54 protein-coding genes and 5 pseudogenes (2 of these 59 cut by a window edge) are annotated in these 55,828 nt (G+C 56.8%); 15 read left to right on the plus strand and 44 right to left on the minus strand.

The window, feature by feature from the left end; all coding sequences use genetic code 11:
• The 5 genes in view from ACSQ16_RS00680 to ACSQ16_RS00700 are tightly spaced (each overlapping or abutting the next) and all read right to left on the minus strand, a layout consistent with a single transcriptional unit that may run on beyond the window.
• Positions 1 to 849 carry the 5' portion of a branched-chain amino acid ABC transporter permease gene (locus ACSQ16_RS00680; RefSeq protein ID WP_435988376.1) on the minus strand. 111 nt of this gene lie to the left of the window's left edge, so only the first 849 of its 960 coding nucleotides appear in the window; its start codon is at positions 847 to 849; its stop codon lies off the left edge, out of view.
• Positions 849 to 1,754, minus strand: coding sequence for a branched-chain amino acid ABC transporter permease (locus ACSQ16_RS00685; protein ID WP_435988377.1), 906 nt, complete (start codon positions 1,752 to 1,754; stop codon positions 849 to 851). Before ACSQ16_RS00685 ends, ACSQ16_RS00680 begins: the two co-directional genes overlap by 1 nt.
• Positions 1,751 to 2,482, minus strand: coding sequence for an ABC transporter ATP-binding protein (locus tag ACSQ16_RS00690; protein ID WP_435988378.1), 732 nt, complete (start codon positions 2,480 to 2,482; stop codon positions 1,751 to 1,753). Before ACSQ16_RS00690 ends, ACSQ16_RS00685 begins: the two co-directional genes overlap by 4 nt.
• Entirely contained in the window at positions 2,479 to 3,249 is a 771-nt protein-coding gene (locus ACSQ16_RS00695; RefSeq protein ID WP_435988379.1) for an ABC transporter ATP-binding protein, read from the minus strand. The genes ACSQ16_RS00690 and ACSQ16_RS00695 overlap by 4 nt, the downstream gene beginning before the upstream one ends.
• Positions 3,249 to 3,662, minus strand: coding sequence for a RidA family protein (locus ACSQ16_RS00700; RefSeq protein WP_435988380.1), 414 nt, complete (start codon positions 3,660 to 3,662; stop codon positions 3,249 to 3,251). Before ACSQ16_RS00700 ends, ACSQ16_RS00695 begins: the two co-directional genes overlap by 1 nt.
• A gap of 194 nt (positions 3,663 to 3,856) precedes the next feature.
• On the opposite strand from ACSQ16_RS00700, the gene ACSQ16_RS00705 reads away from it, so the two are divergent.
• Positions 3,857 to 5,095, plus strand: coding sequence for an NAD(P)/FAD-dependent oxidoreductase (locus tag ACSQ16_RS00705; RefSeq protein WP_435988381.1), 1,239 nt, complete (start codon positions 3,857 to 3,859; stop codon positions 5,093 to 5,095).
• 5 nt (positions 5,096 to 5,100) lie between these two features.
• On the opposite strand, the gene ACSQ16_RS00710 is transcribed toward ACSQ16_RS00705, so the two are convergent.
• Positions 5,101 to 5,889 carry an alpha/beta hydrolase gene (locus ACSQ16_RS00710; RefSeq protein WP_435988382.1) on the minus strand — a complete coding sequence of 263 codons (789 nt, stop codon included), beginning with the start codon at positions 5,887 to 5,889 and terminating at the stop codon, positions 5,101 to 5,103.
• Positions 5,890 to 5,986: 97 nt separating this feature from the next.
• Here ACSQ16_RS00710 and ACSQ16_RS00715 point away from each other — a divergent pair, with 97 nt between their 5' ends.
• Positions 5,987 to 7,153 carry a pyridoxal phosphate-dependent aminotransferase gene (locus ACSQ16_RS00715; protein WP_435988383.1) on the plus strand — a complete coding sequence of 389 codons (1,167 nt, stop codon included), beginning with the start codon at positions 5,987 to 5,989 and terminating at the stop codon, positions 7,151 to 7,153.
• A 29-nt stretch (positions 7,154 to 7,182) separates the two neighbouring features.
• Positions 7,183 to 7,896, plus strand: coding sequence for a GntR family transcriptional regulator (locus ACSQ16_RS00720; protein ID WP_435988384.1), 714 nt, complete (start codon positions 7,183 to 7,185; stop codon positions 7,894 to 7,896).
• A gap of 114 nt (positions 7,897 to 8,010) precedes the next feature.
• Here the strand turns inward: ACSQ16_RS00720 and ACSQ16_RS00725 are convergent, their stop codons facing one another.
• Both ACSQ16_RS00725 and ACSQ16_RS00730 read right to left on the minus strand, forming a co-directional pair.
• Entirely contained in the window at positions 8,011 to 9,540 is a 1,530-nt protein-coding gene (locus ACSQ16_RS00725) for an ISL3 family transposase (RefSeq protein ID WP_435988385.1), read from the minus strand.
• A gap of 136 nt (positions 9,541 to 9,676) precedes the next feature.
• Positions 9,677 to 10,797, minus strand: a pseudogene (locus ACSQ16_RS00730) (IS110 family transposase).
• Positions 10,798 to 10,860: 63 nt separating this feature from the next.
• On the opposite strand from ACSQ16_RS00730, the pseudogene ACSQ16_RS00735 reads away from it, so the two are divergent.
• A pseudogene (locus ACSQ16_RS00735) lies at positions 10,861 to 11,070 on the plus strand (transposase domain-containing protein); the annotation flags it as partial.
• Between the two features lie 129 nt (positions 11,071 to 11,199).
• Positions 11,200 to 11,325 carry an SDR family NAD(P)-dependent oxidoreductase gene (locus tag ACSQ16_RS00740; RefSeq protein WP_435988442.1) on the plus strand — a complete coding sequence of 42 codons (126 nt, stop codon included), beginning with the start codon at positions 11,200 to 11,202 and terminating at the stop codon, positions 11,323 to 11,325.
• 416 nt (positions 11,326 to 11,741) lie between these two features.
• Here the strand turns inward: ACSQ16_RS00740 and ACSQ16_RS00745 are convergent, their stop codons facing one another.
• The 3 genes and pseudogenes from ACSQ16_RS00745 to cysD form a co-directional block, all read right to left on the minus strand.
• Positions 11,742 to 12,062, minus strand: coding sequence for a hypothetical protein (locus tag ACSQ16_RS00745; protein WP_435988386.1), 321 nt, complete (start codon positions 12,060 to 12,062; stop codon positions 11,742 to 11,744).
• Positions 12,063 to 12,629: 567 nt separating this feature from the next.
• Positions 12,630 to 12,956, minus strand: coding sequence for a plasmid mobilization protein (locus tag ACSQ16_RS00750; RefSeq protein ID WP_435988387.1), 327 nt, complete (start codon positions 12,954 to 12,956; stop codon positions 12,630 to 12,632).
• Positions 12,957 to 13,247: 291 nt separating this feature from the next.
• Positions 13,248 to 13,793 (minus strand): annotated as a pseudogene (gene cysD / locus ACSQ16_RS00755) (sulfate adenylyltransferase subunit CysD); the annotation flags it as partial.
• Positions 13,794 to 14,017: 224 nt separating this feature from the next.
• On the opposite strand from cysD, the gene rfbC reads away from it, so the two are divergent.
• The 5 genes from rfbC to ACSQ16_RS00780 all read left to right on the plus strand — a co-directional run bounded on the left by rfbC (position 14,018) and on the right by ACSQ16_RS00780 (position 18,962).
• Complete coding sequence (gene rfbC, locus ACSQ16_RS00760; RefSeq protein ID WP_435988388.1) at positions 14,018 to 14,584, plus strand: dTDP-4-dehydrorhamnose 3,5-epimerase; 567 nt, start codon at positions 14,018 to 14,020, stop codon at positions 14,582 to 14,584.
• Complete coding sequence (gene rfbB, locus ACSQ16_RS00765) at positions 14,581 to 15,621, plus strand: dTDP-glucose 4,6-dehydratase (RefSeq protein WP_435988389.1); 1,041 nt, start codon at positions 14,581 to 14,583, stop codon at positions 15,619 to 15,621. The genes rfbC and rfbB overlap by 4 nt, the downstream gene beginning before the upstream one ends.
• A gap of 4 nt (positions 15,622 to 15,625) precedes the next feature.
• A complete protein-coding gene (gene rfbD, locus ACSQ16_RS00770; protein ID WP_435988390.1) occupies positions 15,626 to 16,477 on the plus strand; it encodes a dTDP-4-dehydrorhamnose reductase in 852 nt (283 codons plus the stop codon).
• A complete protein-coding gene (rfbA, locus tag ACSQ16_RS00775; protein ID WP_435988391.1) occupies positions 16,474 to 17,343 on the plus strand; it encodes a glucose-1-phosphate thymidylyltransferase RfbA in 870 nt (289 codons plus the stop codon). Before rfbD ends, rfbA begins: the two co-directional genes overlap by 4 nt.
• A gap of 194 nt (positions 17,344 to 17,537) precedes the next feature.
• A complete protein-coding gene (locus ACSQ16_RS00780) occupies positions 17,538 to 18,962 on the plus strand; it encodes a mannose-1-phosphate guanylyltransferase/mannose-6-phosphate isomerase (RefSeq protein ID WP_435988392.1) in 1,425 nt (474 codons plus the stop codon).
• A 157-nt stretch (positions 18,963 to 19,119) separates the two neighbouring features.
• Here the strand turns inward: ACSQ16_RS00780 and ACSQ16_RS00785 are convergent, their stop codons facing one another.
• The 12 genes from ACSQ16_RS00785 to ACSQ16_RS00840 form a co-directional block, all read right to left on the minus strand.
• Positions 19,120 to 19,890: an SDR family oxidoreductase gene (locus ACSQ16_RS00785; protein ID WP_435988393.1), complete on the minus strand. Its 771-nt coding sequence runs from the start codon at positions 19,888 to 19,890 to the stop codon at positions 19,120 to 19,122.
• A complete protein-coding gene (locus ACSQ16_RS00790) occupies positions 19,890 to 20,813 on the minus strand; it encodes a dihydrodipicolinate synthase family protein (protein ID WP_435988394.1) in 924 nt (307 codons plus the stop codon). The genes ACSQ16_RS00785 and ACSQ16_RS00790 overlap by 1 nt, the downstream gene beginning before the upstream one ends.
• An 8-nt stretch (positions 20,814 to 20,821) precedes the next feature.
• Complete coding sequence (locus ACSQ16_RS00795) at positions 20,822 to 21,481, minus strand: aspartate/glutamate racemase family protein (RefSeq protein WP_435988395.1); 660 nt, start codon at positions 21,479 to 21,481, stop codon at positions 20,822 to 20,824.
• Positions 21,478 to 22,935 carry an amidohydrolase family protein gene (locus ACSQ16_RS00800; protein ID WP_435988396.1) on the minus strand — a complete coding sequence of 486 codons (1,458 nt, stop codon included), beginning with the start codon at positions 22,933 to 22,935 and terminating at the stop codon, positions 21,478 to 21,480. The genes ACSQ16_RS00795 and ACSQ16_RS00800 overlap by 4 nt, the downstream gene beginning before the upstream one ends.
• Positions 22,925 to 24,367 (minus strand): ABC transporter substrate-binding protein, encoded by a 1,443-nt coding sequence (locus tag ACSQ16_RS00805; RefSeq protein ID WP_435988397.1) that lies wholly within the window; start codon positions 24,365 to 24,367, stop codon positions 22,925 to 22,927. The genes ACSQ16_RS00800 and ACSQ16_RS00805 overlap by 11 nt, the downstream gene beginning before the upstream one ends.
• Positions 24,364 to 25,398 carry an ABC transporter ATP-binding protein gene (locus ACSQ16_RS00810; RefSeq protein WP_435988398.1) on the minus strand — a complete coding sequence of 345 codons (1,035 nt, stop codon included), beginning with the start codon at positions 25,396 to 25,398 and terminating at the stop codon, positions 24,364 to 24,366. The genes ACSQ16_RS00805 and ACSQ16_RS00810 overlap by 4 nt, the downstream gene beginning before the upstream one ends.
• The gene (locus ACSQ16_RS00815) at positions 25,395 to 26,390 is read right to left on the minus strand and encodes an ABC transporter ATP-binding protein (RefSeq protein ID WP_435988399.1); all 996 of its coding nucleotides are present in this window, start codon (positions 26,388 to 26,390) and stop codon (positions 25,395 to 25,397) included. Before ACSQ16_RS00815 ends, ACSQ16_RS00810 begins: the two co-directional genes overlap by 4 nt.
• Positions 26,390 to 27,262, minus strand: coding sequence for an ABC transporter permease (locus ACSQ16_RS00820; RefSeq protein WP_348156214.1), 873 nt, complete (start codon positions 27,260 to 27,262; stop codon positions 26,390 to 26,392). Before ACSQ16_RS00820 ends, ACSQ16_RS00815 begins: the two co-directional genes overlap by 1 nt.
• A gap of 10 nt (positions 27,263 to 27,272) precedes the next feature.
• Entirely contained in the window at positions 27,273 to 28,238 is a 966-nt protein-coding gene (locus ACSQ16_RS00825; protein WP_435988400.1) for an ABC transporter permease, read from the minus strand.
• Positions 28,239 to 28,311: 73 nt separating this feature from the next.
• Positions 28,312 to 29,871 carry an ABC transporter substrate-binding protein gene (locus ACSQ16_RS00830; protein ID WP_435988401.1) on the minus strand — a complete coding sequence of 520 codons (1,560 nt, stop codon included), beginning with the start codon at positions 29,869 to 29,871 and terminating at the stop codon, positions 28,312 to 28,314.
• A gap of 75 nt (positions 29,872 to 29,946) precedes the next feature.
• Complete coding sequence (locus ACSQ16_RS00835) at positions 29,947 to 30,339, minus strand: VOC family protein (protein ID WP_435988402.1); 393 nt, start codon at positions 30,337 to 30,339, stop codon at positions 29,947 to 29,949.
• Positions 30,340 to 30,432: 93 nt separating this feature from the next.
• Positions 30,433 to 31,080 carry a GntR family transcriptional regulator gene (locus ACSQ16_RS00840; protein ID WP_435988403.1) on the minus strand — a complete coding sequence of 216 codons (648 nt, stop codon included), beginning with the start codon at positions 31,078 to 31,080 and terminating at the stop codon, positions 30,433 to 30,435.
• A 125-nt stretch (positions 31,081 to 31,205) separates the two neighbouring features.
• Between ACSQ16_RS00840 and hydA the strand changes: the two genes are divergently transcribed.
• Positions 31,206 to 32,597 (plus strand): dihydropyrimidinase, encoded by a 1,392-nt coding sequence (hydA, locus tag ACSQ16_RS00845; RefSeq protein ID WP_435988404.1) that lies wholly within the window; start codon positions 31,206 to 31,208, stop codon positions 32,595 to 32,597.
• Positions 32,598 to 32,639: 42 nt separating this feature from the next.
• Here hydA and ACSQ16_RS00850 read toward each other — a convergent pair whose 3' ends face one another.
• Genes ACSQ16_RS00850 through ACSQ16_RS00860 form a run of 3 tightly spaced genes read right to left on the minus strand, consistent with a single transcriptional unit; the run spans position 32,640 to position 35,600 of the window.
• The gene (locus ACSQ16_RS00850) at positions 32,640 to 33,752 is read right to left on the minus strand and encodes a C4-dicarboxylate TRAP transporter substrate-binding protein (RefSeq protein WP_435988405.1); all 1,113 of its coding nucleotides are present in this window, start codon (positions 33,750 to 33,752) and stop codon (positions 32,640 to 32,642) included.
• 28 nt (positions 33,753 to 33,780) lie between these two features.
• A complete protein-coding gene (locus tag ACSQ16_RS00855) occupies positions 33,781 to 35,091 on the minus strand; it encodes a TRAP transporter large permease (RefSeq protein ID WP_394393805.1) in 1,311 nt (436 codons plus the stop codon).
• Positions 35,088 to 35,600, minus strand: a complete 513-nt coding sequence (locus ACSQ16_RS00860) for a TRAP transporter small permease subunit (protein ID WP_209219519.1) — start codon at positions 35,598 to 35,600, stop codon at positions 35,088 to 35,090. The genes ACSQ16_RS00855 and ACSQ16_RS00860 overlap by 4 nt, the downstream gene beginning before the upstream one ends.
• A gap of 131 nt (positions 35,601 to 35,731) precedes the next feature.
• Here ACSQ16_RS00860 and ACSQ16_RS00865 point away from each other — a divergent pair, with 131 nt between their 5' ends.
• Positions 35,732 to 36,628, plus strand: a complete 897-nt coding sequence (locus tag ACSQ16_RS00865) for a LysR family transcriptional regulator (RefSeq protein ID WP_435988406.1) — start codon at positions 35,732 to 35,734, stop codon at positions 36,626 to 36,628.
• Positions 36,629 to 36,699: 71 nt separating this feature from the next.
• The gene (locus ACSQ16_RS00870) at positions 36,700 to 37,458 is read left to right on the plus strand and encodes an alpha/beta hydrolase (protein WP_435988407.1); all 759 of its coding nucleotides are present in this window, start codon (positions 36,700 to 36,702) and stop codon (positions 37,456 to 37,458) included.
• A gap of 47 nt (positions 37,459 to 37,505) precedes the next feature.
• On the opposite strand, the gene ACSQ16_RS00875 is transcribed toward ACSQ16_RS00870, so the two are convergent.
• The 5 genes from ACSQ16_RS00875 to ACSQ16_RS00895 all read right to left on the minus strand — a co-directional run bounded on the left by ACSQ16_RS00875 (position 37,506) and on the right by ACSQ16_RS00895 (position 41,120).
• Positions 37,506 to 37,802, minus strand: coding sequence for a CcdB family protein (locus ACSQ16_RS00875; RefSeq protein WP_435988408.1), 297 nt, complete (start codon positions 37,800 to 37,802; stop codon positions 37,506 to 37,508).
• Positions 37,802 to 38,044 carry a type II toxin-antitoxin system CcdA family antitoxin gene (locus ACSQ16_RS00880; protein WP_349581341.1) on the minus strand — a complete coding sequence of 81 codons (243 nt, stop codon included), beginning with the start codon at positions 38,042 to 38,044 and terminating at the stop codon, positions 37,802 to 37,804. The genes ACSQ16_RS00875 and ACSQ16_RS00880 overlap by 1 nt, the downstream gene beginning before the upstream one ends.
• 1,473 nt (positions 38,045 to 39,517) lie before the next feature.
• A complete protein-coding gene (locus tag ACSQ16_RS00885) occupies positions 39,518 to 40,027 on the minus strand; it encodes a hypothetical protein (RefSeq protein WP_435988409.1) in 510 nt (169 codons plus the stop codon).
• Positions 40,020 to 40,550 carry a hypothetical protein gene (locus ACSQ16_RS00890; RefSeq protein ID WP_435988410.1) on the minus strand — a complete coding sequence of 177 codons (531 nt, stop codon included), beginning with the start codon at positions 40,548 to 40,550 and terminating at the stop codon, positions 40,020 to 40,022. The genes ACSQ16_RS00885 and ACSQ16_RS00890 overlap by 8 nt, the downstream gene beginning before the upstream one ends.
• 321 nt (positions 40,551 to 40,871) lie before the next feature.
• Positions 40,872 to 41,120: a helix-turn-helix domain-containing protein gene (locus ACSQ16_RS00895; RefSeq protein ID WP_067261281.1), complete on the minus strand. Its 249-nt coding sequence runs from the start codon at positions 41,118 to 41,120 to the stop codon at positions 40,872 to 40,874.
• 103 nt (positions 41,121 to 41,223) lie between these two features.
• On the opposite strand from ACSQ16_RS00895, the pseudogene ACSQ16_RS00900 reads away from it, so the two are divergent.
• Positions 41,224 to 41,403 (plus strand): annotated as a pseudogene (locus ACSQ16_RS00900) (hypothetical protein); the annotation flags it as partial.
• 63 nt (positions 41,404 to 41,466) lie between these two features.
• Entirely contained in the window at positions 41,467 to 42,069 is a 603-nt protein-coding gene (locus ACSQ16_RS00905; protein ID WP_435988443.1) for a tyrosine-type recombinase/integrase, read from the plus strand.
• 39 nt (positions 42,070 to 42,108) lie between these two features.
• On the opposite strand, the gene ACSQ16_RS00910 is transcribed toward ACSQ16_RS00905, so the two are convergent.
• From ACSQ16_RS00910 to ACSQ16_RS00970, 13 genes and pseudogenes are all read right to left on the minus strand, one after another.
• Positions 42,109 to 42,693: a terminase small subunit gene (locus ACSQ16_RS00910; RefSeq protein ID WP_435988411.1), complete on the minus strand. Its 585-nt coding sequence runs from the start codon at positions 42,691 to 42,693 to the stop codon at positions 42,109 to 42,111.
• A 431-nt stretch (positions 42,694 to 43,124) separates the two neighbouring features.
• A protein-coding gene (locus tag ACSQ16_RS00915; protein ID WP_435988412.1) for an IS3 family transposase occupies positions 43,125 to 44,239 on the minus strand; the annotation gives its coding sequence in 2 pieces (ribosomal slippage) (positions 43,125 to 43,990 and positions 43,990 to 44,239; 1,116 coding nt in all).
• Between the two features lie 167 nt (positions 44,240 to 44,406).
• Positions 44,407 to 44,796 (minus strand): VanZ family protein, encoded by a 390-nt coding sequence (locus ACSQ16_RS00920; RefSeq protein ID WP_435988413.1) that lies wholly within the window; start codon positions 44,794 to 44,796, stop codon positions 44,407 to 44,409.
• A 274-nt stretch (positions 44,797 to 45,070) separates the two neighbouring features.
• Positions 45,071 to 46,246, minus strand: a complete 1,176-nt coding sequence (locus ACSQ16_RS00925; protein WP_435988414.1) for a nucleotide sugar dehydrogenase — start codon at positions 46,244 to 46,246, stop codon at positions 45,071 to 45,073.
• Between the two features lie 232 nt (positions 46,247 to 46,478).
• Positions 46,479 to 47,450 (minus strand): GDP-L-fucose synthase, encoded by a 972-nt coding sequence (gene fcl / locus ACSQ16_RS00930; protein WP_435988415.1) that lies wholly within the window; start codon positions 47,448 to 47,450, stop codon positions 46,479 to 46,481.
• 1 nt (position 47,451) lies between these two features.
• The gene (gene gmd, locus ACSQ16_RS00935) at positions 47,452 to 48,576 is read right to left on the minus strand and encodes a GDP-mannose 4,6-dehydratase (RefSeq protein ID WP_435988416.1); all 1,125 of its coding nucleotides are present in this window, start codon (positions 48,574 to 48,576) and stop codon (positions 47,452 to 47,454) included.
• Positions 48,573 to 49,334, minus strand: coding sequence for a glycosyltransferase family 2 protein (locus ACSQ16_RS00940; RefSeq protein WP_435988417.1), 762 nt, complete (start codon positions 49,332 to 49,334; stop codon positions 48,573 to 48,575). Before ACSQ16_RS00940 ends, gmd begins: the two co-directional genes overlap by 4 nt.
• Before the next feature lie 171 nt (positions 49,335 to 49,505).
• Entirely contained in the window at positions 49,506 to 50,423 is a 918-nt protein-coding gene (locus tag ACSQ16_RS00945) for a glycosyltransferase family 2 protein (protein ID WP_435988418.1), read from the minus strand.
• A gap of 283 nt (positions 50,424 to 50,706) precedes the next feature.
• Positions 50,707 to 51,306 (minus strand): acetyltransferase, encoded by a 600-nt coding sequence (locus tag ACSQ16_RS00950; protein ID WP_435988419.1) that lies wholly within the window; start codon positions 51,304 to 51,306, stop codon positions 50,707 to 50,709.
• An 89-nt stretch (positions 51,307 to 51,395) separates the two neighbouring features.
• Positions 51,396 to 51,554 (minus strand): annotated as a pseudogene (locus ACSQ16_RS00955) (DapH/DapD/GlmU-related protein); the annotation flags it as partial.
• Positions 51,555 to 51,844: 290 nt separating this feature from the next.
• Positions 51,845 to 52,972, minus strand: coding sequence for a glycosyltransferase family 4 protein (locus tag ACSQ16_RS00960; RefSeq protein WP_435988420.1), 1,128 nt, complete (start codon positions 52,970 to 52,972; stop codon positions 51,845 to 51,847).
• A gap of 108 nt (positions 52,973 to 53,080) precedes the next feature.
• Positions 53,081 to 54,430, minus strand: coding sequence for a hypothetical protein (locus tag ACSQ16_RS00965; protein ID WP_435988421.1), 1,350 nt, complete (start codon positions 54,428 to 54,430; stop codon positions 53,081 to 53,083).
• Positions 54,431 to 54,451: 21 nt separating this feature from the next.
• Positions 54,452 to 55,828 carry the 3' portion of an oligosaccharide flippase family protein gene (locus tag ACSQ16_RS00970; RefSeq protein ID WP_435988422.1) on the minus strand. The gene runs 21 nt beyond the window's last position, so 1,377 of the gene's 1,398 nt are visible here — the last part of the coding sequence; its start codon lies off the right edge, out of view; the stop codon is at positions 54,452 to 54,454.

Here is a 55,828-nt window from a genome sequence, read left to right on the forward strand (position 1 = left end):
TTGCACCGACCCCGCTTGAGATTGCAGCCCTGGTGGCACCATATTGCTGATCAGATAGCCGCTCGCGGTCCACAGCCCCCAGACTAAAAGGCACCCCAATACTGCGCCGCGGTTGTTGCCTGAACCGCCAACAATCAGCATCGCCCATATCTGGAATGTCAGGATCGGCATAAAATCAATTGGGCTGACGAACCCGATGAATCCCACATATATTCCGCCCGCTAAACCCATAATGGCCGAACCAAGAACGAAAGACTGAAGACGGATTTTTACAGGGTTTTTGCCGAGCGACAAAGCCGCGACTTCATCCTCACGGATTGCACGCAGAACGCGACCCCAAGGAGATCGTACAGCGCGCTCTAAGGCTACGTAAATCACGAAGGCAATCGCGAGTACCAAGCCTAGGAAGAATATCGCATAGACGTTATTGTCAGAAAATAGCCCAGCGAACGGGCGTGGCAGACCAACGATGCCGTTTGCGCCGCCAGTCAACGACGTGAAGTTCAACGCGACCAACTGAACTGAAATCGCCACGCCAAATGTAGCAATCGCTAAGTACTCTTCGCGAAGCCTCAAGGTTGCTAATGCCACGATTAATCCCGCAACACCGGCAAAGATGATCCCGCCCCCCAATCCGACGGCGTAGTTTAAATCAAATCCACCGATGAGCCTGTCATTTTCAGGTCCGCTAAGAATTGCCGTGCCGTAAGCGCCGATCGCGAAAAACGCCACGACGCCTGCATTGAACAAGCCTGTATAGCCCCACTGCAGGTTTAAACCCATGACAAGGATCGCATAGATCGACACGATAGTCATAAAGAAGACGAGATAGAGTGCGATACCAAACATCATTTCCCTCCCGAAGTTCCAGCAAAGATGCCGGTAGGGCGAAGATAGAGAACAAAGAGAAGAACAAGGAATGGCACCGCCACCTTGTAGCCAGCTGGAATGAAGAGGACCGAGAGGGACTCGATAGAACCAATCAGGAACCCGCCGATAACAGCCCCAACAACATTGCCAACCCCCCCGAGAATAGCTGCCGCGAAAAGCGGAAGTAGCAATTGGAAACCGAATTCAGGTCTCAGCTGTACAGATACGCCGTAGAGCACCCCTGCGACAGCAGCGAGTGCGCCCCCAATAATCCATGTCCATTGAACGACCCGGGCCAAAGAGATGCCATTGATTTCCGATAAAGTAGGGCTTTCAGAAACCGCGCGCATGGCCAAACCCAATCGCGTTTTCTGCAAGAACAGATGCACTCCCACCACAAGAGCAAGAGAAGTGCAAAAAATGAAAATCTGATCCGGCATGACCCGTAGTCCAGATGCTAGCTTGATAGCGATCTGTAGTTCATTGGTATAATAGGTGGCTTCACCACCAAACATGAGACTGATCAGATTTCGTATGAGAAGCGCCACCCCAAAGGATGCGAAAACAAGCGTAAGATGCCCGACGCGGCCTCGCAGGCGTGAGAAGACAATCCTATCTACAATCAAAGCAAGCGCCACCGTCAAGAGAACCGCCACTACTGTGGCGCCGATTAGGGGCCAACCAAATGTCAAAGGTCCTAATGGCGCGCTTTCCAAATTGAAGACCGTCAGCACGCCAAGAGCCATATAGGCTCCCCAGGTCATCATCTCTGCATGGGCAAAGTTAGCAAAGCGCAAAATGCCCATCGTCAAAGTGAGGCCAATTGCACCAAGAGCATAAATTGCTCCCGTCAAAAGACCGTCGGCCAAAGCCTGTGCGATCATTGTTTCTTTCCAGCTCTTCCAAGATAAATTTCAGACACTTCAGGATCGTCTAGCAGCTGATCGGAAGGACCTTGCAAACGGTTCCGACCCTCAGCCAAGACATATGTTCGGTCTGAGATCCGCATGGCTGCTTTAGCGTTCTGCTCAACCATTAGAACAGCCACACCTGCTGCACGCAGCTCCACCAAATGAACAAAGACTTCTTCAACCATTTTAGGCGACAAACCGGCACTTGGTTCATCCAGCATGATTACTTCTGGATGGGTTAACAGAGCCCGCGCAACAGCGAGCATTTGCCGTTGCCCTCCCGACAGAACCCGTGCCTTCTGACGTCTGAACCTTTGCAGGTCGGGAAACCGATCATAGGCCTCTGCTACCCTTTGGCGGGCCGTATCCTTTGCGAGTGCCTGGGCGCCAACCCGCAAATTCTCATCTATAGTAAGGCTAGCGAATATGTTTTCTGTTTGGGGAACATAGGCCACCGAAGCTTCTGACATTTGGTGGGTTGCAATACGCGTGATGTTGCGATCATTCAGCGTAATTTGACCCGTTTCGATATGCAGCAGACCCGCAACGGCCTTAATCAACGTAGACTTGCCTGCCCCATTCGGGCCGATAATTGTTACCAGCTCACCTTTAGACACGCTCAATGCAACGTCGCTGAGAATGGGGAGTCCCGGCTGATATCCTGCGGTCAGCCCCTCGATTTTTAAGGTCGCGCTCGTCATGCAGCCACCTCACCAAGGTAAGCATCAATAACAGCCGGGTCGGCCGCGACTTGCTCCGGCGTTCCGGTACAAAGTACCCTTCCTTGCGCGAGCACGACAATTGGATCACAGAGCGACATCACCATATCCATATTGTGTTCAATGATAAGAAAGGTTTTTCCGCGCTCGTTCAGCTCGACAATCTTCTCGACTAGAACATCCAGCAAAGCAGGGTTCACTCCAGCGGCAGGTTCATCCAACAAGATAAGCTGTGGGTCCGACATCAAAACACGAGCAAGTTCTAAAAGTTTTTTCTGGCCGCCGGAGATCGACCCAGCGACTTGGCTTTCAAGGTGAGCAAGATTGCAGAATTGAATAATTTCTCGTGCGCGGTCACGTATCTCGCGTTCTTGTAGCCGGACTTGCTTGGGCATGAACCAAGTGTTCCAGAACCGCTCACCCAGTTGGTTCGTCGCCGCGAGCATAACATTCTCAAGAATGGTCATTGTGGGAAACGGGCGCGGAATCTGAAATGTTCGCCCCATGCCACAAGCATAGATATCAGAGGCGGCAAGATGTGTAATGTCGATGCCGTTAAAGATCACCTCGCCAGACGTTAGGCTATTCTCACCCGCAATCGTACTGAACAACGTCGTCTTACCGGCTCCATTCGGACCAATAAGCCCTGTTATTGACCCTTCGGTCACGTCGAATGAAGCACCATCTACAGCGTGCATCATACCAAATTTTTTTACCGCATCGGTAACCTGAAGAAGCGGGGCCGCCATCAGGCCACCCGCTCGCCGTCAGTGCGATCTCGCTTGAGCGCAGTCACTTCGATTTCTACAAGTATTTCAGGTACTGCGAACCCGCATATGATCGTTGTGTTCGTTGGCCGAGGTGCGCTGAATGCAGCCCCCAGCACTTCCGACGCCGCCATGACATGGTCGGCATGAGACAAATACACTCGGACTTGGACGATATCAGACAAGGCTGCACCAGCTTTACCCAATGCGTCGGAAATCTGTTTTAGTGCGCAGCGCGCCTGCTCTGCAGGATCGTCAGGGAACTCACCGGTCCCGGCGTCAAATCCGGCTGTACCCGACACAAAGATCCACTCACCATCCACGACAGCTCGGGAATATCCCGCAAGCTTCTCAAATTTGGAGCCGGTTTCGATCGCCCAACGCTTAGATGTCATGCTCTTGTCCTAGAATTTCCTGTTGACCCGATCATATGATCATGTGATCACATCTACGTCAATGGTAGAGAATTGGGTTCTTCGGAAAGAAAACGTTTTCACCCGTCTTGCAGAGGTTTCGCATTAAAATGAGGCAACTCCCGAAGAATACGCTATGGCATGCGACTACGGCTGCAGGCCCTGAAAGCAGGACCTTGCAGGAAGACTTAGATGCCGAGGTGGCCATTATAGGCGGAGGTTTTCTCGGCCTTTCAGCCGCTCTCAGGCTGGCAGAAAAAGGCGCAAGCGTCATTCTATTAGAGGCGGGTGAGCTTGGCGCCGGTGCCAGCGGAAGAAATGCTGGCTTCGTCGTCCCGCATTTTTCTCGCGCCCACCCTGCAATGATTCAGGATGCTCTGCCTGCGCAGTTCGCTGAACGCCTGCTTCGTCTTGTCGAACGCGGCGGTGAGCAGGTTTTTCGTCTGGCAGAACGAATTGGGATGGGGGCACAGGCAGAACAATCTGGATGGCTGCAGCCCGCCCATTCTCCCAAAATGGCCGAAGCCTTGGAGCAGCGCGCAAAGGAATGGCAGCAGCGCGGCCGGCCCGTGCGCTGGATGTCTGCATCAGAGACGCAGGCACAAACCGGCACGTCCATCTATCACGGAGCTTTGAGCGATTCTTCGGGGGGAATGATCAACCCGTTGGCGCTGGTGCGCGGCCTAGCACGTTTGGCGTTGAACGGCGGCGCACAAGTTTACACAAGAACGCCCGTTGCGCGTATAGTGCCCCAAGGCGGTCAGCACGTCCTTCACACAGCACAAGGAAAAGTTGTGCGGGCCGATCAGGTCATAGTCGCAACAAATTCGGGTACGCATGGTGCAGCTGCAGAACTTGGCCGCAGTGTTTTGCCGCTGCAAGTTTATCAAATAGCAACCCGACCTTTAGATGTCGAAACTATCGCCCGGATCGCACCGAACCGCGTCCCTGTCTCCGACAGCCGCAACAATATTTTCACTTATCGTCTCGATGCTGAGAACCGTTTGATCTCAGGTGGGATGGCTTTGATACCATTAGCTGCAGAAAGGCGAATGGCCAAGCGCATCGCGACACGTCTGGCCACGGAACTTAAGCTGGAGAGCACTCCCGCAGTTGAATACGTTTGGCGTGGCACGGCCGCAGTGTCCCGAGATGGCTTGCCATCTGTTGTCAGCATGGGGGAGAAGATATGGGGCGCCACCGGCTGCAATGGCCGAGGTGTTGCGTTCACAAACATGCTTGGAGCGAGCTTGGCGGATTGGGTCCTCTCGGGAGCGGATCCGAACAATGCTCCCCTGCCCGTTTCACCCGCTGCAGCGCTACCATTTCGTGGGCTTGGACGCATGGCACCTTCTGCCGTGCTCTTAAAAGCAATGGTGGCAGATTGGATTAGGCCGCAAGAGGGCCAGCCATGACCCCATCACAAGCCAAAGCGTTGGAGTCCCATCTGATCCCGTACACGCCGATTGAGTTCAGAATTAGACCCGGCCAAACCGTCGAGCACTATGGTGATATGGTTCTGACCTGGAGCCGACAAAACATCGGTACCGACATGAGCTGCATAGGCGCGCGACTGTCGCTGAAACTCTTCCGTCTCCTCCCCGCCCACTGCGACAATCATCGGAGCGTCTATCTCCACTGGACAGCCAAGAGGCGAAAAATTTGCCACCTCATTGGGCGTCAGCTGCAAATCATCATTCTGAAACGACATCGTGACCGGTTGAAGATCAAAAAGGCCACTGATCGCTGTACCTCCACGAATTACATCCACAACTGGGCGCCTCATACACTCAGCAACAAGATGCCCCCCTGCAGAGTTGCCCGAGATAAAGATACGGTCTGGGTCCCCACCAAAAGACGCCGCATTTTGGTGGACCCATCTGACCGCCTTTTCGCAGGATTCGATTATGTCCGACATGCGACAAGACGGCATAAGCGGATAGTCAATCACCACCAGCGCCGCCCCAAATGGGACAAACCCCGGAGCAAGAAAACTGAACAAATCTGCGGTGAGAGACTTCCAAAACCCTCCATGAATAAAAATCATAACAGGTGCATCAGACCCGGCGGGGAAGATGTTCAGCATCTCGTTCTGTCCTTCCCCATACCGCACCCTATGCCGCAAATCGAACGTGTTCATACAGCTATCCGCTGCGCGCGAACGTCGGTCAAAAAGTTCACCCAAGTTTTCGATGCCGTCGAGAGACATCTGAAAATCCATGTGGCTTCGATGAGCAGTCATAATCATTCTCTAAATTTAAAAAATTCCGTCGCTTAAAGCGCCAGAAAACAGGAGCATACACGCAATGCCTACGTCAAGATTCGCCCGCCGCATCACCGATACCTCCGAGAAAAGCTATGGAATGGTGGCTTTAGCAATGGCTGAAAAAGGTCCGCTTATCCACCTTGAACTCGGCCGTCCCATGTATGACACGCCGCTCCATATCAAACAGGCTACGATTGATGCGCTGCTCGCGGGTGACGTACATTACAGCGACCTGCAAGGACTTCCTGAACTGCGCGAAGCGCTTGCTATCAAACTGCTGCAACAAAATGCGCTTCAGGTGGATGCGTCACAGATCATTGTCACAAATGGCCTCACGCAAGCGTCCTTCGCCGCCTTCATGGCACTTCTGGATGCCGACGACGAGGCAATCTTGCTTGACCCCTTCTACCCCCAGCATATCGGCAAGATCGAATTTGCTGGGGCCACCCCAGTGATCGCATCATTGGACCCCGCTGATAATTTTAGCATCAAACGGGAGCTAATCGAAGCGCATATCACGGAAAGAACGAAGGTCATCGTTCTTGTTAACCCCTGCAATCCGACAGGGCGTGTGTACAGTCGCGAAGAGCTGAGTATCGTCGCAGAGTTGGCTCTTGAGCACGATCTGGTGGTAATTACAGACGAGGTCTATGAGCAGATCACCTTCGACGGAGCGCAGCATATCTCAATCGCAACACTGCCGGGAATGGCCGAAAGAACGATTACGATGCAGGCTTTCACGAAAGCCTATGCAATGGATGGATGGCGAATCGGCTATCTTGTTGTCCCGGGCGATTTCGTCGAACCTTTGATGAAGGTAACGACTACAGAGGTCACCCACGTTAATACTTTTATTCAACATGGAGCGATCGCTGCACTCCAAGGCTCCCCTGAACCCCTTAGTGAGATGGTAGAAGGTGATCACCATAGCCGGAATCTAGTGGTCCAGCGTCTAAACCAAATGCCAGGGGTAACCTGTGCGACACCTGAAGGTACGATTTACGCCTTTCCGGACATTTCCGCTACGGGGCTCGACTCTGATACTGTGGCAATGCGACTGATGCGCGAAGCAGGAGTGGTTGTCGAATCCGGCCGTTTTTACGGATCTGCAGGGGAAGGGCACTTGCGTATTTGCTTCGGTGCGCAACCGCAGGAAGTCTTAACTGAAGCGATGAACAGACTTCAGAATTTCTTCAATAAACTGTAAGGCCGTACCGGGAAGCAGGAGCGAGACCTATGATGGACAACAACCGGACAAACCCTGATCCGAGTGACCTTGAACTCGAACCTGTGCGCACGCGTATGACCGTCGCAGACAACGTGCATGCGTCGCTTAGGCAGGCATTGATCCTGGGTAAATTTGATCCGGGTCAGCTTCTGACGATTTCCGCCTTAGCCAAAAGGTTTCAAACCAGTCAAATGCCGGTGCGAGAAACATTGCGCCGTCTCGCCGCAGAAGGCGCCTTGGAGATGAGATCAAATGGGTCGGCCTACGTGCCACAAGTTACCCGCGAAGCGCTGGATGATATTTGTCAGGCCCGCGTATCCGTCGAACGATTGGCAACCAAGTTGGCCGTCGAACGCTCGACAGAAGCGGAGATTGATGCACTGGCAAGACTAGAGGATGAACACGCCGCGATTTCGGGCACAAAAGATATTTACGACATGCTCGAAAAGAACCGAAATTTTCATTTTGCTATCTACCGCGCTGCGCGATCACCAGTACTATTACATGTCGTCTCTACCCTGTGGCTACGTTATGGCCCCTTCATGAGGATGCTGTCTCTGCATTTAGCTCCCCGGTTAGAGGATGGCCTGCATGAGCCGTTCTTGGACGGTCACCACGCGATTGTGGAGGCCATCCGTGGCAAACAAGCAGAAAATGCTGCCGATCTCATGCAAAAAGATATTGAGCGAACTCAAACCCTACTACAACAGCTCTGCGACTAGCGTGGCCAAACATTGCTCCTTCAGAGGGATCTGAAACAAGTAAGGCCGCAATTTCCAAGCCTACGTGTCAATCGGCAGGCAATCTTGGGTCCGACTCAATTTCTGTGGCGCCTTTCATGCCGAATGCTGAAGGCGCGCCAGGAGCAGATCGATGCCTGCGGTGCCATACATCTGCCGTTTCAGCAATTTCAGCCGGTTGATCTGACCCTCTGTCTGGCCGTTGGACCAAGGCTCACGAAGCACCGCGGTAACCGCATCGAGATCGGCAGAGAGGCCGCGCGAAAATGACGCCAGTCCAGACGCCTTCGTCTGATCTAACCAGTCAGCTAGCCCGTCTTCCTCGCCGTTGCGGACCATGGAGGTAAAGGCATCAAGGAGCCGACGATCTTGCGCCAGTTGCGGCAGAGCGTTTTCAACCTGAGCGACGAATATGCTGTCGGCTTTCGAGAGGTGATGCCGACCAGAGGTCATCATACGGGCGATCTTGCGACTCGGAGGGCATTTGCCTGTGCCCTGCGGGATGGCGGCCTCGGCTCGGCGCTGGCGTGTGGCCCATTCCCCGACCACGCGGAGACTTCCTTGGAAACCGTCCGCTCGCAGCCGGCGCCAGAGTTCAGCGCCATTGCGACATCCCTGCTGCCAATACTGTTCAAGCTGCGGGAACCAAGGGGTTAGGCTGCTTTGGCGTAGCCTGAAGACGTCTTCCCGTTCGCCTCGGCTTAGGCCAGTGACCCGGACGATCCGCTTGATAGGCACGCCTTCGGCACCCATCCGCTGGATCAGCACGTTGGTTTTCTGGCGCCGTTGAAAGCCTTCGAATTGCAAACGTTCCGCCGACGTCAGAATACCGGGATCCAGCTCGACGCCGCAGACAGGTCTTCGTATGTCCGGGATTGCGCGACGGACGGCGGCGAGAAACGCATCGCTTGCGTTCTGCAGAAGGTGCCAACGGTCGGCAATCTGGGTCGCATAAGGAAGCGCTTCGGAAATCGCCTGTCTGTATCCGCCGTTCCGGTCTCGCGCGACGATTTCGATCTGCGGATGCTGGCGCAGCCATGCAGCGACGGTCGCAGGCTCGCGATCCGGCAGCAGGTCGATGACGGCACGCCGTTCGAGATCGCAGATCAGCGTTCCATAGCGCTGTCCTTTGCGCCAAGCCCAGTCGTCGATCCCGATGACGCGAGGTTCATGGCCCATGGTCCGCGCACCTGACGCAGCCCCGCGGAGAAAGGTATCCTTGCTCACACCGAACCGGAGACGGCGTCCAAGTGCCTGAGCTGGCCGACCGCCCATCGCGCGACCGAGGTAGGCAACGAGGTCCTGAAATCGACCGGTCCGACGACCATAACGGCACGCAAGGTAATCTGGGACTTTCTCGCTGAAAGTCATGATGGAACATTGCGACGTAACACAGCGGAACCGTCGCACCGACAAGCGCACCTGAACGGAGCGACCAAGCGCCGGAAAGTCCTTGAGGTGCCGGACGTAACGTCCATGCTGACGAGTAGACCGCTGTCCGCAACCCGGGCAAATCACTTCCGCGCCCGTAACCTCTGCGTTAATTGCGAGGGTCGCGCCGCCCACGTGATATCCGGTGGCGTGAAGCCCTTCAGGCAACAGCTCGGTGTCGAAACGCTTTGTCATGGTGATCATCTCCTCCAGCATGTAAGCCAGATGTAGGAGTGGGGCCGCCAAAAATCACACAATGTGCGACAGAGCCCAAATTGCATGCTTGTTCACTTGCATACAGACCATCAGATTTGTTCGGCCTGAGATTGCTCTATCGTACGGCCATTCCGCCTTCTGCGTTGCGAGCAATCGCCCAGATAAATTTAACCAGTGCACGCGCGACAGCTGTCACAGCCACCTGACTGCGTTTGTGGCGTATCTGCGTGAGACGCTGATATCGGCCATACAATCGCAACTGCGCTTTCCAGGCGATATCCTTCGCCGCCTGTGAAAGGTCTTTTTGTCGAACCAGTGGCCACTGTCCCACTTTTGGCTTCAGCCGGTAGAGCCAAGCAGCCTCGAACAAGAGCGCGCGAACGTCCGAGGATCCTGCCTTAGTGATCCCGTGCAGGCGTATGCTGGACCCACTTGAGAATTCCCCCGGCACCAGACCAAAGTAGCTCATCAGGCGATTTGGGTTTTCAAACCGAGCAAAATCGCCGACTTCTGCGACAACCGTTGCGGCTATCACTATGTCAAGACCGCGAAGGGCTGTGAGCTCTCGCACGATCGGGGCCAAAACCCAGTCTGACATCAGGTTTTCAATCTGTCCGTCAATCTGGGTCCGTCGATCGACAGCTTGCTCTTCTTCATTGAGATAGCTCTGCAAAGCGAATTGCGTTGCAACATGGCCGAATTGAAGATCCGCCAGCCAGACCCGATGTCGATGTCCCCATTTCTTTCGTTCATAGCGCCGGCCGTGCTTCAGCAAGAAGCAGCTGATGCGCTGGCGTGCCTTACGAACTTGATGAGAGGATATGCGCCGCGCCTTCACCAGGTCCTGCATCGCCTCGTGGGTCGCATCCGGCGTCCAGATATAGGTGAGTTCAACGGCCCGGTGCAATCGGGCCAGATTCAGCGCGTCGATCGTATCGTTCTTCATGCGCCGCTTTCCCGGGTGAACAGGGTTCTGGAGGGCGCAACGACGTCGCAGACATGTCCGAGTCCGATAAGATGGCGGTGCAGGCCATAGCCGCACGGCCCTGCTTCATAGGGAAAAGATATCGCTTCAAACCTGACCGCCAATTTCTTGACCTCTCGATTGATGGCGGTCGTCTCGTGCGGGATAGAACCCAAAGAGCAAACCTCCCCGGATCGTTCGCTTTCAGCAAAAGCCACAGCGATTGTGTCCTTGTGTACATCCAGACCCACATAGGCATCAAAATTATCCATAACAGTTCTCCTTTCCTCGCCGAACGATTATGCACTGCAGCCACGGAAAACGGTCATCTCATCTGGCTCTTTGCAGGGGCTGACACAAGTGCGGAAACCTTAGGTCGCGCCATGATCATTATCGAAACAGCCAAGCTAAACGGCATCGATTCCCAGGCCTATCTCGCGGACGTTCTCGACCGCATCCAAGACCACAAGATCAACAAGCTGGATGAGCTCCTGCCGTGGAACTGGAAGGCGTTAGGACAAGCAGCCGCCAGTCAAGCCGCGTGAACTGCGGTATCAATGGCGCCGTTACCCCTGATCACGGGCGCTGCACGGGGCATCGGCCTTGCCACCGCCGCGCTTTTCCACGCCGAAGGCCGCTGCGTTGTGGTGCTCGACATCACTTGAGACGACTCGATCCCGCAGCAGGTCGCGCAGGCCCTCGCGGAAGCGGCGCAAACCTTCGGACGCCTCGACATTCTGGTCAACAACGCGGGTGTCGGCTATTTCTGCCTATTGGCCGAGGCCGATTTTGCCCGCTGACGGCGCGTGATGGAGACCAGCCTCGACGGCGTGTCTCTGTTGCCCCAAGCCTTCGTAAAGACGCTCAAGCGCGATTACGTGCGCGTCAATCCGCTACCCACTGCCGAAACCGCTTAGGCGTCTGGTGAAACGAGGGCCGGTCCAGAGATGTCTTGGCCGAGGCAGAGCACTATTTCGTTCTCGCCCTGCCCGGAGATGCCATCCCTTGAAGCCCCGGTGTCGGCATCTTCTTCGTCATCACCCTCTTCGCACAGCGCTATATCGGCCAGCCGCTCGCAATTTTTCTGGCGGCGCTTTATGCGGGTCTCCTTCCGACTCTCGTAGTCATGGCGCCGCTATTGGACGATACTGCAATGAGGGTTACCCCCTGCAAGCGGGGGATACATTTGTTCTTTTCCTAAGCGTGCCAAGCTTGATCACATCTCTAATTTATCTTGATGCTTATAAACCCTCACTACACTAGGAATATCTGAGTAATCAAATCCGAAAATGTTAAAATGGACCCTATTGCTGCATGCTTGGAAATCGCTAAACATTCGCTTTACAACAGCCTGAGCTTCTTCGAGTGTTTCGTAAACGCCATGCGCGTAAGTAGCAGTGTCATTGAATGTGCCGCACCACCCGTCAAGCTTCACTTCCCCGCTTAGATTCGTTGTAGCAGGTAGTGTCTCAATAACTATTTCGGTAGTGCAACGGTCAATTTCATTATAAATTTCCTTGATGTAAAATTCAGTCATATTCTTTTTCCTCAGTGGTAATCAATAAGTTAAATGTTGCAGTATGGTGATCTAAATCAACCTTACAACTAAGAAAAGCTGAAAAATCTCTGCTATTTTGACCTTATTGAGCGAGTACTGAGTTTTCCCAGCTTCAACCAGACGCCTTGGCCCATATGTAAGCGTTGGCTTGGGCTCACGCTGTTGGGTGTGATCCGCGCTGCGAGAACGAACCCATCTTATGCGTATCCGAGATGCAAGGAAATGAGTATGACCGCTTTGCAGTACGATCATATAGTGGTCGAGGCCCATGCCATCGCACCAGGCTTGGCCGATCGTGGCCCACTCGGAGTGGGACAGGTCCCGCTCGGTTTGCGGTACGGAAATAGACACATGATGTAGATGCCGCTGCAGTCGCGGGCGCAATTGCACGGAGAAACTTCTCAGCAGCCTTTGGCGTCTTGCCGATTGTGCTGCCGACAACAGTAACCTGATCCCGTTCGCGTCCGGCATGGTCGGTCGCTTGAAGCAGGTAGCGTGCTGTAGGTCCCGCCCTGCGGGGGCGTTAGATCTTAGCTAGTGCCATCGTCAGCCCCCCTTTATTATGGCAAGCCGGAGGGCGTCGAGATTAGCTTCCACCCGGCCCAGAACCTTAATGATTTCTCCACGCTTTAGGCTCTCGTGCGTCGCAACGTGTTGGATAAAGGCCCCGACGTCATATCCCACCTCGCCCAGTCTCACGAGGGCGACCCCATCCGAAGGCTGCAAAAGTGCCCGGGATCGCCGTCCGAGTAACATGGCGCGAATGTAGTCAGAGAGTGACCTCCCCGCCGCGCGCCTCGTGAGCATGTCTCGTTCTGCTTGGGTGACGCGCGCCGTGATTGTTGTGACCCTTTCGGTTTTGTTGTTTTTCATCTTTTTACCTCTCGTTTAGAGGCGCGATCCGAGCGGGCGTAATACATTGACATTGCTTGCCCACTGGTTTCGGCCTCAGAAAGGCAAGTTGTTTGAAAATCTTAAAATCGTGGAAAAGAAGGCTGGACTAGTTTGGAAGGGGCCCAAAAGCATTTGTCTGAGCGAAATCTAACGCTGAGCCGGGCTAAAGGTCAGCAAGCTTATTACAAATAGAGAGGCGCACGTATCCAAACTGAAAGCTATCGGATTTCGATCTCGTGACCTACTATAGAAGATAGGAACTCCGCGCCGGACCCTTCCGGTGCTAGATTGCCCCAAAAACGATTTCCCACACCGCCAGAGTTCCAGGCGCTGGTTCTTGGGATCCCACCGGTGGTTAGCCGAGCGGAAAGAAAAGACACGCTCCTTGGTGCGAGATTTCTCCTCATCGTGGCGCGCACCGCCGAAAGCAACATCAAAACCATGCTTGTCAAGCGCTTGCTTCAGGCCTTCCGTTTTCCACATGTCGGTATGCAGCGTGCCGTGGTCAAATGGGGTGATCCCCTCTTCTGCCGCTTCGGGGTTTTGATGCACCAGCAACTTCATCCCGGGCTCGCTCGCTGCGCGGTCCCGAAGCGCATACATGTCTTGGAGCTTCCAAGTGGTATCAACATGCAGCAGCGGAAAGGGGGGCGGTGCCGGGTAGAAAGCCTTCTTTGCCAAATGCAACATGACGGCGCTGTCTTTGCCAACGCTGTACAGCATCACGGGGTTTTCGGCTTCCGCGGCAACCTCGCGCAAAATGTGAATGCTCTCCGCCTCAAGGCGCTGCAGGTGGGCCAGGGCTGTCGTGGTCACAAAAGGCAATCTTTAGAAAGGGCATCTTTTGGAGGGTATACATTAGTTCTATTTTCTGAGACAGCGAGGAGAACCGTTAATTCAGAAAGGCTATCTTCCGATCGTTGGAGTTCTCGTCAATCCTATTGACTGAATATAGATTTCTGGGGCCGTACTTTCCCCCCCATGACATCGACACTATTGCTTGCTATGGAAAGTGTGAAGCCTCCAAGGATCACGCCGCCATGCAAGTAACCCAAACCGCCCTACCGGGGGTCTTCTTGTTAAAACCCGCAAGGTTCGGCGATGCACGAGGGTTCTTTTCCGAAAGCTGGAACCGTAAGAGACTGGCGGAACATAGGATCACGCTTGATTTCGTACAGGACAACCACTCGCTCTCTGCCGCCGTGGGGACCGTACGCGGGTTGCATTTTCAGGCCCCGCCTCATGCGCAGGACAAGCTGGTGCGCTGCGGGCGAGGCGCGCTGTTCGATGTGGCGGTGGACATCCGCAAGGGCAGTCCGACCTATGGCCAATGGGTCGGCTATGACTTGACCGCTGAGAACGGATTACAACTGCTGATTCCCAAGGGTTTTTTGCACGGCTTTGCGACGCGCGCGCCTGATACGGAGATCCTTTATAAGTGCACCGATTACTACGCGCCCGAATGCGAGGGGGCTGTGCGTTTTGACGATCCTGGTATTGGCATTGATTGGGGCATAGCCGGGGAGGCAATCCTCTCTGAAAAAGACGCCATGGCCGCGCAGTGGGCGGCTTTCGACAGCCCATTTTCCTATGGGGAAACGACATGAAGATTCTGGTGACGGGGGGCGCGGGCTTTATCGGCTCAGCAGTGGTGCGGCTAGCGGTGGCGCGAGGGCATGAGGTCGTCAACTTGGATGCGCTGACCTATGCGGGCTGTCTCGAAAGCCTCGCCAGTGTCGCGGATGATCCGCTCTATAGGTTTGAGCATGCCGACATCCGCGACCGCGCCGCACTGGATCGTATTTTTGCGGCGCATCAGCCAGATGCGGTGATGCATCTGGCCGCGGAAAGCCATGTGGACCGGTCAATCGACGGGCCCGGGGATTTCATCGAGACCAATATCACCGGCACCTACAACATGCTGGAAGCCGGGAGGAGCTATTGGGTGATGCGGGGAAAGCCGGAAGGGTTCCGCTTTCACCACATCTCTACGGATGAGGTCTATGGCTCCCTCGGGCCAGAGGGGATGTTCACCGAAGACACGCCTTATGACCCGCGCTCGCCTTACTCCGCCTCCAAAGCATCCAGCGACCATTTGGTCCGCGCATGGCATGAGACCTATGGCCTGCCGGTCGTGTTGACCAATTGCTCCAACAACTACGGGCCCTTCCACTTTCCCGAAAAACTGGTGCCGGTGGTGATCCTGAACGCTTTGGCGGGCAAGCCTATCCCAGTCTACGGTGAGGGGCTGAACGTGCGTGACTGGCTCTATGTAGAAGACCACGCCGACGCGCTGCTGCTGGTGCTGGAGAAAGGCGATTTGGGCCGCAGCTATAACATCGGCGGCGAGAACGAGGCGCGTAACATCGACCTTGTGAAAACCATATGCAGCATTCTTGATCAAAAGCGCCCCAAGGAAACGCCCTACGCCGATCAGATCACCTTCGTACAGGATCGAGCGGGCCATGACCTGCGCTATGCCATTGACCCCAGCCGTATCCGTGATGAACTGGGCTGGCGCCCGTCGGTGACGGTCGAAGAAGGGTTGGAGCGGACCGTGCAATGGTATCTCGATAATGAGGACTGGTGGCGCACGCTGCAGAACCGCGAAGGCGTTGGTCAACGACTTGGCACCAAAGGGTGAACGCATGACCATCCTCGTGTTCGGCAAAACGGGTCAGGTCGCGCGCGAACTCGCCGCCTTGGAGGGAACGGAATGTTACGGCCGTGACACCGCCGATCTCGAAAACCCAGTGGCCTGCGCCGCCCTGATCCACAGCAAGCGTCCCGAGGCGGTGATCAATGCCGCGGCCTATACGGCTGTGGACAAGGCGGAAGAGGAAGAGCCGCGCGCCACCACAATCAACGGTGCGGCCCCCGGTGCCATGGCCCGTGCTTGTGCGACACTGGCAATCCCCTTCGTCCAGATTTCGACCGATTACGTCTTCGACGGCGGCGGCGACTTGCCATGGCAGCCGGAGGATCGAACTGCCCCTCTTGGCGGTTATGGCCGCAGCAAACTGGCCGGAGAGCAGGCGGTAAGAACGGCGCTCGGCACCCATGCCATCCTACGAACCTCTTGGGTGGTTTCGCCCCATGGGTCGAACTTCGTCAAAACCATGCTGCGGCTCGGGGCAGAGCGTGACGCGCTCAACATTGTCGCCGACCAAATCGGCGGCCCCACCGGCGCTGCCGAGATCGCGGCGGCTTGCCATGCCATTGCGCGGCAGTTGATAGGCGATCCGGCTAAAAGCGGCACATATCATTTCTCCGGCGCGCCGGATGTCAGCTGGGCCGATTTCGCCCGTGAAATTTTCGCGCGGTCACAGCGTGATTGCACGGTAACGGGCATCCCCTCTTCCGAGTATCCGACCCCGGCCCAAAGACCGCTGAATTCCCGTCTGGATTGTCGCGCCACTGAGACCGTTTTCGACATCCCGCGCCCCGACTGGCGTGAGACGCTCACAGATATACTCAAAGACCTTGGAGCCCGATCATGAGCAAACGCAAAGGCATCATTCTCGCTGGAGGATCTGGCACACGGCTCTACCCCATCACCATGGGAATTTCGAAGCAACTGCTGCCGATCTACGACAAGCCGATGATCTACTACCCGCTCTCGGTTCTCATGCTCGGGAGCATCCGTGACATCGCCATGATCACTACGCCGCAGGATCAAGAGCAATTCATCCGGACATTGGGCGACGGCAGCCAATGGGGGATCAACCTGACCTACATCGTGCAGGAAAATCCCGATGGTCTGGCCCAAGCCTATCTGCTGGCCGAAGACTTTCTTGCCGGTGCGCCCTCGGCCATGGTGCTCGGTGACAACATCTTTTTCGGCCATGGGCTGCCGGATATGCTGGCCGCCGCAGATGCGCGCATCGAAGGGGGCACGGTGTTTGGCTATCACGTCTCTGACCCAAAACGTTACGGGGTCGTCGGCTTTGATGCGGATGGCAAAGCCGAAGAGATCATCGAAAAACCCGATGTGCCGCCCTCGAACTACGCGGTAACGGGCCTCTATTTCCTCGACGGAGATGCGCCGAAACATGCCGCAGAAGTTCAGCCATCCGTGCGGGGTGAATTGGAGATCACCTCACTGCTTGAGATGTATCTACAAGCGGGCAAATTGCAGGTCGAACGCATGGGGCGCGGCTATGCTTGGCTGGACACCGGCACCCATGGCAGCCTGTTGGACGCGGGAAATTTTGTCCGCACGTTGACCGAACGGCAGGGTTTGCAAACCGGTTGTCTGGAAGAGATCGCCTTTAAAAATGGTTGGATCAGCGAAGAGGCCCTTGCAGAACGCGCGGAGATGTTCACCAAGAATGACTATGGCAGCTATCTTGCAACGCTGAAGTAAGCCTGATCTCCCCAATTGCTCGCTGTGATTGATATACAGGTGTGTTTCTTCGATGGTCCGCTTCGTTCAACATGACGGATGGCCGTCGGCCACAGAATGCATTCTACGGTACCCAAGGTAGACTCTTCGGTGTAGTCATCTCCTGAGTGCTAGACTTCATGGATGCCGAAGCTTTTGTAACAAAAGGATTTATTATGACCATTCATCCCATCCTGCTTTGTGGCGGCTCCGGCACACGCCTTTGGCCCTTGTCCCGCAAATCCTACCCCAAGCAGTTCGCCCGCATCATGGGTGAGCAAAGCTTGTTTCAGGTCTCTGCCAAGCGGCTTTCCGGAGAAGGTTTCGCTGCTCCGGTCGTTCTGACAGGTGATCCCTTTCGTTTTATCGTAACAGAGCAGTTGGCCGCTGTGGAACTGGCCCCGCAGGGCATTCTGATCGAACCCGACGGGCGCAATACCGCCCCGGCGATCCTCGCCGCGGCGTTTTGGATGGCGCAGAAAGACCCAAAGGCATTGATGCTAGTGGCGCCGTCTGACCACCTGATCCCGCAGGCCGACGCCTTTCGCGAAACTGTCCAGGCGGCTGTCCCTCGGGCGCAAGAGGGCGATTTGGTTACCTTCGGCATCACCCCTACCCGGCCCAAAACCGGCTATGGCTATCTGGAGCTTGCCGCAGGCAGTGATGCCCAAGCCGACACTCCCCAAGCACTGGCGCGTTTCGTCGAAAAGCCCGAGGCGGCATGCGCCGCTGACATGGTGGCGGCGGGAAATTTCCTGTGGAACGCTGGCATTTTCCTCTTTACCGCAGAAACGCTGATCGCGGCATACCGGGTGCATGCCCCCGATCTGCTCGCCGCCGTAGAGGCCGCATTGAAAGATGCAGATACCGACCTCGGATTTACCCGATTGGCCCCTGAGGCTTGGAGCGACGCAAAAGACATTTCGATCGACTATGCGATCATGGAAAAGGCCGATAACCTAGCGGTCATGCCCTACCGCCATGAATGGTCCGATCTCGGGGGGTGGGACGCCGTTTGGATGGAAAGCCCGCAGGACATGGCGGGGAATGCCACCTCGGATCACGCCACGGCGATTGACTGTTCCAACTCGCTCTTGCGTTCGGAAACACCTGGGCAGGAAGTCGTGGGCATCGGCCTTGACGATATGATGGTCATTGCCATGTCCGATGCCGTTCTGGTGGCGCCGAAAGCCCAAGCGCAACGGGTTAAGGAAGCGGTCGCCGCGCTGAAAGCGAAAGGTGCCAGCCAAGCGGTGCAGTTGCCCCGCGATTTCCGGCCTTGGGGTTGGTACGAGAGCCTGATAATCGGAGGCCGTTTTCAGGTAAAGCGCATCGTGGTTCATCCCGGCGCCGCGCTGTCTTTGCAGAGCCACCATCACCGTTCGGAGCATTGGATCGTCGTCGAAGGCACAGCAAAGGTAACCGTAGATGATGATATCCAACTGATAACCGAGAACCAATCGGTCTATATCCCGCTCGGCGCGGTCCACCGGATGGAGAACCCCGGTCGGGTTCCAATGGTGCTGATCGAAGTGCAGACCGGGTCCTACTTGGGTGAGGATGACATCATTCGCTACGAGGACGTTTACGCGCGCAAGTAGTGAGATGCTGACGGCGGCCTGTCTAGCGCGATGGCGTACCGCTGCGCGCTAGACAGGCCCTTTTTGATGCGAGCAGGCCCTGGGTGGTCAACCTTTATTTAGGAACCATTGCGACCCAAGCACCCTCTTGGCGGCTTTTCTCTTTGACCGATCCCGATCAAACCCCTTTGATCGCGCCGCCGTCGATGCGGATGCGCGACCCGGTGACGTAGCCCGCCCGCGCCGAGGCGAGGAAGGTGACCACATCGGCAAATTCTTCCGGTTTGCCGTAGCGGCCCGCCGGGATCGTGGCGCGGGACCTGGCGGCCACCGTGGCCACGTCGCTATCGGTGCGTTTGGCCGCGGCGGCGTCCAGCTCGTCCACCCGCTGCGTGTGGATGCGCCCCGGCATCACCACGTTGACGGTGATGCCGTCACCCGCGACCTCGTTTGCCAGTGTCTTCGACCAACCCACCACCGCCGAGCGGATGCCGTTGCTGAGCGCGAGGTTCGGAATGGGCTGCTCCACGCCCGAGGAGGTGATCGAGATGATCCGGCCCCAGCCGCGTGCCTTCATCTCAGGCAGGAGCCGCGTGTTGAGGTGAAAGAGGTTCGCCGCCATCGCCTCGAAATGCGCAAGCCATTGGCCGCGCTCGGCCGCCTGCGCGGTGCCCGGGGGCGGACCGCCGCCGTTATTGACGATGATGTCCGCGCCGCCGTCCGAGAGCAGCCGGTCGGCTAGAGCGTTGACTTGGGCTAGAACCGACAGGTCGCATTGCACCGGGTGCACATTCTCCATGCCTTTCGCCCAATCGGCGATCTTGTCGCGGCTGCGCGCAGCGGCGAAGACGGTGGCGCCCTCCGCGGCGAGTGACTTGGCAATCGCCATGCCGAGGCCCCGGCTGGCCCCCAGCACAAGCGCGCGTTTGCCGTTCAGTTCGAGATCCATCAGTTCAATTCCTTCAATCGTTTTTTCTGTCGCGCGATCAGCCGGTCGACCTCGGCGCGGGTGGCTTCGCTCAGCGCGGCACCGGGGCGGCGCTGAGCGTCATGGGCGATAATTCCGCGTTTCGCGAGCGTGTACTTGCGGATCGCCAGACCCAGTCCTGGCTGTTGCTCGAAACGTGCCAGCGGCAGGTAGGCATCGAAGATGTCCTGCGCGCGGGTCAGCTCGCCGCGGCTGCACAGATCGACCACCTGCACCATCATCTCCGGATAGGCGAAGCCGGTCATCGCGCCATCGGCGCCGCGACCCATTTCCTCGGGCAGGAACAGCCCGCCGTTGCCGCAGAGGATCGATAGCGGGCGCTCCAACATGCCCTCGGCGCGTAGGGCGGTGATCTTCTCAAGCCCCGGCCAATCCTCGTGTTTCAGGCAGACGCAGGTGGGCAGTTCGTTGACGATGCGAGCGATCACCTTGGGCGCGATCTGCACGCCGGTGACCAGCGGGAAGTCCTGCAGTACGAAGGGCACGTCGCCCAACACTTCGGCCACCTGCCGGTAATAATTCACGATCTGGTCGTCGGTACGCAGGCTCCCGGGCGGGGCCACCATGACACCGGCGGCGCCCAGTTCCATCACCGCGCGCGTCAGCGTGTCGATCTGCGCGAAACCGGGGGCGGAGACACCCACGACCACCGGCACCCGGTCATCGACGCGTTTCAGGATGCGGGCGACGACCTCTTGCGATTCCTCGACCGTGAGCTTCGGAGCCTCGCCCATCATGCCCAGGACCGTCAGTCCGGTGGCCCCCGCCTCGATATAGAAATCGACCATGCGGTCGCAGCTTTCCATGTCGATGCGGCCATCGGGGTGAAAGGGGGTCACGGCGATGACGAAGACGCCCTTGGCGTATGCTGTGAGTGCGGACATGTTCTCTCCTATCGTGTCTGTTGCAGGGCGACCCGGCCGATCGCCATGGCGGTGGCCGCCTGACAGGGCTCGATGACGGGCACGCCGAGGGTTGTTTCAAGCTCACCGCGAAAGGCGGTCATCCCGGCGCAGCCGAGGATCAGCACACCCGCCCCTGCGCCATCGCGCAGCGAGGAGCCGACGGTCTTCAGCCGCTCGAAGGTGCGGGTCTCGTCGGCCAGTTCCAGCACGCCAAGCTCCAGCGGTTCATCCCCGGCAAGCCGGTCCATTACACCCATGGCCCCGAGGTAGCGCATGTGGCGCGGGATCGAGCGGCGCAGGATTGAGATAATGCCGAAGCGCTGGCCCAGCGTCATAGCCGTAAGCACCGCCGATTCCGCGATGCCCAGCACAGGGCGGTCCGATTGTTCGCGCAGTGCGGCCAGCCCGGGGTCCGAGAAACAGGCGACGACAAAGGCGCTGGCCTGATCTTCAAGCGCCGCGCAATGCGCCAGCATCGGGCCGACCACGCCGTCGACATGGGCTTGCGTCTCGATCCCCGGGGGGCCTTCGGCCAGGGTCCGCGCCACGATCGGCACCGGGGAGGCCGCGCGCATCGGGTCGACGGCGCGGTCGATGCCGTCGGTCACATGCTGGCTGCTGTTGGGGTTGATGATGTAGATGGTCATGACTGGCCTTCCGTGCCGTAGTGGGCGCTGCCCCAGAAATTCGCGGGCAGTTCGAGGTCCGCTGCACCGCCAAGGCGGTCGATCATCTGTGTGGCCTCGGCGGCGGCGTCCTGCAACGCAGCAGCCTCGTCGAGCCGTGTCGCGCGGGCATCGCGCAGCACCACCTCGCCGCCCACCATCACGTTGCTTACGTCGTTGCCGTTGGCGAAACAGACCAGCCGGTGCACCGCCATGTTGCCGGGCTGCAGATGCGGGCGGGAAAGGTCCATAGTCACGATGTCAGCCTGTTTACAAACCTCAAGCGAGCCAATCTGGTCTTCCATTCCGAGCGCGCGCGCCCCGTCGATGGTGCACATCGCGAGCACCTTGCCGATCGGCAGCACCTCGGCGTCGCGGAAGTGGCGGCGGTGGTAATGCATCACCTGCTGCATATGCCGGAACATGTCGCCCGAACGGTCCGGCGCTGTGGCGTCCGAGCCGAGGCCGACGCAAACGCCCATGTCCATCATCTCCACCGCAGGGCAACGGCCCGAGATCGAGGCATTGGCCGAGGGGTTATGCGCGATCTTGGTGCCTGTTTCAGCCACGGCGATCATCTCGTCGTCGTGCAGGTCGATGCAATGCGACAGCAGCGCGTTCGGCCCCAATGTCCCAAGTTCCTTGGCCCGCCGGATCGAGCCGCGCCAGTGGCCGTCTTGGGTAAACACCAACCCCTTGTCGCGGGCATGGGCCTTCACGGCTTGGGTCTGCACGCAGGCGGCGGCGTAATCTTCTGGGGCCATATCACGCTTATGCTCGTCGCGCAGCACGGGATAGAGCATGGCGATGTTGATCCGGCCTGCGTGTGTGTCATGCCAGTCCTCGGCCACGGATTTCGCGGTGTCGAACTGCTTCTCAAAGCTCACCGGATAGGTCCGCCGTCCGCCGCTGTCCCAATCACCGTAGGTCAGCGGATGCGGCGCGCGGGTGGGGCCAATGGCGACGACGCTGCGGGTGCCAACCTCCAACACGCCTTCGCAATGCGCAGCGGCATAGGCGGGATCATCGCTACGCATGATCGTGTCCCCGCCGCCCAGAAGCGACACGCCGGTGGTCACGCCGAAACGCAGCCGCTCAAAGGCGGCAAGCCGCGCTTCCGCGCGCCAGAAATCGGGGGGCGAGATCTGTGTATAGACCTCACCGCAGATCGCCTCCCAACGATCTCCCCCATGCACGCCCATGGTCTTGATCAGACCATGGCCAGCGTGGGCATGCACATCCACGAGCCCGGGAAAGACGACATGGCCGGTGCAGTCGATGACCTCTGCGGCCTCAACCTGTTCGGCGAGTTCGGCGGCCCGACCGATGGCCACGATCTTGTCGCCGGATACGGCGATGGCGCCGTTTTCGATCACCAGGCGGTCCGCATTCATTGTGATGACCGTGCCGCCGGAAAGGAGCGTATCAGCCTGCATGGGCCACCTCCGGCAGATACGGCAATTGCGTCACGTCGATCACCCCGTCGGCGGGCATTGTGAAGCCGGGGTACTCTCCCGCGATGCCGATCGCCCGCAGCGGGTTGTAGAGCGTGAGCCAAGCGGGGTCCTCCTGCAGCAGCGCGTAGGCTTCCTGCCAGACCTGCGCCCGGGCGGTGCGGTCGGCCATCACGCGGCCGTTGTTGATCAGCGCCTCGATCTGCGGGTTGGCATAGCCCTGCCACCACGAGCCCGCCACGCGGCTGTCGATCTTCTCGTAGAGCACGCGGTAGGTGCTCATCGGGCTCGAGTCGAAGACGCAAAGATCGCGAATTTCCTTGCGGCGGACCATATGGGCATAGGCTTCGCGCTCGGGATGGACGTGGACGTTAAGGGTGATCCCCACCTCCTTGAGTTGTTCCCCGAGGGCGGCGGTCAGCCGCTCGGCCTCGTCCGGCAAACGGGTCGGACAATCGACGTCGAGCTTCAGGCCATCGGCGTGGCCTGCCTCCGCTAGCAGGGCGCGGGCGGTGTCGCGGTCCATCTGGACGCCCTGCCCCGTGCCGGCCCCAAAATGGTTGGGGCTAACGAAACCGCGCAAGGGACGCGCGGCGCCCTGCATCACAGTCTCAATGATTGCCTCCCGATCCACGGCAAGGCTGAGCGCCCGACGCACGCGGGCGTCGGCCAGCGGACCGTGCGCAGCGTTGAGCAGGTAGATGATCGCGACGGGGGAGAGGAATTCGTGCCGCATGGCGCCGAGGCCGCGCGAGGCCGCGAAGTCGAGGCCGTTGGCCACCTGCACCTCGCCACGCTGCAACATCGCCTGACGCTTGGCGGCGTCAGGTTCCAGCAGCCATGTGACGGTTTCATTCGCCGGGGTGCCAGAGAAATGCCCCGCTATCCGCGCGGCACTGATCCGCTCGGACGTGATCTCGGTAATCCGGTAAGGCCCGCTGCCCACCTGCGCACTGTGATCGCCTGCATCCAATGCCGCGAAGGCCGAAGGGGCGACGATGAAGGCTTGCTCCAGCACGTCCAGAAGATCGGCCATCGGCGCGGCCAGCGTGACGCGCAGCCGCATCAGGTCCAGCACCTCCAGCTTGGCCCCGCCCAGAAACTGCCGCCAGACCGCCGGCGCGCCCAAAGTATAGCCCTTGTCCTCCCGCGCCATGCGGGTGAGCGAGGCAGCCACCGCCCCGGCATCGCAAGGCGTACCATCGTGGAAGGCCACATCCGGTTGGAGGGTGAAACTCCAGACCGTCGCGTCCTCCGACGCCTCCCAGTCTCGCGCGAGCGCGGGGACAAACCCCTGCCCCTCGCGTTTCACCAGCGTGTCGTAGATGGCATGCAGCACCGTCAACTCATCAGTGGCATCGGTGCAGTCATGCGGGTCGTGAAGGCCCAGCCGGGCCTGTGCGATCAGGGTCATGCGACATCCCTTTCCGGCTCGTCGATCAGGTGACAGGCGACCGTCTGGCCGTTGCCGACGTCGCGCAGGGCGGGCCGTTCGTCGGCGCAACGGTTCCAGGCGAAGGGGCAGCGGGTGCGGAAACAGCAGCCCGAGGGCAGGGAGAGCGCCGATGGCACCTCGCCCGTAAGCTCGATTTCCTCTTTGTCCCGCTTTTCCTTGATGCTGGGTGCGGCCGAGAGAAGGGCGCGTGTATAGGGGTGACGCGGACGCGAGAACAGCACATCGCGCGGTGCGTTCTCGACCATGAAACCGAGGTACATGACGCCGATCTTGTCGGCGATGTGATGCACGACCGAGAGGTCATGGCTGATGAAGAGATAGGCGAGACCGAACTCGTCCCGCAGGTCTTTCATCAGGTTCAGAATCTGCGCCTGAATAGAGACGTCGAGCGCCGAGACCGGCTCGTCTGCGACGATAAGCCCTGGGGTCACCGAAAGCGCCCGCGCGATACCGATACGCTGGCGCTGGCCGCCGGAAAACTGATGCGGATAGCGCCCGGCGTGTTCGGCATTGAGACCGACCTTCGCCAGAAGCGCCTCGATCTTGTCGGGCACCTCGCGCCGTTCGGCGGCGGTCTTGGTCTGTTGCAGCAGCGGCTCCGCCACGATGTCCCGCACCTTCTGGCGCGGGTTCAGCGAGGCAAAGGGATCTTGGAAGATCATCTGCATCTTGGCGCGGACGGGCAACATCTGCGCAAAGTCATGCTCGGCCACGTCCTCACCATCAATGCGCAGTTCACCGCCCGTGGGTTTGTAGATGCGCGCGATGGTCTTGGCGACGGTAGATTTGCCACAGCCGCTCTCGCCAACCAGAGCCATGATCTCACCGCGTTCGATGGTAAAGTTCACCCCGTTAACAGCGCGGACCACAGGCTTGTCGATCCGAGGGCCCTTCTTGCCAAAGCGCAGTCGGTCAAGGACGGAACCGCCCAAGGAGAAGTGCATCTCAAGGTCGCGCACGTCGAGCATCGGTGCAGGGGCATCGGTCATGCGGTGTCTCCGGGGCTGAGAGGAAAGTGGCAGGCCGCGGATAGCGAGCCACGCTGTGGCATAAGATCGGGTTCAATCTCCGCACAAAGGGGCTGCGCGCGTGGGCAGCGCTCGCGGAAATTGCACCCCTTGGGCAGGATGCGAATATCCGGTACGGTGCCGGGGATCTGTTTTAGCCGTTCGTGCCGGTTGCCGAGGTCTGGGATGCTGTCGATCAGTCCGCGTGTGTAGGGGTGCGCGGGGGCTTCGATCAGCTCGCGGGTGCGCCCGCGTTCGACCACGTTGCCGCAGTAGAGCACCGTGATGTGGTCGGCCATTTCCGAGACCACGGCGAGGTCATGGGTCACAAGGATCATAGAAGCGCCCTTCTCGGCGATCTGGCGTCGCATCAGTTTTAGGATTTGACTTTGAATGGTTACGTCGAGCGCGGTGGTCGGCTCATCAGCGATGATCAACCGCGGCCGCGCCAGCAGGGCGATGGCAATCACCACGCGCTGTCGCATGCCACCCGAGAACTGATGCGGATAGGCCTTGAGCCGCTCCGCCGCGCGGCTGATGCCGACGCTCTCCAGCATCTCGACGCAGGCCGCATGACGCGCTTCGGCGTCAAGGTCGCTGTGCAGGCGCAGCACTTCGTCCATCTGCCGACCCACGCTGTGCAGCGGGTTGAGCGAAGTCATCGGGTCTTGGAACACCATCGAAATGTCACGCCCCCGGATCTCGCGCAGCCGCGCTTCGCCCGCTTTCACGAGGTCTTCACCGTCGAGCAGGATCTCCCCGCCTTCGATCTTGCCGGGGCTGTCGATCAGCCCGAGTATCGAGAAACCGACGACTGACTTGCCGCCACCGCTCTCGCCCACCAGTCCCATCACCTCGCCCGCCGCGATGTCGAAGCTGACGCCGTTCACGGCTTTCACGGTGCCCGCGAAAGTGTGGAAATGCGTCCGCAGATCGCGCACTTCGAGCAGTTTATCTTGTGCCGTGTCGCGCATCATTTCAGCCTCGGGTTCAGTTCGTCGCGCAGGAAATCACCAAAGAGGTTGATGCCGAAGACCAGCATCATGATCGCCACGCCGGGAAAAACGCTGGTCCACCACAGGCCCGAGAAGAGCACGTCGAAACCGTTCTTGATCAGCAACCCAAGTGAAGGCTGGGTGATCGGTACGCCGACGCCGAGGAACGACAGCGAGGCTTCAATCAGCACGAAGGTGCCCACTTGGATCGTCGCGATGACAATGAGCGGCGTCAGCACGTTGGGGAGTACATGTTTGCGAATGATCTTATGGTTCGGCAGACCCGCAACCTTAGCCGCCTGCACGTATTCCTTCTCGATCTCCGACAGGGTCGAACCGCGCACTGTGCGTGCATAGACCACCCAGCCCACGGCTGTCAGCGCGATCAGCACTTTGTCGATGCCGGTGCCAACGGCGGACATCAGGAAAAGCGCGATCAGGATCGAGGGGAAGGACAGCTGAATGTCAGCGATGCGCATGATAACGCTATCGACAATGCCGCCGTAGAACCCCGCGATTAGACCCAGAAGCGTGCCGATGAAACAAGAGGCCACCATAGCCACCAGCCCGATGAACAGCGAGATCCGCGCGCCATAGAGGATCGAGGCCCAAACGTCGCGCCCCTGCCCGTCGGTGCCGAGCCAGAACTGCGGGTCACCTCCTTCGAGCCAGAAGGGAGGCTTGTAGCTGTCCATCAGGTTCAGCGCCGCGATGTCGTAGGGGTCCTGCGCCACGAGGAAGGGGCCAAGCAGCACCGCGAGGGCAAAGAACGCCATTAGCGCGCTGCCGATCATCGCCGAGGAACTGCGGCGGTAGTTGTAGAAAAACTCGGATTGGAAGAATGCCGTCATGTCGCCGCCCTCATTTCAACGTGATACGCGGGTCGATCAGCGTGTAGACGATGTCGACGAGGAAATTGATCACCACGAAGATCAACGCCACCAGCATCAGGTAGACGACGATCACCGGGCGGTCGGCGCGGTAGATGCTGTCTATCAGCAGCTTGCCCATGCCGGGCCATGAAAAGATCGTCTCGGTGATCGTGGCGAATGCAATGAGATCGCCCAGTTGCAGGCCGAAGATGGTGATGACCGGAATGAGCGCGTTCTTCAGCCCGTGTTTGTAGAGCACGTCGCGGCGCGTCACACCCTTAGCGCGGGCGAACTTCATGAAGTCCTGCCGCCCCACTTCCATCATCCCCGCGCGGGTCATACGCAAAAGGATCGCCATGGTGGCGAGCGAGAGCGTCACCGCCGGGAGAATGATGTGATGCCAGCCGTCGGCGGTCAGCAGGCTAATGCGGAGCCCGAAAAGCTCGGCCGTGTCGCCCCGGCCCGAAGAGGGGAAGATCCCCCAATGCACAGCGAAGAGGAAGATCAGCACCATGCCGACCCAAAAACCGGGCAACGAGATGCCCAGAAGGGAGCCTGCCATGATCGTGCGGCTGATGCGGCTGTTGGGATTGGCCCCGGCGTAGACGCCAAGCGGGATGGCCACCGCGAGCGCCAGCGCCATGGCGACCAACACCATCTCAACGGTGGCGGGCAGACGCTCCAAGATCAACGTCATCGCGGGCTGGCGGAAAACGTAGGAATTGCCGAAATCGCCCTGCACGAGGCTCGTGATGAAGCGGCCATATTGCACCAGCAGCGACTGATCGAGTCCGAGGATCCGACGCGCCTGCGCGATCTCGGCATCGGTGGCGTCGATCGGCACGACCATGAACACCGGATCGCCAGTGAAACTCATCATCAAAAAGACGATCACGGAGACGATCCAGAGGACAAGCGTCATCTGGATCAGACGTTTGAGCAGATATCCGAACATCGGCGGCTACAGTCTTTCGGCAAGGAGAAGAAAGACCCCGGCAGCGCAAACCGCCGGGGTCGCAGGCTGCGGCTTACTCGGCCACGTCCATGTCATAGGCCCAGATGAACTTATCCACGCGCGGCTCGAGCATCACGCCGTCACGCTTGGCGTAGATGTCCTGCTCGTAATGCACGGGGATCATCGGGATGTCGTTCAACAAGAGCTTGGAGGCTTCCTGCAGGTACTGGTCACGCTCCTCGATGCTGGGGGTGGCGTCGGCCTTGTCGACCAGCGCGTCGAGTTGGGGGTTGGAATAGGAACCGCGGTTGACCTGCCCGTAGCCTTCCTTTTTGTCGCGGGTGTAGAACAGCGCGCCATACATGGAGCCCGCATCGCCCGCCGGCACATCCCAGCCCGACATGATGAAGCTGGAGTTCTCCGTGGGCACGCGGATGTAGCCCCAGAAGTTCGACTTGGGCATGATGTTCAGCTGCAGGTCGATGTTGATCTTGGCCAGCATCGAGGCCAGCGCCTGCGCGATCTGCGCGTCGTTGACGTAGCGGTTGTTGGTGGCGTCGAGCGTCATGGTGAAGCCGTCCGGATAGCCCGCCTCGGCCATCAGCTCTTTCGCCTTCTCGATGTCCACCGGGTACATCTCGCGGAAGCTCATGCCGTCGGCATAGCCGATGTGGCTTTCGGGGACATACTGGTCGCTCGGCGTGGCCAGACCGTTCATGACGATCTTGTTGATCGCATCGGTGTCGATGGCCCGCGCGATGGCCTCGCGCACGCGGCGGTCGGTCATCGGGTTGTCGCCCTCGATGGTCGGGGATTTCTCGCGAGTGTCCATCGCCAGCACGACGTTCAGCAGGCTCGGGCGGGTGACGACCTCAAAACCCTCTTCGCGTTTTACCCGGTCCACGTCACGCACCGCGAGGTCCTGGATCACGTCCACCTCCCCGGTCAGCAGTGCCGCGGTGCGTGTCGCGGGATTGGTGATCGGGCGGAAGGTGACAGTGTCGATCTTGGGCTCGCCGGCCCAGTAGTCGTCATTGGCCGAAAGGGTCAGTTTCTCTTCCTTGATCCAGCTCTCCAGCTTGTAAGGACCGGTGCCCATCGGCTCGAGGTCCATCTTCTCGTCGCCAGTAGCTTCGGTGTATTCACTGTCGAGGATCAGCAATTCGGCCAGATCGTTAGGCAGTACCGCATAGGGTTTGGGCGTCTTGATCTCGACCGTGTGGTCATCGACGGCAGTGATCGAGGCAATGTTCGCCACGAGGTCTGGGCGGATCGACTCACGCGTCTTCTCGATCGTGTAAACGACGTCTTCCGCAGTGAAATCGTTGCCATTGTGGAATTTTACACCTTCGCGCAGCTTGAAGCGCCATGTGGTGTCGTCGACATTCTCCCAGCTTTCCGCAAGGCCGGGGCCGAAGGACAAATCGGCGCTGCGCTTCACCAGCGGATCGTAGAGGTGGTAGTACATGATGTTAGACGACAACTCCTCGCCCGCCAGCGGGTAGAGGTGGCTTGGGTCCGCGGTAAGGCCAATGGTGACCGACTTCTCGGCCAATGCCGCGCCCGCCGTCGTGGCCATCAAGACCAGACCGAGGGCACTAGCACGCAGCGCGGTTTCACTGAGATATTTCATGGGTAGCTTCTCCACTGTTGGATGGGTGACGGGGCCACTTGGCGGGCCCTCATTCATTATGGTGACGGATCGGCGTCAGTGGCCCGGGCGGGCAGTCTGCACCTCGATCTGATAGCCCTCGGGGTCGTTCATAGCGAAGGCGCGGATGCCCAGCTCATCACTGTCGAACATCTTGGTTAGCCCGGCGACCTTGTTGGCCTCAGCCCATGCATACCAAGCGTCGACATCCGGCACGCGCAGGCAAAGTTGAACAGTCTTCTTCTCCTGCCATTTCTGCATACCCCGGGCCTCGTCCACGAGACCGACATGGGCCTGACCCTCAATCCGGTAGATCTTGGACCAGCCCTGATCGATGGCGAGGGTCAGACCCAGCACGTCCTCATAGAAGCGCATCGCCGTCGACAAATCGCGGTAATACTGAAATGTGATCGCGAGAACGATACCGCCCTCGGGTCGTTGCACCTGCATGGAATCCCCACTGCGTTCCTGATTGGTATTCGCACGGTATACACCTGGAATGCTGAGTCAACCACCTTTACGTCGACGCTGCCCCACGGAGGATCAGAATGGGTGATAAATGTGCGAAATGATCGATTCTCGAACATTGCTGAGATGCAGCTTCATTGCAGCGCTGGCAGCTTCCGGCTCCCCGGCGATGACCGCGTCGATCAAAGCGATATGTTCCTCGCAACCCGGTACCAGACGATCGGGGATCGAACCTTGATCATACATACCGGTTTTGACCTTAAGGCTTTCGATCAACTCAAGCAAAAGATTGGAGCCTGCCATCTCGGCAAGGATGAAATGCAGCCGCATATCCAGAGCCGAATGCTCTGCCGCTGTAGGGCGCGGGCCATCTATAAACCCCTGCATTTTATTGCGAATATCGCTTAGCTCTGCGGTTTGCTTGCCCGAAGATGCAGCTTTGCGTGCCGCCTCACATTCCAGCAAGCTACGGACATGGAGGATCTCCATGATCTCGTTCAAGGACACGCTTGAGACCACCGGCGCGCTACCCGAACTGCGCTTGGCAAGGCCTTCGCTGACCAGCTGACCGATTGCCTCTCGCACCGGTGTGCGCGATACGCCCAAATGGTCGGCGAACTTCTTTTCGCTCAGCCGCGTGCCCGGCTCAAGCGTGCCGTCCAAGATCATCGCCTTCAGCCGTTTGAAGGTGGCATCCCCGAGCGTTTCTATTTTATCGGTCATGTTACCTCCACTCAGGGCCAAGAGCCCGCCTCCGCCGCGATACATCTTTTATCGGTATACCATTTAGTATACGCATGGTATGATTATTTTCATCACCCTAGATACTGCATATCGTCGAGGTTGCCATGCAAAGCAAACAGATTGACACCGTCATTCGTGGCGGAACCGTTGTAACACCTTTAGGCGTTGCGGTTCAGGACATCGCCATCGCGGATGGTAAAATCAGTGAGTTGAGCAGCGCTATCACATCCGCTGCCCCGACAGAGATCGACGCACGGGGCCTCTTGGTATTGCCCGGTGGTGTGGATACCCATTGCCATATCGAACAGATGTCCGGCGCAGGGTTGATGAATGCCGATACGTTCCGCACCGCCACACGCTCTGCCGCGATGGGCGGGACCACGACCACCGTTTCATTCGCCGCGCAGCACGCTGGCCAGAAGATGCGGAAGGTCGTGGGGAACTATGCCGCGCTTGCCAAGAAGGGCGCGATCATCGATCACGCATTTCACATGATCGTCGCCGACACGGGCAATGGCAATCTGGCCGAGGACATCCCGGCATTGATTGCCGAAGGGCACCGTTCGATCAAGATTTTCACCACATACGCGAAGGTTCGTCAGGACGACAAATCTATTCTCGATATCCTTGCCCTGGCGCGGGATGCGGGCGCGCTCGTCTGTTTTCACGCCGAGAATGACGGGCTGATCGGTCATATGACCGAAAAGCTGCTGGCCGAGGGCAAGACCGCCCCGAAATACCACGCCGCCTCCCACCCACGCGAGGCAGAGATCGAGGCGATCGACCGGATGTGCCGTTTTGCCGAATTCACCGGGGCACGGGTGATGATCTTTCACGTCTCGACCCGCGAAGGGGCTGAGATCATCCGGCAGGCCCGCGCGCGTGGGGTGAAGGTGCAGGCCGAGACCTGTCCGCACTACCTTTTCATGACCGAGGATATTCTGGACAGCGAGAATCCGGCCCGCTTTATGTGCTCCCCTCCGCAACGCGGGACCGATGATCAGGCCGCTCTTTGGGAGGCGATGGCCGATGGCACGATTGAGCTCATTACCTCAGACCATGCGCCCTATCGGATGGACGCCAGCGGTAAGTTCGCCCATGGGGAGAACGCGCCCTTCAATCAAATCGCCAATGGGATGCCGGGTCTGGAGACGCGCTTGCCGCTGATGTTCAGCGCGATGGTGAGCGAGGGCCGCATGGATGTCGAAGCATTCGCCAAAGTGACCGCCACCGCGCCTGCGCGGGCCTTTGGTCTGGATGGCAAAGGCGCGATTGCCGAAGGCTTCGATGCCGATCTGGCGATCTGGGACCCGGAGGCGTCTTATACCTACGGCGCCGATGATCTGCATGACAACACCGGGTACAACCCCTTTGAGGGCACAACCGTCAAAGGCATGCCGCGCCATGTGCTGTCTCGGGGTGAGCTATTGGTGAGGGATCGTGCGCTGGTCACCGAAGCGCCGCGGGGGCGCTGGTTGCCAATGCGGGCGGGCTAAGGGGCGCCATTGAAGCGCCCCTCCCCTTCTGCGTTCTAAAGCTTAGTTCATGCCGTAGTTTGCACGGTCTAGCTTGTCATAGATCTCGCTTTTTGCCAGAGCCGCGAGCGCGTCGGTATCGGTGTGATCCACATCGGCCAGCAGTTCGGCCCAGCGGTCCACGATGCGCTTATAGTCTTCCAGCAGCGCCTCGGGGTTCTCGATCCCGCGGCTTTTGGCGTTTTCGATCAGTACAGCCTCGTCCGCTTTGACGAATTCCGCCAGCGCGTCCTTAAGGGCCTGATCGGGCTCGAAAACTTCCATACCGCCTTCTTTCGCAGCAGAGACCGCTTTGTCGACGTCCTTGTCGAACTCAACTCGGTGCTGCGCCAAATAATAGGCCATTTGGTCAAACAAAACGTCGCGCGATTCTTGCGACAGCCCCTGCCAGAACGTCGGGTTATAGCCCCACTCGAAACCGGCGTAGTAGTTGCCGACGGCCAGCATGTTCAGATGGGTCACTACATCGGAAAGCGAGAAGGAATCGAGCGCATCGGCTGCCGCCACGGCGCAGTCGAGCGAGCCTGTATCGAGGCCGGTGTACATCTCGCTTGAGGGGATCGACACGGGCACGGCGCCCACATGTTCGGCAAAACGCGACCAGGCGCCCCCGGCCATGCGCAGGCGTTTACCTTGGATATCCTCATAGGTGGCGACGGGGGTGTTGCACATCATATAGTATTCAGAGGTCGAGTAGCCGCCGCCGAAGACCACGCCATTCTCTTTCCACTCGGCCAAGGCGGCTTCGTTGGTGAGGCCAAACTCGGTCGAGGCGAAGGCCATGACCATCGGGTCGGTGTTGTAAAAGGCGAAGTTGCCGATCAGGTTCGCGACCGGCAGTTCGGACGGCGTGTAGGTGCCCGCGTGATAGGTCACCTGCGCCACGCCATCGCGCACGCCTTGCAGTGAAGCCGCAGGCGGCAGCAAGGAGCCGCCAGCGAAGACGGTGAAATTCACCTCGCCATTGGTTTCTTCGGCCACACGTTCGGCAAATTCCACGTAAGGACCGCGCACCATCGAATGGCGTTCCGCAAAGAAGTGGTTCGCGTTCTGGGATGCGGCCGCAGTGCCGAGGCCACAGACCGCGAGGGCCAGTATGGATGTGTTAAGTTTCATGTTGTCGTCTCCTCCGGTTAAAAAAGCGTTACTGCGCCATGAGCGAGGGCAGGAACAGGCTGATCGCGGGAAAGGCGATCAGGATAAAAAGCGTCACGATGTCCATGGCGATGAACCACGTTGTGCCCGAGATAATGTCGCGCAGCTTTACCTCGCCCGAGAGTGCGCTGTGCAGGACATAGAGGTTCAGGCCGACCGGCGGTGTCACCAACCCGATCTCCAAAAGCTTGATGCAGATGATGCCGAACCAAATGAGGTTGATGTCTGCGGCCTCGAGCACTGGTAGCAGGATCGGTAGCGTCAGCAGAATGAGACCGATGGAGTCGATCACCATGCCCAAGATGACGAAAAGCGCGGCAATCATCAGAATGATCACGATCTGATTGTCCGACACCGACAGCATCATATCCGTCAGGGCGCGCGGTACGCCCGACAGCCCCATGAAGCGGGTGAACATCACCGCGCCGATGGAAAGGAAAAAGATCGAAGAGGTCGCGAGCGTCGTCTGGCGGATCGCCTCGGCCAGCGCTTTGCGGGTCAGCGAGCGGCGCAGCAATGCAACCGTAGCGGCAAGGAACGCCCCCACGGCGCCGGCCTCAGTCGGGGTGAAGAAACCGCCAAAAATGCCGCCTAAGACGCCGAGCACCAGCACAGGAAATGGCCAAACAGACCATAGCAGGCCCAGCACTTGCGCCCGGTCGATCCGTTCGACCACGGGCGGGGCCAGCTGGGGCGTGACCGTGGCGCGCACGGTGATCATCGCCATATATACGAAAGCTGAGAGTACACCGGGAATGACGCCCGCGATGAAGAGCTGGCCGATCGATTGCTCGGTGAAAATGCCGTAGAGCACCATGAGGATCGACGGCGGGATGAGGGAGCCAAGCGTGCCTGAAGCCGCGACGACACCGGTGGCCAGCGAAGGGTGATATTTCGCCTTCAGCATCTCCGGCACGGCGATCTTCGACATGGCGGCGGTGGTCGCGATGGAAGAGCCGGAAGCGGCCGCGAAAAGCCCGCAAGCGCCGACACTGGCCGAAGCCAGGCCGCCAGGCACCCGCGCCAGCAACACACGCAAAAGGTCAAACGCACCCGCGGTGAGTCCGGTATTGGCGGCGATGAACCCCATGAAGAGGAACATCGGGATTGCCGTCAGCGACCAGTCTCCAATCAAGTTGAAGGGCATGGCGCTGACGATGCCAAACGCGGCTTGTAGATTGAACATCACGGTGATGCCGACGAAGGACACCGCCATAAGAGCCGTCCCGATGGACATCCGAAAGGCCAGCAGCCCGAACAGCGTGCCCACACCGATCCAGCCGATAACGAGATTACTCATGACATGCCCCCATCGAGGTCGGACTGGGTGACAGGCTGGCCGCGCAGCACCAGCAGACCCCGCAGCAACGCGGCCAGACTGGCAAGGCCGAAGCCAAGCGGCAGAACCATACGCGAAGGCCAGACGATGACCTCACGCCCGCCCATCACGACTTCGCCCACACGCAGGGCGCGCATGGCGTCCAGCCCGGTGCGCCATGTCATTACGGCCAAGATGGCGGCAGCGGCGAGGCAGCTAAAAAGCAGCGCGAGTTTCTGAAGCCATGCGGGGAAGTGATTGAACAACAGATCGACCGAGATTTGCTGGTCCTGCATCTCGACAAAGGCCATCGGCAACATGACCAGCGCGACCATATAGTAGTAGGACGACATCTCGACCGTGCCTTGGATCGGCGCGTTCCACACCAGTTTAGCAACGACGTCGGCCACGATGTTCAGCATCATCGCGATGACGCCAAAGCCGCCGATAAACATCAGCCAAGAGCATAATCTGTTGAACAGCGTCAGCATCGGGCCTCCTCCCCATACCAAGACGGGAACCGGGCCCGTAATTCCGATTCAACCTCACCGCTGAAGGGTCAGTTGACAAATAGCGATGGTTGATCGAGTGATAACGGATCGCGATCAACACGGAAGCATTGATGACCGACGGCACGAAACCCACAAGGCTCGACCTCCGACATCTGCGATACGCTTTGGCCGTGGCTGATGCCCAAGGCTTCCGCGCCGCAGCCGAGATGCTCAATATCGCGCAGCCGGCCATTTCGAAAGCCGTGAAAGACACTGAGGTGGATTTGGGGTTTCGGATATTCGATCGCAGCGGACCGCGCGTGATCCCCACGCCAGAGGGTGTCGTTTTCCTCGACGATGCGCGCCAGACGGTCGCGCAGTTCGAGCGGACAATCCGTGCCTCACGCCAGAATGCTGCCGGGGCCCGTGGGCATATCATCGTGGGCTATTCCGCCCTCGCTACCTCACGGCAAATCTCGGAAGCGCTGGATGCGTTCCACCGCAGCGTTCCCGGCGTGCAAGTCGAGATGCATGTCATGTCCACGGATAACATGCTGAAAAACCTAAAATCCGGCGCGATCGACCTTGGCTTTCTGCTGTCTCATCCCACCGTTGGCACCCCGGGGATTGACCAGATGCCCGTCTGGAGTTCGCGCATCGGTGTGGTCGTCCCCGCAGGCGAAGCCCCCGCGCAGGTGGATGATCTGGCTGAGATACCCTTCGTCATGGGGCTGCGGGAAAACTGGCGCTCATGGCGCGCGCTGCTCGACAGCGCATGCAATCGCGCGGGTCTTACCCCCGTGGTGGTGGATGAGGCTTGGGACGTGCAGGTGATCTTACAGCGCGTGGCCGAACGCCGCGGCGTCACGCTTTTCCCCATGAGCATGGCCGAGAGCCTGCCCGCAGCCCTGGAACTGGTGCCGATAGCAGGGCTGGATGCAGAGGCGACGATCTCGATGGCATGGAGCATCAAGGCAGATACCGGGCTGCTGCGTCAGTTCCGCAACCACTTCCCCCCGCTTGGTTGATCGCGTTCGGTTATCGCACGATACCACAAGTCTATTTGCGTAACGCGGGGATAGCGCGATCTTATGCGCCTATGAAACAGACCCCCATCGCCCCCTTCGACCTGCCTGAAGCGCAGCCTTTTCTTCTCGAAGGCAGCGACACCGGATTTCTCTTTTTCCACGGCTTCACCAGCACGCCGCAGAGCGTGCGCGAAGTCGCGGAAAAAGTACATGAGATCAGCGGCGCGACGGTATATTGCCCACGGCTTGCGGGACATGGCGAAACCCCCGCCGCCCTAGCAAAAACCGGTCAAGCGGATTGGGTCGCTTCTGCTGATACCGCCCTCGCCACTCTCTCGACACGCTGCTCGGGAGTGATCGTCGGCGGGCTTTCCTTGGGCGCGACGCTATCGCTCAACCTCGCCGCCAGAATGCCCGATAAGATACAAGGTGTGGTCAGCATCAACGGCTCAACAGGCCTCTACCGCCCCGAAGTTGTGGCGCCGCTTTACGAGGCAGACGGGCCAGCGTTCATCGCCGGCATCGGCTCCGACATCGCCGAACCCGGGAGGACCGAAATCTGCTATGATCGGATTCCACGTGATACACTCAAGGAACGCTTCCTGCTGACGAATGCGACCGGCGCCTTGCTGCCGCTGATACGGCAGCCGATCCAGATTATGCAGTCGCGATGCGACAATGTCGTCGACCCACAAAACGCGCTGCGGATCGCGACCTCAGTGGAGTCAAGTGAGATACGGCTGTCTTGGCTGGAGCGGTCTTACCATGTGGCAACGCTGGATTATGATCGAGGCGAGATTGCGCGGCGGATTGCTGGGTTCTTAGCGTAACCGGACCCGACCGCGCGCGGAGGCGAAGGCTGGTCAGATCGGCCTGCTCAGAACCCCGAAAAGACCATGTCGAGCGCTCCGCGGATCTCATAGTCCGATGTGGAAAGATCGGCGATGGGAGGACCTTTGAGCAACTCAGAGGGGATCGCCGCCATCTCGGCAGTGTGCAGGGCATAGGCATCGCCGTTAATCTCGAACACTGGCTCGAGGCGTCCTATAACCCCTGGCCCGCCTGCAATCGGGATCAAAGGTGCGACCACACGGGAGCCGATGTCGATGAAATCCGTCTGAAGGTCGAGCACAAGCCGACCGCCAGATACTTGGTAGACGTGGAACTGCGCCATCAGCCGAGTCGCAACACCTGTACGTCCGCCAGCGGCATCCCATTGGTCTCAATCCAAGCACGCCGCTCTGAAATCGCCGCCGCATTGTCTGACGCCCAAGCCGCGGCCCGTGCTGCACGCACCGCTTCTCCGACAGCAGCATCGCTGATCGCAGAGACGTTCAGGCCCAACTCCCGCGCGGCCGTGAGGTTCTCTGCCGTTAGGGTGATATTGGTGCGCTGCTTTTCGGCTGTCGTCTGCATGACGTTCTCCTATGTCACATATTAAATACACATGATTGGTGTGTAATGCAATGGGATTGGGATCGCCTCCATATTGGCGCGAATGCCCCGGCGGATTGCTGAAAGCAGCGTTTTCCGCGGCCCATCTCTGAATTTTGTTAGGCGGAGCGGCCCGCCCGCTGCTGATGGTGCGCGTTATCGGAACTTTGCCGGCGATGAATCTTGCAAGCGTGATTGAGCCGCACACGGAGCACCCTGCCACCCGGAAAGCTTCAACACACCGCAGCTAAGATATGCCGGGAATGCCTAACCCATGCAACCTCTGGGCGAGCACAAGGCCGTTTCGGGAATAGGACCAAAGGGTCGGCAGCTATAGCGAAACACAGAAGCGAACGGCAAGGAGGACCGTGTTCTGCTCCGCTTACACAACGAGGCGAAGATCGTCAGCGATCTCAAAAACGTCAAACTTCTGCATCAGGCCACGAGTGGTTCAAGGCCAAATGGAGCCCCGGGACACCGCTCGTTTCGACCCGCTCTGCTTCTTCGGCAATGGCCGCTTCATTTTCGCGAAACCAAGCGGCAGCGCGCTCATGTGCATTTCCCACTGCCATATCAGTAGCGACGATGGCTTTGATGTACTCGGTCGTGCTTGCGCCCCTCACCGCGGCCCAGGCTTTTAGCCCGGCTTTTTCTTCAGGGTTTAGCCTTATGGTCAGATTACTTGAGAGGCCCCAGTGGCGAGGCGCAGTGTCAAAATAGCCTGGATACTCGTGCGCCGTAAGATGTGAATGCTTTTCACCAGCAGGTCAGCAAACTGCCGCGTATGGAGAGGTGTGCTTGCCTAGATTAGTTCTGCGCATTGCCGCACCTATCCATTGGCCAGCGCCCTGCCCTTTCGGCCCTGAAGCTACCACCGAAGCCTCCATTCACTACCTAAGGGTGGATGAAGGTCCGTTTCGGGAAATTGTTCTTCGCAGGCGAAGTAGAGGGGTAAGATACCCGCTGGGAGAGCACGGCCTTATAGAACTGGGTTAGAGAAAGCGCGGTCAAGAAACCAGAGAAGGGCATCCGTCTTCCGCAGCACATCGCCCATTCAGCGGCCAGAGCTTTGATAGAAAACATGCAACCGTCAAGCGGCCCGCGCGCGCCTCGCTTCGCAATGCGAAGGCTCCGCTCAGCCCGCGCTACCGGTGGGAACCCCCGCCCTCACCGCAACAGAGGGCGAAACATTTGGAATGCATTTATTTTAAGCGTGCGATCGCAAAAAACTGCATTACGCTCGCGTAATTCGTGAAGATCACTTTCCAGCAGAAGCGCGTGACAAGTTCATGCCGACGGTTCGTGCAAGTAAAGGCGCGCTCTCGGGGCGAAGATCGTCTTCGCCCCGAGAGTAGTTGTTCCATAACTGTCAAATAGCGTGCCGTCCAAAAGCAGCGGCTGGTCTGTGACGGCAAATCCAGCGAGTCCTCCGCCGCCTGAAGGCGAACGGCTTAGCTAGCTTGGTGGGCAGGGATCGTCCGCGACAAGCGCCTTGGTATAGGCCGCCTGCGCTTTCCTTCTTCTGGTCTCAGCCTCGCGACGATAGCGCTTCAAGAGGTCTGCCTTTTTCCAATAGGCCTTCCAATATGCCGCCTCCTGCGCTGCAGCGACCGCAGCAGCGACGTCCACCGTTTGCGAAAGGACGATTTCCCGCATGGCTGGGACGTCCAGCACCATCTTTCGGAAATCGTCAATCGTAACAGCGTCTGCCCGCGCACTGCCGAAAAGATGCTCCCGTTCAGCCGTGCTGGCGCGCTCGACCAGGGCCTCGGCTTCCGCGAACTCCCATGCCAACCGGTTTACTTCGTATGTGACGTAGCTTGCCGCACATTGTTCGGGATTGTTGAGGATCTCGCGGTAGATCGTGAGTGTGTGCTGGGTCGGCACGGGCGCAGTCAACCCGTGCTTTCGAGCATTCTGTGAAGGGTCCGCAGGCGCAGCTCGGTCTTGGTCACGCTTATCCATTGGACCGCATCCGTGGGGCAATGACCCGGAGGGCGTCATAATCATCCGTGAGTTCCCGGCGACGCTTTTCCAAGCTTTCGATACGCTTTTCGTGATGGCTCAGCTTTTCTGCGAGAGTTTGATAGGCCCGCGCATAAATCTCATCCAACGTCGCGCCCGCGGCCTGTAGTTTTTCTTCCGCTGCGAGCTGGCGCGTTGGCTCTTGCCCCACCAGGTCTCGTGCGAGCTTCATGTGCCTTTGTTCAACATCTGGTCGAATTACAAACCGGCCGGTCGTGAAATAGCCAGCTGCGAGATCGCGAACAGCTGCCATGAGGCGCGTATCGCGCAATCGGCGATGCTGCTCCAACTCCATTTCCAGGATAGCGATTTCGCTGGCACGGCGGCGCTCCAACGCGCTGCGGGCCTGAAGGGTGTCTTGCACCACGCTTTCAATCCTTTCATGATTTGCGCGACTTCCTCCAAGAGCGACGGGGAGGCGCTTCTGTTGCGCGGCAACGGGCTTTTTGGGGTTCTTGGTCATCGTTGGGGTCCTTGCGAAGGGATAGATTTTCTCGAATGTCGCCTTTGCCGATGGGCAAAGGGCCAAATCATGACGCAAGGCGGCGCACGCGTAGGTGCGATGAAGCCGAAAATTGATATTGGAAAACCAAAAATGCGCATCGGTACGTCCCTGCAAAGAACGGAGGGACTGGCATCATGCACATCACCTCCGCTGAGCGGAAATCGAACCTAGCACATCATGCGCACGGTATGTGTTTCACACACTAGATATAGATACAGGCGCTCGCAACCCTTTTTGCGAACAACTCAGAAATCTGACCCTGAATTATTCAGGATAAGTTCAGGGATTTAGAGGATGGAACCGTAAGCCGGGCGCGTCATCGGGAGCACCGATGAATTCGATCCCGGCAGCCTCGAAACAGGTGCGCAGTATCTCAAGGTTGCTCTTGCGCGATTTCGGCACGGCAGCTTCTGCCAATTCATAGCGCACGATCGTTGCGGTACCGACACCCGTTGCATCGGAAAGGTCCTTAACCGACCAATTCAGCGCGGCGCGCGCTGTTCGTATTTGCTGACCTGTAATTGACATAGCCTTAGTTATGATTTAATTTTTATCATAACTAAGCGAATCTTATTGGAGATCGAGCATGTTGGATTGGAGTAAAGCATGAGAGACTCTTGATGGGGCATATTCTGATGCAACGATGCGCGCATATCATTGCGATGTTCAAGCCTATGTTAATTGGTGTGCCGAAGAGCGGCTTGACCCCTTTCCAGCGAGCGTGGAGCAGGTCTGCGCCTTCTTGGAAGCCGAAGGCAAGCTTATGGCACCCTCGACGGTAAGGCGCCGCCTATATGCTATCCGCAAAATCCACCGGTTGTTGGGTCTCGCGGATCCTACATATGACGAAGCGATCAATCTCGCCTACCGTCGTGTGCGACGCGCGAAACCTGTCCGCCCGCAGCAGGCCCGCGGATTGACAGCTGCGCACCTAGAACGTTTTCTTGCTGTTCAACCCAAGACCCCCTGGGGAATGCGCAACACCGCCATGTTGTCTCTAGGCTATGAACTAATGACCCGCAGATCAGAACTGGTTGCACTGCGCGATGAGGATATCACGTTGCGGGGCGATGGCACCTTGCGGGTTCTAATCCGCCGCAGCAAAGCCGACCAAGAAGGACAAGGCCGTGTCGCCTTTACCTCGGTTGATACGGCGCAGCGCGTCTTAGATTGGCAGGACTGGCGCGGCGCGAGTACTCAGTGGCTCTTTTGCCCGATTTATCAAGAACGCCCGGTAGACCGCAGCCTTAGCGATACCACCGTCAAAACGGTGGTCAAAACCGCAGCAAAACAAGCCGGCTACGCCGCGGAGGACGTCCGTGCGTTCAGCGGTCACTCGATGCGGGTCGGTGCCGCGCAGGACCTTCTGCGCAAAGGTTTCGATACCGCAGCCATTATGCGGGCGGGTGGGTGGAAATCCGTAAACGTGCTCGCTCGCTATTTGGAATATGCTGAGCAAAATGTTTGGGAGGCTTGAGCCTCTTTTATCCAGCCCCCCGATATAAGTACGCCAATCCTATGGTTTCCGTAGCGCCATCCGGTCAGCATTCTTTTGCGCTGCTCTCGCTGCAGCCAAAAGTTTCTTATCCTCGTTGCGTTTAATGCGAGGACCGAGCATTCCAAGATGGCGCATCAAGAGTTCAAGAAACCGAAGCCTATCTCTTATCTTGATTTGAAAGTGGAACGTCCCATTGTGGCCCGGTTTCGATTGAACCTTCACTGAATGGACGAGGCCCTTCCGCCATACGACCGGCCAGTCGGCAACAGGTCTAGGGCGTTCATTTGGATCGAAAATATCACTAAGATCCGCTTCAAGCATGTCCCGAATCCATTCTAGAGCTGCCTCCCGCATTTCCTCAGCGCGGCAATGTAGCTCTTCGTTGCGCGCCTTGAGAGCCGCTTGGATATTCCGCTGGTTCAGCAGCTTAAAAGCAAGCGCCTTCTTGTCCCGCCCAGTAAAGCCCGCGACGCGAAGCGCGTTTACCGGGTCAAAGTCTTGACGGTAAGCTTCGACGAAAATCGCCTGTTGGCGTGTCAGCCTGTACCGCATTGCCCAGAGCGCGACGTCGGGTATAGCAAGATCACTTGCCTGCATGCTCATGCCCAAAGCCCTCCGTGCGCGAGAACATCAAGCATTTCATCAAATCGCCGTGCATTCCGGCAGAGCTTAATAGCAGATCGACCCTGACAGTTCAATATGACGTCCTGACAGGCTGCTGTGTGGGAGGGGCGGTCCAAAGCCGTTTTTGTCCAAAAAGGCTGACCTTGGGAACTAATCATGAGCTGGCTCCATAGCATAGGGGCAACCCTGATGTGTCGGCGCCCGTTTCAAAGGCGACCGAAGCACATCATGCGCTCACGATCTAACAAAAGTGTACATCATCTGTTTTGAGCTGGCAAGAGACGGCCTACCTCGGTTTGGCGCACACCAACACACAATCAATTGATTGAGGCATAAGACCAAGGCTCAGTCCGGGGGCTATGGATACCCTGCAATCAGCCGGGCTTTTGACCTGCTCCCCGATGTGTCCGCTAATTTAGGTTAGCTCTGTTCAGGTTTTGGCCCTCTTCTGACCGGTTAGCATATTCAGCTGGCGTCAGGCCAGCGAGGCTTGTGTGTGGGCGGTTATGGTTGAAGTCGGTGCGCCACGCCGCGATCAACTGGCGGGCATGGCGGAGGTTATCGAACAGGTGCTCATTTAGACATTCGTCTCTCATGCGCCCGTTGAAGCTTTCGACAAATCCATTCTGCATGGGCTTGCCCGGTGCGATGTAGTGCCAGTCAACCTTGCGACCCTCCTGCCATTTTAAGATCGCATTCGACGTTAGTTCTGTGCCGTTGTCGCTGACCACCATGCAGGGGTAGCCGCGCATCTCGGCAATGCGGTCCAGCTCCCGACCCACACGGTCACCTGAGAGCGATGTGTCGACCACGGCAGCCAAACATTCGCGGCTGAAGTCGTCGATCACATTCAGAATGCGGAAGCGGCGACCGCAAGCCAGGCTGTCGGACACAAAGTCGAGCGACCACCGTTGGTTTGGTCCCTGCGGGATCGCCATCGGTGTTCGGGTGCCCACAGCGCGCTTGCGACCGCCCCGTTTGCGGACAGTTAATCCTTCTTCGCGGTAAATCCGGTATAGCTTCTTCCAATTCACCGCCCAGCCTTCACGTTTGAGCAGGATGTGCAGCCGCCGGTATCCAAAACGACGTCGTTCAGATGACAGCTCTTTCCATCGGTCTCGCAGATCAATGTCCGTTGAGCGCTTCGAAACCCGCCGATAAACACGCGGGTCGATCCCAGCCGAGGCGCAGGCCCGCTTTTGATTGTATTGCTTCTCTGTCATGGCCCAGGTCACTGCCTTTTTGCGTGAACCGGGCCTCATAAGTTTTTTCCCAACATCTCCTTAAGCGTCGACACATCCATCATTTGCTCAGCCAGCAGCTTCTTCAGTTTGGCATTCTCAACCTCAAGTGCCTTCAGCCTCTTGGCCTCCGACACTTCCATGCCGCCATATTTGGACCGCCATTTATAAAACGTCGCATCGCTCACGCCATGCTTGCGGCACAGCTCCTTCGCGCCAAGCCCTGCCTGATGCTCCTTCAGTATCCCGATTATCTCTTCTTCACTGAAACGGCTTCTCTTCATCGTCTGTCTCCCTCTTGGAGGACAGGCTAACTCAAAACACCGGACTTTTCAGGGGAGCAGGTCACTTTCGATGTATTGGCCCGTCAAATCGTCGCCACGCAAACTCTATACCAAAGCGATTCAATCGAGTGTGCGAGGTGACGGTTGAACGCCCCAGTTCACTCCTGCTAACGCTGACTAGAGAGCAAACATCTGCTTCCCCAATGAAGCAAAAGACCAATCATAGCTCCGATCGCAATCCCAAGTAGGTCGGCCAGGAAGTCAGCTATCTCCCCTGAGCGGCCAACAAAAGGTTGGATGATTTCGATGAGGCCAGCATAGAGCGCTGCAGCGAGCACAACTCGAACAAGTGCTTTCGGATAGAAAACTGCGGAAGGCAATGTCAAAGCCATGAAGGCTAGGACGTGATGCACTTTGTCGCCTCCAGGCACATGTGGTCCGGCATTCGACGGGATCAACGTCAATACCGCAATGCAGACTGAGAGGCCAAACGTCAGCCAGGACGCAATAGACCGGCGGCGATGATGGTTAAGCGACACCATTTGCAGATCTACCATGTCGCATGCCTGAACACTTCTGAAGCCACCTACATTGTTCTCATAGCGTGCGATTTTATCAGCGCTATATGCGGTAGGCCCCCTAGCCAGACCACTTCGATATACGCGCGCTACGGAAAGCTGGCCAACTGCGAAAATCGCGGACAGGTACCACCAATTTACCGCCGAAGCTTGGCATTTGGCAGGGAGGCCCCATCAAAGGTGGGAGCAAGACGTTCAAATCACAGCCAGTCACGCTATGCTCCATCACAGCCGGTTGTAAAAAACACTGACGTCAATCAGACCCGAATAGATCGCGGGTGAAGACTTTCTCTGAGACGTCATCAAGGTCACGGGTTCGGCGGTTCGCTAATATGACATCGCAATCTTCCTTAAAACCAGTAAGGTCGCGTGCCACCTTTGAGCTGAAGAATTCCTCTTCGGCCAATTCAGGCTCATAGACCACAACTTCGATCCCCTTGGCCTTGATTCGCTTCATCACGCCTTGGATCGCGCTTTGCCGGAAGTTATCCGACCCAGCCTTCATAACTAGCCGGTAGACGCCAACACGACTGGGGCGTCGGGCGAGGATCTGGTCGGCGATGAAGTCCTTACGGGTGCGGTTGGCGTCGACGATAGCCCGGATCATATTTTGCGGTACTTCGGAGTAATTCGCCAACAGCTGTTTGCTGTCTTTGGGCAAGCAATAGCCACCGTAGCCGAAGGAAGGGTTATTGTAATGCGCGCCGATTCGTGGGTCGAGGCTGACCCCTTCGATGATCTGCCGACTGTCCATACCGTGGCTCATTGCATAGCTGTCGAGTTCGTTGAAATAGGCCACGCGCATGGCGAGGTATGTATTGGCGAAGAGCTTGATTGCCTCAGCCTCGGAGGCATTCGTGTAGAGAACCGGTATGTCGTCGCGCAGCGCACCCTCGGCTAAGAGCCCGGCAAATGTCTCGGCCCGGGCCGAGCGTTCCCCGACGATGATCCGCGATGGATATAGGTTGTCGTGCAGCGCTCTGCCCTCGCGCAGGAATTCCGGGCTAAAAATGACCCGGTCTCCGCCGATCTGAGCCGAGACCCGTGCGGTATAGCCAACCGGGACGGTGGATTTGATCACGATTGTGGCGTGGTCGTTGACCGCAACCACGGCGCGGATCACCGCCTCGACGGTGGAGGTGTCAAAGGAGTTTTCTACTGGGTCATAATTCGTCGGCGTCGCCACCACTACAAAATCTGCCTTTGCATAAGCTTTCGCGGCATCAGTGGTCGCCGTCAGCCGAAGCGCTTCACTGCGAAGAAAGCCTTCGAGCTCAGGATCCATGATGGGGCATTGGCCTGCATTCACCTGAGCAACCCGTTTGGGGTTCACATCTACAGCCGTAACATGGTTGTTTTGCGCCAGTAAAACTGCGTTAGATAGCCCGACGTAACCGAGACCTGCGACGGCAATTATAGTATCTGACATGAGTATTTCCTAACCTAAACCGGAGAAACTTCGGCTCGCTTTGGTTTATCTTTGAACGCGACTCTTGAAGGCGGTACCGTGATGTTTTTCCCCTCATGTCCTGCCATTCCGAGCAAACATCACTACCGCCGCCAATCGCTCGGTAACAACAAAACGACAATCTGACCCCGTTAGGATCAGGATCGCGGGAAGCCCGTCATCGGACAACCTCTACGCCGAAGCAGGGGACAGATTAATTCCGGATGGTATCCTGATTGTCGATAAACCAGTCGTAAGTTTCCCGCAGCCCCTTTTCGAGGTCAATTGAAGCGCGCCACCCCATATCGGCGAGACGGTTCACATCCATCAACTTGCGTAGGGTGCCATCTGGTTTGCTGGGGTCATTAGTAATGCGCCCCTCGAAGCCGGTAACCCGGGCGACCACCTGCGCCAGTTCCATAATCGAAACGTCCGTACCGGTGCCGACGTTAATATGGCTGAGCATGGGCTGCGTATTAGCCCCATAAGTCTCGCGGTCGAGATCGAGCACGAATAGGCTCGCTTCAGCCATATCATCTACATGCAAAAACTCCCGGCGCGGCTTCCCCGTCCCCCAGATTTGCACTTCATCGTCTCCAGCCTGTGCCGCCTCGTGAAAGCGTCTGATGAGGGCGGGCAATACATGAGAATTATCTGGGTGGAAATTGTCACCGGGTCCGTAAAGGTTCGTTGGCATGACCGAACGGTAGTCCGTCCCATGCTGACGGTTGTAGCTTTCGCAGAGCTTGATCCCGGCGATCTTGGCCACCGCATAAGGCTCATTGGTAGGCTCCAACACACCGGTGAGCAATGCATCTTCCTTCATCGGCTGCGCCACGGCACGCGGGTAAATGCAAGACGAGCCCAATTGCAGCAGCCTAGTTACGCCGGCAGCAAAGGCCTGATGAATGACATTACACTCGATCATCAGGTTTTCGTAGATAAAATCCGCTGGATAGGTGTTGTTGGCGTGAATGCCCCCTACCCGCGCGGCGGCGAGGATTACCACATCCGGCTTCTCTGCCTGCATGAATTCACGCACGGCAGCCTGATCGGTCAGGTCTAGTTCCGCATGGGTTCGGGTGATCAGAGTGAAATCATTTGCTGCTGTCTGCCGCGCCTTAAGCTGGCGCAAAATGGCGCTCCCGACCATGCCGCGATGGCCTGCGATGTAGATTTTCTGCATGTCATCCTTGCTCCACAGTCATCGGCAGCGCGTAGCCATGCTCTTTCAGCAACGCATGCCGGCGCGCGATACGAAGGTCTGCCTCCACCATCTCTGCACACATCTCCTGTGCAGTGATTTCGGGTACCCAGCCCAACACCTTCTTAGCTTTGGCCGGGTTTCCAAGCAGCGTTTCTACCTCTGCCGGCCGGAAGTAGCGCGGGTCAATGCGCATGACCACATCACCGACCTTCAGCCCCGGTGCCATGTTCCCGTCGATAGCGCTGACCGTAGCAATCTCATCAACACCTTCGCCGCTGAACTCTAGCGTTAGGCCCAGTTCTTTGGCCGTCCAAGTGATGAACTCACGAACCGAATATTGCACCCCGGTCGCAATCACGAAATCTTCTGGCGTGTCCTGTTGCAGCATCATCCACTGCATCCGCACGTAGTCTTTGGCGTGACCCCAGTCGCGCAGGCTGTCGATGTTCCCCATGTAGAGGCAAGGCTCCAGACCTTGCGCGATATTCGCCAACCCCCGGGTGATCTTGCGGGTAACGAAAGTCTCGCCGCGGCGGGGAGATTCATGGTTAAACAAGATACCGTTACAGGCATACATGCCGTAGGCTTCACGATAGTTCACAGCTATCCAATAGGCATACATTTTAGCAACCGCATAGGGGCTGCGAGGGTGGAACGGAGTAGCCTCAGTCTGCGGTATTTCTTGCACGAGACCGTATAGTTCCGAGGTTGAGGCTTGATAGAAACGGGTGGTCTTTTCCATCCCTAGAAAGCGGATCGCTTCGAGCAAACGAAGGGTGCCGATGGCGTCAACATCGGCCGTATATTCTGGCGCTTCGAAACTCACCGCAACGTGGCTTTGCGCGCCGAGGTTATAGACCTCATGAGGGCGAACTTCGCTTAGGAGCCGTGTGAGGTTCGACGTGTCGGTCAGATCCCCGTAGTGCAGTTTGAAGCGGGCGTGATCCATATGGGGGTCTTCATAGATATGATCGACACGCTGTGTGTTAAACGAAGAAGCCCGTCGTTTAATCCCATGAACTTCGTAGCCCTTGTCGAGCAAGAACTCCGCAAGATAGGAGCCATCTTGTCCAGTAACACCGGTAATAAGTGCCCGTTTGGTCATTTAGGGTTTCCTTTCCTAGGAAGAAATTGTTCAAGCTTCGAGAAATTCTTGGCCATAAGTGTGCCCATGCCACCGACACCATAACGCCGCAACGCGGTGTAATCTTCACGGCTCTTTTGCAGCATGCGGGACAATGAGCGGTTGCTCTCACCGCCGACTCGCATTTTCACCAGCACTTCGGGGATATAAGCAAGACGGATTTCCCCCTGAGCGAGATAACGCAACATAGCCTCGTAATCAGCTGCAATACGCATCGACGTATCGTAAAGCCCCCAGCGGTCAAACACCTCCCGGCGCAGATAGAGGGTTGGATGTGGGGGCATCCAACCCCGCTTTAAGAGGTCTGGGTGATAAGGGCCTGAACGCCAACACCTTACAATCTTGCCCGTATTGCTCGCGGATACGTAATCTAGGTCACCATACACGCCATCGACCTCCGGATCGCGAAACGTCTCAGCGACCCTTTGCAGGACCAAATCATCAGCGAAGAAATCGTCTGAGTGCATGAGGCCGATGATGTCGCCACTGGCCCGGGAAATGCCTTTGTTGATCGCGTCATAGATCCCACCGTCAGGCTCAGAAACCAGCTGGGCCGGGGAACTACTAAATTGACGTATTATGTCCAGAGTGCCGTCTCCGGAACCGCCATCTTGAATAATATGCTCAATGTTCTGGTAGCTTTGCGTCTCTACGCTCTGCAATGCATCAGCGATTGTTCCGGCACGGTTAAAGACGGCCGTCACGATTGAAATTTTCATTTTTAAAGGCCGTTTAGGGTAATGGAGTTAGGAAGTGGAAGAGATGCGAATTGAGTAAGCACAGTCACCTAGTTGATGACTTTGCACCAGAACCTCAAGTGCGTTGCAGACCCGAAGCTTCGATAAGTTTGGATATCGAGCATAGAGCAATCGAGGCTCAAGTCCAAGCCATCACTCAGTTTCTGTTTGGGAATGAACGTTAATCCCAAGAACCTCGTGGATTGCGGTTTCTACATCGACGTTCTCTTTCTCCATCCGGACTTTTACCTCATGAAGCTTCATATCGACAAGGTATCGATACCAGAACCCCTGCAACACGTGGAATGCGGTGCCTTCCTTGCCGTCCAAGAAACCCAACCGAATAACATATCTGTAAAAGAAATACGCGAAGGCCCGCAGCCCACTGGGTAGCCGTGCGTACACATTTTCCTTAATCCAGCGCTTGATCCCTGCCTGGTTACCACCACGCAACTGAGCAACGCTTTCTTGAGCCATAAATTTGTACTTTTGATTGAGGATATCTACGACTTCCCTGCTGGCATATGAGTTATGCTTTTCCGTCCACCAGCCCAAAGAATTGCGATTATCGTCGATGATTTCACCGGAAAACTCAACAGTAGATCCTCCTACAACGATATGTTCGTCCATCCAGCGATTCTCGCAGTGACCGTAGCCATGGTGGAAAAGCCGCAAAATACGCACAGGGAAGACCCCACCCCAACGGATCGGACGGCCTAGGAAATGTATTCGTCGTAATACGTAAACACCTTTTATGCTTGAATCTAGCGAAGTAAGCCTATCAAGTATTTCATTACGTAGAACGTTTGTGATAATCTCATCTGCATCGAGGCGCAGCACCCAGTCAGTGTCTTCTGGCAGCTCCTTAAGGGCCCAGTTAAACTGTTGAGCCTGCGTCGTGAACGGGTTCACAAGAACTCTAGCGCCAGCTTGTCTCGCAAGATCAACTGTTTTGTCGGTAGAACCACTATCTACTACTACTATTCGATCGGCGAGCCCGGATACGGACTCCAGGGCACGCTCGATGTGCCGCTCTTCATCCTTTGTAAGAATAACAACAGTGATACCCATAAAACTTGCCCTATGACGACCCGCTACATTTCGCAAAGCCATAACATCAGACTGGCTATACCGCGAGAAGAAAAAATAGAATAGCTAGCCAAATCTCTCTAAACGCTAATCTAACAAGACTGAACAATACTCCATTTCAAGATATATCTAGCCAGTTCTATTGCGATGCCATCTATTAAGAGACCTTGGAGGGGGGGGCAAAGTAGACACTAGTGTACTGTACTAAATGGCCTGCTATGGCCAGTTAACATTCCCAATCACCGACTGTTTGTAGAGTAATCGATCATAATTGCCGAATAGTGCGTGCCGGGTTTCCTGCGACAATGCAATCTTCTGGAACGTCTCTAGTGACCACAGCACGAGCGCCGACAACTGCCCCAGCACCTACTTTTACCGCTGGCCCGATAAATGCATCAGCTGCAATCCAAGAATCCCTCCCGATAACAATCTGAGGCTTCAGTAGCGGACGATCTGACCTACTGAGGTCATGGGTCCCGGCGCAAATGTGAGAGCCTTGCGAAATGGTGGCGCGCGGTTCAACGATTATTCTCCCCAAAGAGTACAACAAAACTCTGTCCCCGATCGCCGCTCCCTCGCCCAGCACCAGATTCCATGGGATTGCAATCCGAACAGTAGGATAAATATGTACATTTCGACCTACCCGTGCTCCGAATGCCCGGAGAATTAAGCTCCGCCATACCCAAAACGGCCGCGGGCTAAATAAAAAAAATGGAACAACCATAGCCCACAGGACTCTACCGGCTAGTTCTCTTTTACTCCATTTTTTGGATGCCCGATTGGCAAGCACATCAACAGTATTTCCGCGAGGCGGCTTACGCCTTGTACTTCCGTGATTAGGCTTAAATCGCTTTTCGTTCCTCATACTTGGTCAGCTCCAATGGGCTTACAGTACTCACCCTTTCGCGGTGGCATGGCGAGAAACGCATCATGCTTTTCAGCATCCTGTTTATCAAACCGGTACCTAATAAGCTTAGCAGGAATGCCCCCAACTATCGAATAGGCTGGTACGTCGTGCGCTACAACCGCCCCAGCTGCTATAATGGACCCACGGCCAATGCGAGTACCCATTAGTATAGTGACGCGTGCGCCAATCCAGACGTCATCTTCAATTACACAAGTTGTAGGACGAGGCCGCCCAGAAAAGATTACAGCTGAGCCAGGTATATCAAAGCGATGGTCGTTGCCCGTAAGGATAAGATCGGGCCCGATCATTACATACTTACCGATCTCGACGCCGCACGGAATACTAGCTCGAGGGCCAATGTAACCATAGGGGCCCATAACTAGCGAGCGATCAATTTCACAATTTGCTCCAAGATAAACTGTTGGGTGCACATATTTAGCACGATATTGAAGACGGCGCCAACGCAGCCTAACCCACCTTAATATAGATCTTACCTTCATGTTCGGCCTCTTTCAATTGCCGCCAATACTGCTGACCGTATCCTTTTCGCTTGTATGCGCGGTGTGTAGTCAGCTTCAATTGTATCGATAGCTATAGTTCGGCGGCTCTCATGGCAATGATCACACTCTGTTTGTTTAAGGAACCCAGCCATGACTCCGGCTAGATCAGACGAATTACCCTTCTTAAAGAAGGCGCCAGTCTTGCCTGGTACAATAGCTTCGACTTCCGGCATCTGATAGTCAAAATCATCGTGAGTAATTACAGGAGTACCATACGCGAGAGCATGCATTGCAAGCAGGCCCACCTTCCCGGGCGATACCACTGCGATGGCGTCGACGAAAAGAGCGGCAAGGCGCTTTTCATCATAGATCGCACCCAGAAAGTGCACATCTACTCCCAAACTTTTTGCCAGCGACTCTAACGCGTCTCTCTCTTCCCCAGTCCCAATGATCACTAGGGTGGCTTCGTCAGGCAATTTGGATAGCGCTTCAATTGCAAGATCCAGCCTCACCTCTGGCACCAACCTTGACACTGTAAGAAAGTAAGGTTTATTCTCGTCAACTCCTTCTCGCAGCATTCGCTCCGCTAACATCTTCTCGCGAATCTCCCTTTGCGCTTCGTAGTCAAGGGAGTTATAAATTACATGTATCCGCGTTCCGGGGAAACCTGCTTCAATGCCGATCCTCCGCGCACGTTGGCCGTAAACCAATAGGTCAGTGCATAGCTTGTAGTACACCCTACGCAGCAAACCTTTTATCCCTGCCTCATGCCGAAGCCATCCGTGAGTCCAGAAAAGGACGGGACGTCCCCTCAGTCGCGCAGCGAAAGCTGCAAACCAACTAGAAAGAATGTAAGGATTTCCAAGAAATATGTATGCATCCGCTTGATCTGAGCACACAAGCTTCACCGCGCCACGCTGCCAAGAAAAACTTCGCCATTGCACAACCGGCAAGGCATGATGCCCACTTAAGAACTCACCGTTCTTGATCGTGCTTGTAATTCCTGCTGGATCATAGAAAAATTCAAATGACATTCCATCGCTACAGGCCAGCTCATTGAACACAGCCGTGCGGTAGTGAGGAAAATGTGAATATATAACCGCTACGTTTGGGTCTATCGACATAAAGATCTTTCCCTGCTCGCACACTGAAAACTTGCATTCTCTACAAGGGACAATAACGACAGCCCAATCGATGTAAAAGCGAAGAGCCACTTTCACCCTTCATTTAATTCAATTAAGATTCTTTTTTGCCATCTTCCGGGTTATCCCGATAACAAAAAATGCAACGATAAAGCCAAACACGATATAATTAAATTCGTGACGCCAAGCTGAGAATGCAAGGATAAAGGCCGTAAGTTGATAGCGCGGATCTTGAAGCGCCTTGTTTCCGTTGCTAAGAACAGACAGAACAGCGGTAAGTAAGAACATCATGACCGGAGCGAACCAACCGAAATTTGCGTAGAATTCACCCATAAGTAAGGAATTTAGTGAAAGGCCGTAAACGCCAAATACATCAACGCCCAACCGTGTTCCAAGCCCTAACGGTTTTGATGGCCATAGCTCCCGAGGAATGAAAAAAGTTAAAGGCTTCACTACTACCGTTTCGCCATTGAGAAATTCATGTGTGCGGCCAAACGTTTCGAAAATGTATTGAAAAATAACTACATTTGCGGCCTCAAATAAAGCGTATAACCCTGACATCTCGAACGATGCCGGTGCGCCGTTGTGCCAAACATACCAGAAAGCCGCTTCAAATCCGGAGAACCCACCAAATTGACTCCAAACGACTCCGCGAAATGCCGGGTATAGCACCGCGAGAAAATATGCTGGCGGCGCTGCGGTGACAGCCATTATAGCCAGCGTCACGGACCCAAATGCACCTGAAAATAATACTGCAAACACGAGATAAAGTACTGTGATCCGATTTCCTGTTAAGACAACATCTAAAGCTGTAAATACAATTAGTAGAACCATAACTTTCTTCGGGTCGCTACGCATAACAGCTATTGAGATAGCAAAGATATATGCTCGGAACGAGAGCGCAAACAATCCCACGAGGGCACCGATAAATCCAGCGTCTGCATGGGCGGCCCAGTGCGCTCCAGACAACTTACCACTGCTAATAAAAACGATAATCAAGCACCCAGTGGCATAAAGAAATACGGTGCGGAACTCACCGGCATTCGGTGCTCGGCTTCCTTCAGCAGAGCCGCGCGCGGATACTCTCCTAGGCTTGACCATCCTCGACACCTCAGTCGCTAGCACGATAGAAACTGAGAATAGAAAAGCATACAATCCGAGGCTTGGCGAAGCGGAAATAAAAGGGTCTATCGCTAAACCTTCAGCTACGATTTCACCTAGATATGGAGCCAAAGTCATCGGAATAAGCGCAAAGAATATATTTCCCGCTACGAGACCAGCACCTAAGTCTAGCAACTTATTCCGGAGAGCCAACCAAGAGATTGAGATTACAAGAGAGAGAATGATATAAATTGTACCCATCACATCATCCGCCACCACATAACGATAAAGCTCAGCATAAGACTTTGCGAAAGTCGCAAGTGAAACGAACGACTCCATTCCTTGAGAAGTATTTCGGATTCACCATGCTAGGAACGCGACGCTCGAGGTAAATACGATGAATCCTGCAATTTCTAAGCAAGTTAAAATGGCGGATTGTCTTGTTCCCAAGGGCAAAAGTGATAATGTCCTTGTTTCCCCGATAAAGGCAAACAAATGCCCCATGGCAATAGCTGAAGCAACTGTCATTGCGACGATTGTGATTGACCCTCTGTCATTCTCTGACAACCAGACAGTTGCACCGATACCGGAAGAAAGCAGCCCCCACTGGCCAACAATACTCCAACGCAACACACCTGCCGCACGAGCGTAAAGCTGGGTGATAAGGCCGAATGAGGAAGTCCCCCAGCCCAAGGAGAACACGGCAACGCAGAAAATGAAGTTGGAAGAAATTTCTTCAAGAAGAAAAAGACTTAGAAGCGGAGAGACTAAGACTAAAGCCAGAAAAGATAATATGACCGCCCTAATTGACTTTATACTTACCTGAGAATGGAGGGCCTTAGCGCCTTTAACACTCGAACGATGCAAGCGAGTGAATTCGGGAACTAGTGGATTTAGCGCAGCCTGAACGAGAGTGCGGACATTGCCGGCGAGCTTGTAGCTTAGATCGTATATTCCGAGAGATTCTAAGCCTAAATATCGAGCAAGAAGGATCCGCGTTAGTGGGTCGAATAGCGACATTGGGACCGTAGATGCTTGGAGTCTGAAGCCATAATTGGTCGATGAGGTCCAAGCCTCTCGAGAAAACCGGGTAGGTATTATACCCAGTGTAGGGATATTTGCGACCAATACAAGCCGAGCGAAGAAAAGTACCGTAACATATTGAGCAAATTGAGCATACGCCAGCCCGAGGATTCCTTCTGTTGGAACCAGTACAGCGGCTAACAAACCAAATATCGCAAAGCTTGAAATGTTCACTACTGATCGAATATCTGCTCGGCCAAGGCCATCGATTGCGCTTAATTGTGAAACTCCAATGATATTAATTGGTAGTGCTAATAGCGCCCAAATCAATAATTCATGAGCCACTTCAAGAGATGCCGAATTTACCGAACCGGAGATGGCGGATCGTAAAGGCAAGTATGCGAGAAATGACAATACAATATATAGTACAAAGATAAATCCGGTACAGGTGTCAATGTAAGCGGCTTGAGCTTTGCTACTGTTTGTTTCACTGGCCACCATGCGAGCTAGTCCGCTTGCTCCTGAAAGGTCCATTAGTCGAACAAGTGCGACGAAGCCCATTGTGAGCGACCATAAACCGACGCCCTCTAAGCCCGCGACTGCAACCACGTAGCGCATCACCCAAAAATAGGCTCCCACCCCGATGACACTTTGTATCAGCGACAGTAGTCCATTACGACCCACCCGCCCCCCCGCCATCGCCATAAAGGAACG

It is taken from the genome of Sulfitobacter sp. SH24 (assembly GCF_965641895.1).
Classification (GTDB): Bacteria; Pseudomonadota; Alphaproteobacteria; order Rhodobacterales; family Rhodobacteraceae; genus Sulfitobacter; species Sulfitobacter dubius.

Excerpts from the sequence above, each read along its gene's own strand:
- ACSQ16_RS00815 (WP_435988399.1), bottom strand. The coding sequence starts at position 26,390 with ATGCGCGACACGGCACAAGATAAACTGCTCGAAGTGCGCGATCTGCGG.
- ACSQ16_RS00875 (WP_435988408.1), bottom strand. The coding sequence starts at position 37,802 with ATGGCGCAGTTCCACGTCTACCAAGTATCTGGCGGTCGGCTTGTGCTC.
- ACSQ16_RS00945 (WP_435988418.1), bottom strand. The coding sequence starts at position 50,423 with ATGGGTATCACTGTTGTTATTCTTACAAAGGATGAAGAGCGGCACATC.
- ACSQ16_RS00695 (WP_435988379.1), bottom strand. The coding sequence starts at position 3,249 with ATGGCGGCCCCGCTTCTTCAGGTTACCGATGCGGTAAAAAAATTTGGT.
- gmd (WP_435988416.1), bottom strand. The coding sequence starts at position 48,576 with ATGACCAAACGGGCACTTATTACCGGTGTTACTGGACAAGATGGCTCC.
- ACSQ16_RS00885 (WP_435988409.1), bottom strand. The coding sequence starts at position 40,027 with ATGGATAAGCGTGACCAAGACCGAGCTGCGCCTGCGGACCCTTCACAG.
- ACSQ16_RS00890 (WP_435988410.1), bottom strand. The coding sequence starts at position 40,550 with ATGACCAAGAACCCCAAAAAGCCCGTTGCCGCGCAACAGAAGCGCCTC.
- ACSQ16_RS00685 (WP_435988377.1), bottom strand. The coding sequence starts at position 1,754 with ATGATCGCACAGGCTTTGGCCGACGGTCTTTTGACGGGAGCAATTTAT.
- ACSQ16_RS00855 (WP_394393805.1), bottom strand. The coding sequence starts at position 35,091 with ATGAGTAATCTCGTTATCGGCTGGATCGGTGTGGGCACGCTGTTCGGG.
- fcl (WP_435988415.1), bottom strand. The coding sequence starts at position 47,450 with ATGCAGAAAATCTACATCGCAGGCCATCGCGGCATGGTCGGGAGCGCC.
- ACSQ16_RS00910 (WP_435988411.1), bottom strand. The coding sequence starts at position 42,693 with ATGAGCATGCAGGCAAGTGATCTTGCTATACCCGACGTCGCGCTCTGG.
- ACSQ16_RS00870 (WP_435988407.1), top strand. The coding sequence starts at position 36,700 with ATGAAACAGACCCCCATCGCCCCCTTCGACCTGCCTGAAGCGCAGCCT.
- ACSQ16_RS00820 (WP_348156214.1), bottom strand. The coding sequence starts at position 27,262 with ATGACGGCATTCTTCCAATCCGAGTTTTTCTACAACTACCGCCGCAGT.
- ACSQ16_RS00895 (WP_067261281.1), bottom strand. The coding sequence starts at position 41,120 with ATGTCAATTACAGGTCAGCAAATACGAACAGCGCGCGCCGCGCTGAAT.
- ACSQ16_RS00835 (WP_435988402.1), bottom strand. The coding sequence starts at position 30,339 with ATGCAGGTGCAACGACCCGAGGGCGGTATCGTTCTCGCGATCACATTT.
- ACSQ16_RS00785 (WP_435988393.1), bottom strand. The coding sequence starts at position 19,890 with ATGGATCTCGAACTGAACGGCAAACGCGCGCTTGTGCTGGGGGCCAGC.
- ACSQ16_RS00780 (WP_435988392.1), top strand. The coding sequence starts at position 17,538 with ATGACCATTCATCCCATCCTGCTTTGTGGCGGCTCCGGCACACGCCTT.
- ACSQ16_RS00790 (WP_435988394.1), bottom strand. The coding sequence starts at position 20,813 with ATGTCCGCACTCACAGCATACGCCAAGGGCGTCTTCGTCATCGCCGTG.
- ACSQ16_RS00840 (WP_435988403.1), bottom strand. The coding sequence starts at position 31,080 with ATGACCGATAAAATAGAAACGCTCGGGGATGCCACCTTCAAACGGCTG.
- ACSQ16_RS00965 (WP_435988421.1), bottom strand. The coding sequence starts at position 54,430 with ATGGAGTCGTTCGTTTCACTTGCGACTTTCGCAAAGTCTTATGCTGAG.
- ACSQ16_RS00825 (WP_435988400.1), bottom strand. The coding sequence starts at position 28,238 with ATGTTCGGATATCTGCTCAAACGTCTGATCCAGATGACGCTTGTCCTC.
- ACSQ16_RS00950 (WP_435988419.1), bottom strand. The coding sequence starts at position 51,306 with ATGAGGAACGAAAAGCGATTTAAGCCTAATCACGGAAGTACAAGGCGT.
- ACSQ16_RS00690 (WP_435988378.1), bottom strand. The coding sequence starts at position 2,482 with ATGACGAGCGCGACCTTAAAAATCGAGGGGCTGACCGCAGGATATCAG.
- ACSQ16_RS00810 (WP_435988398.1), bottom strand. The coding sequence starts at position 25,398 with ATGACCGATGCCCCTGCACCGATGCTCGACGTGCGCGACCTTGAGATG.
- ACSQ16_RS00700 (WP_435988380.1), bottom strand. The coding sequence starts at position 3,662 with ATGACATCTAAGCGTTGGGCGATCGAAACCGGCTCCAAATTTGAGAAG.
- ACSQ16_RS00805 (WP_435988397.1), bottom strand. The coding sequence starts at position 24,367 with ATGACCCTGATCGCACAGGCCCGGCTGGGCCTTCACGACCCGCATGAC.
- ACSQ16_RS00925 (WP_435988414.1), bottom strand. The coding sequence starts at position 46,246 with ATGTCAGATACTATAATTGCCGTCGCAGGTCTCGGTTACGTCGGGCTA.
- ACSQ16_RS00850 (WP_435988405.1), bottom strand. The coding sequence starts at position 33,752 with ATGAAACTTAACACATCCATACTGGCCCTCGCGGTCTGTGGCCTCGGC.
- ACSQ16_RS00715 (WP_435988383.1), top strand. The coding sequence starts at position 5,987 with ATGCCTACGTCAAGATTCGCCCGCCGCATCACCGATACCTCCGAGAAA.
- ACSQ16_RS00720 (WP_435988384.1), top strand. The coding sequence starts at position 7,183 with ATGATGGACAACAACCGGACAAACCCTGATCCGAGTGACCTTGAACTC.
- ACSQ16_RS00920 (WP_435988413.1), bottom strand. The coding sequence starts at position 44,796 with ATGGTAGATCTGCAAATGGTGTCGCTTAACCATCATCGCCGCCGGTCT.
- ACSQ16_RS00940 (WP_435988417.1), bottom strand. The coding sequence starts at position 49,334 with ATGAAAATTTCAATCGTGACGGCCGTCTTTAACCGTGCCGGAACAATC.
- ACSQ16_RS00710 (WP_435988382.1), bottom strand. The coding sequence starts at position 5,889 with ATGTCTCTCGACGGCATCGAAAACTTGGGTGAACTTTTTGACCGACGT.
- rfbC (WP_435988388.1), top strand. The coding sequence starts at position 14,018 with ATGCAAGTAACCCAAACCGCCCTACCGGGGGTCTTCTTGTTAAAACCC.
- ACSQ16_RS00745 (WP_435988386.1), bottom strand. The coding sequence starts at position 12,062 with ATGACTGAATTTTACATCAAGGAAATTTATAATGAAATTGACCGTTGC.
- rfbD (WP_435988390.1), top strand. The coding sequence starts at position 15,626 with ATGACCATCCTCGTGTTCGGCAAAACGGGTCAGGTCGCGCGCGAACTC.
- ACSQ16_RS00830 (WP_435988401.1), bottom strand. The coding sequence starts at position 29,871 with ATGAAATATCTCAGTGAAACCGCGCTGCGTGCTAGTGCCCTCGGTCTG.
- ACSQ16_RS00725 (WP_435988385.1), bottom strand. The coding sequence starts at position 9,540 with ATGACAAAGCGTTTCGACACCGAGCTGTTGCCTGAAGGGCTTCACGCC.
- ACSQ16_RS00860 (WP_209219519.1), bottom strand. The coding sequence starts at position 35,600 with ATGCTGACGCTGTTCAACAGATTATGCTCTTGGCTGATGTTTATCGGC.
- ACSQ16_RS00865 (WP_435988406.1), top strand. The coding sequence starts at position 35,732 with ATGACCGACGGCACGAAACCCACAAGGCTCGACCTCCGACATCTGCGA.
- ACSQ16_RS00795 (WP_435988395.1), bottom strand. The coding sequence starts at position 21,481 with ATGACCATCTACATCATCAACCCCAACAGCAGCCAGCATGTGACCGAC.
- ACSQ16_RS00960 (WP_435988420.1), bottom strand. The coding sequence starts at position 52,972 with ATGTCGATAGACCCAAACGTAGCGGTTATATATTCACATTTTCCTCAC.
- ACSQ16_RS00880 (WP_349581341.1), bottom strand. The coding sequence starts at position 38,044 with ATGCAGACGACAGCCGAAAAGCAGCGCACCAATATCACCCTAACGGCA.
- ACSQ16_RS00750 (WP_435988387.1), bottom strand. The coding sequence starts at position 12,956 with ATGAAAAACAACAAAACCGAAAGGGTCACAACAATCACGGCGCGCGTC.
- rfbB (WP_435988389.1), top strand. The coding sequence starts at position 14,581 with ATGAAGATTCTGGTGACGGGGGGCGCGGGCTTTATCGGCTCAGCAGTG.
- hydA (WP_435988404.1), top strand. The coding sequence starts at position 31,206 with ATGCAAAGCAAACAGATTGACACCGTCATTCGTGGCGGAACCGTTGTA.
- ACSQ16_RS00800 (WP_435988396.1), bottom strand. The coding sequence starts at position 22,935 with ATGCAGGCTGATACGCTCCTTTCCGGCGGCACGGTCATCACAATGAAT.
- rfbA (WP_435988391.1), top strand. The coding sequence starts at position 16,474 with ATGAGCAAACGCAAAGGCATCATTCTCGCTGGAGGATCTGGCACACGG.